Here is a 57,671-nt window from a genome sequence, read left to right on the forward strand (position 1 = left end):
ATAATACATTTATATAAAAAGACCGCGAAAAAGCGCAGGCTGGACGCAGCGACATGCACAGGCTTGATCCACAGACAAAAAAGAGGCGGAATAACCGTTGCTGGAGCGCAATACTCAACGTTAACGTCTTTAAAACCAGTATGATATGGCGGAAAAGGTGAAAAACTATCATTAATTTGCAGAAAAGACCGTGAAAGGCATGAATCCGCGGTACTTAAGATGTCAAAATGCAAGCTCGAAGTATCAAAATGTCACAATATCAAAGCACAGCGGCAAATTTTCGCCACACATTGAACGCTGTGTGCGCACACAGAATATTGATATATGTCAAAAAAGAATTAAAAATATCATATTATTTGTTTTATTGTTTGGAGGAATCGAAAAACCGTCGTATCTTTGCATCGTCAAAAGGTTAATAGATTGTTTAGGTTAGTAGTAATAGATTTAGGTTTTTAGTTATTAGGTTTAAGGTAAATTAAAACGATTGTTTAACAGGTAACAATGCTGGGCCGTGAGGTTCGCATTTGTTTCGAAAGTTTTTTTAGTTAAACATAGGAATATGCCACTGCTTGTTGAAAGTAGTGGCATTTTTCTTTTTAATACTTTGAAGAACAAATACGCAGATACGCCAAAGCGTGGCGACATGCTGTGAAAACCGGCTTCATATTTCCTGAAAAACAAACTGATATACTTTGAAAAGCGGCACTTTACTCTTAACACAACAGCTACGCACGTTTTGCAGAACCGGACTCCAGATTAACAGACCGGCATCGCACTATACTCTGCATACGGCCATTAGACAGCACATAAAGCGATGAGACATAAATAATACAGCTGCGGCAGAAGGCCACGGCCCGTACGCCGCATGCCCACGGACGGAGCACTTTGTAAGGCAGATGTAAAAAAGCCTTACCCTGTTGCATAAATATACAGAAATCCGAACGATGATGAATATTTATACATCGTCAACCTCACGAGAATTGAATATTTGCGAGCAAGTGTGCATCCGGCCGCAAATTCGCGAGTTTTGAGCACTTTGCGCAACACACTGTCACACAGCAGGTTGCGCCATTACGCGAAATAATACGCTCCACATGGTGCTGCGAAAGAGCCTTTCCGGGCATGCGAAACAGGCTATATCATGCCATGAAACGAACCATATCAGGGCATGAAACAGTGCATTTCGCGGTGCAATAAAGTGCATTCCGCAAAGCAACGGAAAATCATGTGCAGCGCAGTCAAGACACAGCAAACGCAAAAAAGGGCTTTTCGCAATTTGAGATACAGGAAAAACGACATCGCGCATTTCTATTTTGCGAAAAATTTTTGTCAAATTTTTTTACTTTCAGAAATGCATAAATATACATTTGCGACGCATATCATAGGAAATGGAAAGCAACAAATAGGTATAGCGACGGAGCATGAAGAAAGCACCTCAGGAAGCAACAGATCTTGCTACAGGTACACTTCGGAAACGCCACCCTGCTCCATCGGCGCCGCTACTGACGCACCACAGACGTGCCGGAAATGTAGAAACGGAACATAGCCACGGGCTTCTCCACGAAAGACAGACAAAAGGAAAGGAAACAGATAGAAGCGCAGGAGGTATAAAAACAACAACGGCCGACCTGTGAGGTCAGCCGCATATAAGAACAGTGGCGTAGGCACTGATGCCTTCCTGACGCCCTGTGAAACCGAGACGCTCGGTTGTCGTGGCCTTCACCGACACATTGTCGACGTCGGTGCCTATCACTTCGGCAAGACAACGGCACATGTCCGGTATGTGAGGATTGAGCTTCGGGCGCTCCGCACACACCGTGGCGTCGATGTTGCCCACGGTGTAACCCTTTGTGGCTATGAGCTCCACGGTCTTGCGCAGCAGTATTTTGCTGTCTATGTCGAGCGTTTCGTCCGACGTATCGGGGAAGTGATAGCCTATGTCGCGCATGTTTGCCGCACCGAGCAGAGCGTCGCATATGGCATGGATGAGCACATCGGCGTCGCTGTGACCAAGCAGTCCGAGTTCGTGGTCGAGCTTTATTCCGCCGAGCCAGAGGTCGCGGCCGGGCACCAGCTTATGTACGTCGAAACCGAATCCTACACGTATTTTCATATTCTAATGTCTTTATTTGCTGTGTTATGTGTGTTCCGTCGCCGGCAGGGCGTTTATCTTCTGAAGAGTTCCTTTATACCGTCCATGTCGAAACTGAGCGTGAAGCGCAGTGTCTGGTCGAGCGGATTGCTCTTCGCGGTAGCTATGACGTAGGCCGCATCGAGCGAGAACACGCTCATCTTGAAGCCCGCACCGACTGTGAAGTATTTGCGGTTACCTTTGTTCTCCGACTCGTGATGATATCCGGCACGCAGCGCGAACTGGTCGTGATAGACGTATTCGCCACCGACACTCCAGTTGATTTCCTGCAACTCTTCCTTGAAACCGCCGGGCGCATCGCCGAAGCTCTTGAATATACCGCTTATGCTGCTCACGTCGTAATAGTCTTTCTGCACACGCTCCATGTAGTCTTCGGTAGACTCGCCCTCGTTCTGCTTGGGATAGGTAGGCACAAGCAGTTTGTTGGCATCGGCCGTGATGGTGAAGCGGTTGTACTCGTCCACGGGCACCATAAGCGAGGCACCGAGTCGCATGTTGGTAGGAATGAACTCGCTGTTGTCGTCGCCACCGAACGAGATTTTGCTACCGATGTTAGATATATTCAGACCAAGACCGAGCTGACACTCACGCTGTCCGATGGTGAAATAGTCCTGATAGTAGGCGGCGAGGTCGGCTGCAAAGGCGCTTCCTGGCGATGTATCTTCGGTGTAGTCGTAGGTCAGGTCGGAGTAGATCCATCTCACTGCAGCCGCGATAGAGAACTTTTCGCTGAGCATAAGAGAGTAAGCCACGTCGAAAGACATCTCGTATGGGTTGATGGTCATGCTGTTGTCGTCGCTCTCACCCATGCTGGTATATACCTCACCGAGCGAGAAATAGCGAAGCGAAGCCGACACAGCCGAGTAGTCACCTATGCGGTAGTATCCGGCCAGATAGGCCAGGTCCATGTCGCTGACAAGCTGTCGCAACCACGGAGTATAGTTGAGTGCGACACCCGCACGCGATATGGCGAACGGATATTTTGCCGGGTTCCAGTATTGCGAAACCACGTCGGGGTCGGTCGCTACACCGGCGTCACCCATACCGGCAGCACGTGCATCGGGGGCGATGGTCTGCGATGTGACTGACGTATTGACAGGGTTGAACATGTTTTCCTTGTCCTGGGCCGAAGCCGTCAGTGCAAGACCGAAAAACAGGCACGCGGCAAATATTCTTATCTTAGTGTTCATTCTTATGGTGTTTGTCGTTAATATAAATCTTTATAAGGCACTGAATAAAAAACGCTGATGCGCTCTATTTATTGCCGATGATTACAAGTTTCTTTGCTTTTGAGGTCTGCGAGCTGCCGTCAGACGACATGCGCACACGGTAGAGATATACACCTGTGCCCAGGCGTTGGCCGCCATCGATGGTCAGATCCCATTCCACGGTGTAGGCACTGCCCGTGCTCACGCCGCTCTCCTCGTGTGTCCAGAGCAGCCGTCCGCTCATGTCGAACACGTCGATGCCCACATCCACTGTGCTGCCGGCACGGTCGTGACTGATGATGAATGTCGTGGAGGTGGTGGCGGGATTGTCCGAACAGCTCACGCTGAAGAGCGAAGGCGAAAGTCCTTTCACCACTCTGAAACGCAGTTGAGTGCTCGACATGTTGTTGAACACGTCCCATGCGCGGAACTGCAATGTGTGCTCGCCTTCCTCGAGTTCGGGAATGTTGTAGTATGTCGTGCCGCGTGTGTAGCTGCCGAAGTCGTAGCTGAAATTGTCGTTCAGATTGTATGTGCGCGTCATTTCGCCGTCGATGACAAGCTGCAGGTCGTGTCCGATGCCGTTGCCGGAGGAGTTGATGCCGTCCTTGTCCATTATTTCGGCCACGAAGTAAGGCGTACTGTTCACCTTGCCTCCGTTGACAAACGAAGGCGAATTGAGATAACAGAAGATGGACGGACCCACAGAGTCGTTGTCGGCTACATCGCCTCCACCCACAACGAACGACTCACTGTAGCCGTTGCCTATGAGTGTGCGGTCGTTGCTTACGGCATAAAGATTGATAAGCCCCGTACCGTCGGTGTAGTTGATGTCCTTAGGCACGGCAAAAGAGAACTCAAAGCGTCCGCCGGAAATGCTGTCGTTGCCGCTGAAGAGCACCTTCGGGCGGTCATAATAAGTGAACGGACTGCTCGACGCCTCATCCTCGTTGCGGTTGTTCCAGCGGCATGTCACCAGCTCGCGACTGTCGTGAACAGTGGCAGAAAGCACTCCGCTGAACGACGGAGCGTCCTTCACATAGCCGCTCACACGCATCACACTGCCCGCTCCAACGCTCACGGTGTTGCCCGTGGTTACGTCCACTCCGTTGATGGAATCCACCACAACGGTGAGTGTAGGCAGGCAAAGCGTCATGGCTGGATCGCCAAGCAGTGAGTACTGCAGGTTGTTCACCACTTCCATGTTGCCGTTTGTCTTCACACTGTTCTTTGCCAAACGCTGTGCCTCGCCGAGTGTTGTGGGTTTCCCGTCGGTCAGTGTGAGCACGTTGCGCAGGAAGTTCATGTTCATAGTCTTGTTGTGAGAGGCATATACAGTACGTGTAGTGCCGTAGAAGGCTACGGCTCCGCCTTTTGAATTGAGCACGGCTGTCTCGCCTATTGTCGACTTCATGCCGTCAAAAGGCATGATGTCACACGATGCTGTTATCCACAAAGGAAGGTTTGTATTGGTGAAACCTGCAAAGTCGGAGAGTCTGAGCACCGACTCATGCGATATCTGGTCGGCACGTCCATGTCCGGCATAATCCATGATGAGCGCGCCTGCGGCCTGCTGCTGTTTTATGGCTTTCGATGCGTCAGGATATGATTTTCCTGTTGATGATGTCTCACGTTTGTAGGCATCCCACAGCACTTTCTTTATGTTGAATCCTGGATTCAGCTCCGCCACCATGTCGGCAGCGTCGTTCACATCACGCATGTGTATGTCGTAGTTGCCGTCATCACCCATGAACATCATGGTGTTCTGCCATGCTCCGGCGTTCTGGTTGGTGACGTAGTTTATCACCTTGTCCACCATCACCTTGGCCTCGCTCTCCGTCGTCACAGGGAATCGTCCCACTGCCACATCGAGCTTGTCGCGGAGCAGAGGGTTCACTCCCTCACCGTCGTCGAGCATGCAGAAGTAGCCGTCGTCGATATAGCAACTCACTTCGTTGAACGAGTTCTCGCTCTCAAAGCAGAGCAGATAGTCGTCGGCATTCAGATTGCGGCACTCCGGTGTGAGCATGCGGTTGTCCCACACACAGTCTCCGAAGAGCAGCAGATACTTAGGCATGTCGGCTTCGGAAGCGGCACGGTCGTAGAGCATCTTGAGATAGTTGCGGTAGGCGCTGGCATCGGGTGTACCGCTGGAGAACTCGTTGAACAGTTCGTCGGCAGGCACTATACGCACCCGAAGCGCGTCGCGGGTCTCGTGGAACTCCTTCAGACGCTCGGCCTCTTTCCTGAGTTTCTGCGATGTCGGAATGATTATCACCATGTCGGCAGGCCCGTCGGCGTGCAAATCCTGGTTGGTTATGTTATATACGTACTGCGGAACGGGGAACGACGACGTCAGGTCGGGAGCGGCAAAAGGCTTGTCCCACGCCATCGACACATAGTCGAGACGTGCCGGTCCGCCCGAAAGTACAGTCAGCTTGACAGTGTTCTGTGCCTTCAGGTTCTTTACTGTGTAAGTGCCCGAAGCCTCACTGCCCTCATCATAGGCAATGAGATTCACACTGAGAATGCCTATAATGGAATCGTTGAATTCTATCTGTACACGGCATGCACTGCCCGCAGACACATTGACGGACAGTTTTCCGGATGTAGCTTCCGGATTGCCGGCCAACTCGACTGAGTGTGGCGACGTTGCGGTTATCTGCCGGCTGTCGAACAGATTGCGGCCTCCCTGATACCAGGAATAGCCGTCCACTTCGTAAAGAGTATGATAATAATCGGCTGAAGGATAAAAGGATGCGAGGAAGTCTTCCTGACTTATGCGGGCAGGAGAGCCTTCATCGTTCTGCGTGATGAAATAATAACCGTAGTCAGAATATGGGTTACGCGTGCGACGACTGCTGTTGTTGGCTTTCCACGACACCGGACCGAGGGCATGGAAAAGCAGGCGTCCGCCGACATCACAGAGCGGAACCTCACGCAGGTCGTCGTATTCAGTAAGGTCGTCTGCCGACAACTGCTCACTCCTGAGGTTGCCGCCGTAGCCATAAACCTTGACCTTGCTTATATCAGAAAAGCCGGCCTGACGTATCAGCGACTCACTGAGCTGATACACTCCGGTGGACGGCACACGTATCTTTGCCCAACGCCCTGAAGCAAGAACAGAATGAGCGGCATAGCGCGAGGCCGGATCTGAAGCGGCGCGCAATGCAGCACGACGGGCGGAAGAGGCAGGACGGGCTTCTTTCTTCAGCATGAAGCTGACAAGAAGCTGGTAGCGTCCGTCACGGAAAACCACCGGACAGAAACTCATCTCGAGCGAAGGTTTCTTGCGGTCGAACACAATGTGGCTTTCGACCTTTGGCATTTCGGGTGGCAATTCTGAAACAAGTTTCTTGTAAGACTCGATGTCCTGTCGGGGCATATCAATAAATTCGGGATATGCAACAGACACCGTATAAATGGAGTCGGCATAATTATCAGGCAACGGTAGAGTGGTTGCAAAATGAGGAAGCACGGAGTCTGTCCTCACCTGATCAGCCGTCAGATTGAAGAATGTCTGTGCTCCGGCAACCGAAGGCTGCATGAGCAGGAACATCAGAAAGAGTATATTGTAAAACAGTCTGTTCACGCTTATCTTACGTTTTAGCTTTTTCCGGCTAACCGGGCAAGGAATGTGCCGCTGTCTAACGGCATGAGAATTCGAGCACCTTGCGGTCGTCGAGCCAGCCCTCCAACCTGTCGCCTATCGCAACAGGACCTGTTCCGGCAGGCGTTCCGGTGTAGATGAGGTCACCGGTCTTTAGTGTAAAATATCTGCTTATATAAGCTATGAGTTCGTCAACGCCATAAAGCATATCGCTCGTACAGGCTTCCTGAACGGTAGAACCGTTGATATTGAGACGGAAATTTATGGCCTGTATGTCGCGGAATTTGTTGATATCAACCCATTCGCCTATGGCAGCCGAACCGTCAAAGCCCTTGCACAAGTCCCACGGCATGCCTTTCTCACGGAATCTGCGCTGCATATCGCGTGCCGTGAAATCGACACCCAATGTCACCGCATCATAGTAGCGGTGGGCGAAACGCTGCGGAATTGTCTTGCCGAGACGGCATATCCGCACCACCAGTTCGGCCTCATAGTCTATGCGTCCCATGAAGTCGGGCACGAAAAACGGCTTGCGGTCCTTGAGCAATGCGGAGTCGGCCTTGGTGAATATCACGGGTTCCTCCGGTTTATATAACGCTCCATCCAGCTCTTTATTGTGCTGGATATAGTTCATTCCTACTGCAAATATCTTCATTGCAAATAATTAACAAAAGACGGAGTCATAAAGAGCTTTCACTCCTCATAACTCCGTCTTCTATCTTGTGATTGTATATTCAGTTATACACTTATTCGGCAACAAGGGTGAAACGCTTGTAAGCAACAATCGCCAGATCCTTGTCCTGCTTCTTCAGATAGTCGGCAACACTTGTCTTGTCGCCGTCGCCGAACTGGAATTCCTGATTTACGAGACAGCACTCTTTGAGGAATTTAGCCAGACGTCCCTTAGCGATGTTCTGTATCATCTGCTCAGGCAGGTTGGCAGCTTTCTGCTCTGCGGCTTCCTTCTTGATAACAAGAGCCTTGTCAGCTTCCTCGCGTGTGAGCCATCCCTTCTTGATGTTTGACTCGATATGGTCTTCGCTGTCAACCAGATTCGGGTTCAGGCCGGCCTTCTTGAGAGCAACCTCAACTGCTTTCTCAATCTGCTCTTCCTTTGTCTTCTGTACAGCTACCTGGAACTCGTTGTCCTTCACTTCCTGAGGAACAGACTCCTCATCGAGTGCGATAGGCTTCATAGCAGCAACCTGCATAGCCATCTTGTGTCCCAGTTCTACGTTCTCCTTGTTGAGCTGAACCATTGTTGCGAGAGTGTGCTTGCCCATGTGGTCGTACACTTCGATGTTTTCGCCTTCGAGAACGTTGTATCCGTCGAGCTCCATCTTCTCACCTGTGATACCAGAACGCTGTGTGATAGCATCCTGTACGGCAGAACCGTCAGCGAGTGTGAGGGCCTTAACCTCGTCAAGAGTGTGGGCCTTTGCTGCAATAGCAGCATCGAGGATGTCGCTTGTCAGCTTAATGAAGTCGGCTCCGTTGGCAACGAAGTCAGTCTCACACTTCAGAGCTACGATAGCAGCGAAGTCACCTACTTTCTTAACGAGCACGCATCCGTTGGATGTCTCGCGGTCTGAACGCTTTGCAGCGATAGCCAGTCCACGCTCGCGGAGCAGATCCTTTGCTTTGTCGAAATCGCCTTCAGCCTCTGTGAGAGCCTTCTTCACGTCTGCCAGACCGGCACCGGTCATTGCGCGAAGTTTCTTTATATCGTCAATTGAAACAGCCATAGTTTATTGTTTTCTTTTGATTTATAAATGAATGTATGGTTTCTAATGCATTACTCTGCAGCCGGTTCTTCAGCAGCAGGAGCCTCTGCTACAGGAGCAGCCTCTTCTGCGGGAGCATCCTTGCGAGCTTTGCGTGCGCGCTTCGGTTTAGCGTCAGCAGCAGCTTCAGCCTGCTCGGCAGCAGCTTTCTCGTCAGCCTTCTCAGCCTTGCGCTCCTCCAGACCCTCAGCGATTGCGTTGCAGCAAGCTGTCAGAACTACATCGATAGAATCCTTAGCGTCGTCGTTGGCAGGAATGATGTAGTCGATGTTCTTCGGATCAGAGTTTGTATCAACCATTGCGAAAACAGGAATACCCAGACGGTTTGCCTCTCTAACTGCGATGTTCTCCTTCATTACGTCGATAACGAAGAGTGCGCTCGGCAGACGAGTCAGGTCAGAAATTGAACCGAGGTTCTTCTCCAGCTTTGCGCGCTGACGTGTAATCTGCAGCAGCTCACGCTTAGACAGCTTGGCATAAGTACCGTCGTTCATCAGTTTGTCGATATTGGCCATTTTCTTCACAGCCTTGCGGATTGTCGGGAAGTTGGTAAGCATACCGCCCGGCCAACGCTCGATAACGTAAGGCATATTTACGCTTGTTGCCTTTTCAGCAACAATTTCCTTTGCTTGTTTTTTAGTAGCGACAAACAGGATTTTCTTTCCTGCCTTGGCAATCTGCTTGAGAGCTTCAGCAGCCTCGTCAACCTTAGCTACGGTTTTGTGCAGATCGATGATATGAATGCCGTTGCGCTCCATGAAGATATAAGGAGCCATTGCGGGATTCCATTTACGACGCAGGTGACCGAAGTGGCATCCTGCTTCCAATAATTGGTCAAAGTTTGTTCTTGACATTGTTGTTTTGTTTGTTTAAATTGTTTACTTTCCTTTTAGTTTTCTCGAACCAGCCCATGGGTAATCCGTCATACTTGTGTCGAAGTCTCACAGGCTTGGATACTAAACTTATGCTGCCATGACGTCAGATATCACGCTGCCACGCATTGCCGTACAACCGGCAGGACAGCACATCCGACATCGGATGACATTAACGCTTGCTGAACTGGAAGCGACGACGAGCCTTCGGACGTCCCGGCTTTTTACGCTCAACAGCACGAGAATCGCGTGTGAGGAAGCCTTTGTCTTTGAGAGCTTTCTTGTCTTCTGCGTTGATCTTAACCAGTGCGCGTGCGATTGCAAGACGAAGAGCCTGGCTCTGTCCGGTATAACCGCCACCGTCAAGATTTACCTTAATATCATATTTGCCTTCCACACCCAGGAGCTGCAGAGGCTGCTTCACAACATACTGCAGAATAGCTGACGGAAAGTATTTCTCCAGTTCTACCTTATTTATAGTGATCTTGCCGGTACCCTCAGTGAGATAAACACGGGCTACAGAAGTCTTGCGGCGACCAATTGCATTTATCATTTCCATCTTACTGTTTATTTATACTGGTTAATATCAATTGCCTTCGGTTTCTGAGCATCCTTGTCATGCTCTGCGCCTTCAAATACATAAAGATTATTCAACAGCTTGCGGCCGAGCGGACCTTTCGGGAGCATGCCCTTAACAGCGTGACGAATGATCTTGTCTACACCATTAGGACGCTTGCGCAGGTCTTCCGGTGTATTGAAACGCTGTCCGCCTGGATAACCAGTATAACGGGTGTAAACCTTGTCGGTTTCCTTCTTTCCGGTGAATACCACCTTAGAAGCGTTGATGATGATTACGTTGTCTCCACAATCTACATGAGGAGTGAAGTTTGGTTTGTACTTTCCGCGGATAAGTTTTGCTACTTTAGAGCAGAGGCGACCTACCACCTGATCTGTTGCGTCAACAACAACCCACTCTTTCTTCGCAGTTTCCTTGTTTGCGGAAACAGTCTTGTAACTTAAAGTGTTCATTGTTTAATTTAAATATTACTACTAAAAAACATTATACCTTTGCGCGAGCGATTCACTAACCGCGTGGTCCGGCCAAAGACCAACACTATTAACACTCTCACGCTGGGGACTCTAAGTGTATCCCCGAAATAATCGGACTGCAAAATTACATATTTTATTCAGCGGAAGCAAACGGGAAAGCGGCAGTAAATATATTATTAATAAACTTTAACTATTTTAGATATTATTAGTAATGTTATCAACACACCATCACAACTTTAAGACTCGTCCGTTGATACCGGATACGGAGCATGGCACATGCTGCAAACCACATATAACGCACAATATCCCAAACACATAAGTCCGGAACCAAAGAGAAATATTCCGGCCATAGGAAGACAATAAAACCGCCACGACAGAACCACAGGAACAACGAAGGCCTCACGCCACAGCTTTATAAAAAACAGACGACGATAAAGGAAGCATACACACAGCAACATTACGTCACAGATACTTCCACCCGGACTGCGCCCGTTTCTCCAAATTTTCGTTAACTTATATTCACACTCAGCGATCCGAATTTAACATTCCGTTTTCTCTGTTCCAGCATTCCACAGCACCGTTTCCGGCTTCCGTAAAGCCTTTTCACAACACATCGTATCACCATTGCCGAATGACCCTGTTGCAAAACGGCCTGTTTTATACCGCGAAACCCACCATTTCAGCGTGCGATATGAACCATTCCGGCGTGCGATATGAACTATTTCACCATGCGATATGAGCATTATCAGGAGACAAAACGGGCTGTTTCGCGAAGCGTATAAAAACAGGCTGCAATACAGCGGTGCGTAAACGACTGTATTACAGAGAATTACCAAATTCGTCAAAATTCACGTTTTTCGGTCCGTACAGCCCGTCGGTGCGCTCCGACGCGTTTTTTCCGCATTTTTCACGACGAATATTTAACACTCGCGACCGGATTTTCTGTTTTTTTATACATCCGCCATTCCACCGCCCGCAAAGTCATGCGGACAACATGGCTGACGGTACACCGCGGCATGACACATACGGCGCGGCCGCCCTCAACGCGCCTCTCCCTCTCATTTCAGCATGACTATGCGCCGCAGTATAAGGTTCTTGTATTGCTTCTTCATGTCGTCGGGCACAAACGAACGGTCTATTATCTCGAACCATTTTGTAATGGCGCGGCTGAATCTCTTTGCCATGTTGTCTATCACTTTCTCGTCGATGCCCGACGCCGTTATCGACTTTATGAAATCAGAGCGGCGCAGCTTGCGCTTCTTACCGTTGAGCGTGAGGGCCAGTTCCTCGGGGTCGTCGGGCATGATGAGCGCCGTAGCCACCATGTCGTAGGCAGGAGTGAGCGTATAGCCCGTGCCCATGTTGTTGTATAGCGAGAAGTTCTTGAGGTGCATGTCGGCGTTTCCGGTTATCCACGAGAACACCACCACCTCCCAGAAGTTCACGAGGTCGAGCTTCGGAGCCGACGAATACTTCTTTATCGCCTTGGCTATCTGCTCGTACGAACCTTTATATTTATATTCCGTCAGACGTTCCGTGAGCTGGCACATGTCCTCCATCGGTACCTTCGCGCCCGTCTCCGTGCGGTCGACACGCCTCGTGATGTAGCACAGTTCGCCGTCGCTGAAGCGTATCAGACTGTGTGGCACCACGTTTATCTTCACCGCCTCGGCCAGGTGCATGGTAAGGTCCTCCAGCTCGGGTAGCGCCCTGTACGTTCCCGTCTGCGGCTTGAGGATGAACCGTCCCCACAGCCCCACGATGGTGAAACGGTCGGGCCGGTTGCGCCCACCCTTGTCTATGTCGAGCGAGAGCTTGGCCTGCACACCCGTCAGAGTGCTCTGACTGCGCACCACCTGCCGCGCCAGGTCGCCCAACTGCGAGCGGACGTAAGGCAGCGACGGTGCCTCGCGCGTACCGAAAAACTTGCGTGCGCACGCCGGATGATAGTCTGTCTGCCCGTCCTTCAGCGGTTTGTAGCAATGCAGGCATATTCTTTTAGAGTCGCAGTCCATGATTGTTGTCTTTTATTTCTTAAGTTTCCGGTCCGCCGCATGGCCTGAAGCGATGCGTTGCCGGAGTCATTCCTCGTCCTTTTCGGGCACCACACTCACCGCCCCTATGCAGTCCTTGCAGCACACCATGAGCAGCGACATGCGATCGCGCTGGTTTATCTTCCAGCTTCTCTCGGCTATCCCGAGCAGCCAACCCTCGGGTATCAGTCCGTCGAAGAAGGGAAACAGCACCGTGTCGTGATACGGTTCGTCGGTCAGCGGAAGAGTAAGGCTCACGGCCTCAGCATCGTCCGAAGCAAGAAACTCACGGTCGTAACAGAACGTGAAACCGTTTTCGTCCTCCGTCAACCGCCCTGCAAGGCGGTCGTAAAGATATACAAGCGCTGTCTTCATACTCACTGATGTGTCTTAATGTTCATGTTCCGGCAGTCATCCTTATCGCATCCGGCCTTCATCCCTGGTGCGTCCGGCCGTCACTTCTCGCGCGTCCGACCCTCGCCTCCTATCTCCACGGCACCCACCTGGCGGCCGAAAAGGCTCAGCACCTGGTTTATCTTGTCCATGCGCAAGGTCTGTTTGCCCTGTTCCAACTCACGTACGAAGCGCAGCCCCACGCCCGACTTGTCGGCCAAGTCCACCTGCGTGAGGTTGAACTTCTTTCTCATCTCTTTCACAAAAGCGGCTATTTCCCTGTCTTCCATTTTATACCCGTTTGGGTACAAATATACAAATTATACACACTCATTATACCTTTTAGGGTATAATTTTATTAATATTTTTAATTATTATACCCTATCGGGTGTATTATTTATAAACAAACCTTATTGCGGAAGCCGCTTTTCCTCATAGCCGACACATAAAAGTCATGACATCACCATGCCTTCAGGACATAATCACCTGTATTATGAAATAATAATATAAAGAATACGATTATGTGGCCGAAAAGACTTAAATTTGCATCAACCACTATACAATCATTACTACTTTTCCGTAAAACTCATGAACAAAAACATCACCATTATCAACAGAGCCGTGCTCGCTCTCGTTCTGTCGGGGCTGTTGCAGACGCCCGCAACAATGGTCTCCGCAGCCGAAACATGCGCAGCCAGTCAGACAACCGTCAGCAATGATGTGGAACATTCGGACATCTTCGCCGACAAACTCATGACCCGTCTGAAGAAGAAAGTCACCCGTTCGCAGATAGACCGACTGCAGAACGCAGCGCTGCGCAATCTTGCCCAAAGCATTCTGGCAGGAACATACGACACCGACTACCGCGTTGCCGAATACGAATGTTATCTGTCCTACGAAACCCTCGCACGCCAATGGGATGCCCCCGGCAAGCACTACGACCAGATTGCAGGCGTCACCGGAATAAACATCCCCGCCATGTCGAGCCAGACAATCGTCGTCGACGGCCTTCCAAAGGACATGAAAGCCGAACTCAAGACGGTGGCATGGTATGTCGGGAAAGTAGGACAGAACTTCGACGGAGGCTTTCCTGAAATAAAAACATACGAACTGAAGAACGGCATCAACACCATCGACTATGACGGCGAATGGAATGCTTTGGCATACATCTGCTATTACGCCGACGAGAAACCGGAGAAACGCCCGGCCCTGAAAGTGCATTTCGTCAACGGACAGGTGAACGGTTATCTCTCACCGGACAAAACAAACGAGGAGATGATGGCCCTCTGCAACAAGGCGCCTAACAGATGTATGGACGTGCTCAGCCATAAAGTGCACTCCATTTGGACGTCAAAGGGACTTGCCCAACACTGCAAGTCGCGCGACGGAAAACCCGGTTTCCGCCAGTACATGAACGTGCTCGACTCGCTCGTCGCGTGGGAACACCGCCAGCTGGGAATAGAGAAGTACGGTCGGATACCCAAGAACCGCACCATGGCTTATGTCAACTACACTTATTATATGTATCAGGACGGACTGGGTGTATCCTTCCACGCCGACCAGGAACCGCGCGTTCTGGACTGCCGCAACATCGTGGAAACCGACGACGATGCCATCTGGGGCCTCAGCCACGAGTGGGGACACCTGCACCAGATGACTCCTTACTTCAACTGGGCAGGCATGGGCGAGGTGTCCAACAACCTGCAGGCATACTACAACATAATGAAAATGGGCTACCGTACTTCCGACAAACTCAAGCTGTGGGCGCCTCTACGGGCGCAGTATCTCGAGGACAAAGGCTTCAGCTCCGGCACTGTTGTTAGCCGGCAGCGTAAGGATGCCTACGCCGACCGCGACAAATTCGCATACAACACCAAGCTCCATGCCGCATGCCAGGCCATGAGCGACTCGCTCATAGCACCCAGTTCGAGCAATCCTCTGCGCGCCCTGGCCTACTCGGAGGTTCACGACGGTGCACTGTGTCCGCTCATCATGATGTTCAATTACTTCACGGAGAACGGCGTGCCCGACTTTGCTCCCGACTGGTATGAGGCCCTACGGCAGAACGACGACAGGAAAGGCTCGCAGATAGAGAAGAAAGGCAAGGCCGACAAATACGAACTCATAGCCAGCGCTCAGAACAACAATGCCAACGGAAAGCTGGCCGAACTGCGCCGCCGTTTCCCCGAATCGTGCTGGGTGAAGGACAACTACATAACTGAAGACCACTGCGATCCGTGGGAGAACTCCGTACCGTTCATCATGAACTTCATACGCAAGACAAGCCGTGTGGCAGGCTACAACCTCATGCCTTACTTCGAAAGATGGGGCTATCTGCGGCAGATAGCGCTCCGGATAGATGATTACGGAACGAAATATTACATCATGACGCCCGACATGTACAACGAGTTCAAGGCCGACATGGACGCACTCGTCGCATCCGGTGAACTCAAACAAATGCCCGAAGGCATGGTGGAGAAGATATCAAACAGTCCTGACTGGTTCCAGCCGCAGCCCTATTTCCCCAACTGAACGACACGCCGGACAATCCCGACACAACACCGGCAGTCCGCACAAACATTTATGCGGACTGCCTCAAACCACGTATAAATCCTAAACATCAACCTATATGAGAACATTCAGAAACGCCGGCAAGTACCTGTTCTGTATTCTGCTTGCCATGTGGACGGCGACATCCAGCGCGGAGCCTAACCGCAAACCATTCGTCATACCCGAACTAAAGTCGTGGACCGGAGCCGAAGGTATGTTCACACCTTCGGGCCGCATAGCCGTGAAAGGCGACAAAGAGATGACACGCATAGCCGACGCCTTCGCTCAGGACTACCATGCCCTCACCGGCAAAACCCTCAAAGTGGTAAAAGGAAGCGGCAAGGCAGGCGACTTTGTTTTAGTAAAAAAGAACGACAAGACGCTGGGTGAGGAAGGCTACAGAATGGACATCGGCGAGAAGGCCGTCATCACTGCGGCCACAGCCAAAGGCGTATACTGGGGCACACGCACCCTGCTGCAACTCTCGGAACAGCATGCGTCGCAGGCCATACCCAAAGGCCGGGCTGTCGATGTGCCCGAATACAGTCTGCGCGGATTCATGATCGACTGCGGCCGTAAGTACATACCCATCAGTTACATACGCAATCTTGTGAAGATAATGTCCTATTACAAGATGAACACCCTGCAGCTACATCTCAACGACAACAGCTTCCCGCAGTTCTATTCCGACTGGTCTAAGGTGCAGGCGGCCTTCAGATTGCAGTCCGACACATATCCCGGACTAACGGCAAAAGACGGTTCGTACACCAAGCAGGAGTTCATCGACATGCAGATACTTGCCGAACACAACTACGTAGAAGTGATTCCCGAGATAGACGTACCCGCCCACTCGCTCGCCTTCACCCACTACAAACCCGAGATAGGATCGAAGGAATACGGCATGGACCACCTCGACCTCTTCAATCCGGAGACCTACAAATTCCTTGACGGACTGTTCGCCGAATATCTCGGCGGAAACAATCCCGTGTTCCGAGGCAAGCGTGTGCACATAGGCACAGACGAATATTCCAACGCCAAAAAGGAGGTAGTGGAGAAGTTCCGCGAGTTCACCGACCGCTACATACGCCTTGTTGAAGGCTACGGCAAGCAGGCCGTGTGCTGGGGAGCACTGACTCATGCCGCCGGAGATACGCCCGTCAAGTCGGACAACGTCATCATGAGCTGCTGGTACAACGGATATGCCGATCCGGTGGAAATGAAGAAACAGGGCTACAAACTCATAAGCATTCCCGACGGACTGGTATATATCGTGCCCGCCGCAGGCTATTATTACGATTATCTCAACTGCCAGTATCTCTACGAAAACTGGACTCCGGCAACCATCGGCAACCGCACATTCGACGAACAGGACCCGGCCATCCTCGGCGGAATGTTCGCCGTATGGAACGACCACTCCGGCAACGGCATATCCGTGAAAGACATTCACCACCGTGCCTACCCAGCCATACAGACACTTGCCGTCAAATGCTGGAGCGGCCGCAACACCACTGTGCCATACGAAGAATTCAACACCCGGCGCCTGCTTCTCAGCGAAGCACCCGGCGTGAACGAACTGGGCACCTACGGACCAGACAAGAAAGAAGTGCTGGCATGTGCCGAGGTGAGCCCCGGAATGGACATGCCATGCAAGGAGATAGGCTACAACTACAGCGTCAGCTTCACCATTGATGCGAAAAACGAGGCCAAGGGCACCGAACTGTTCCGCTCGTCCAACGCCGTGTTCTACCTCTCCGACCCACGCAACGGACAACTCGGTTTCGCACGCGACGGCTATCTCAACACCTTCAACTATCGTCTGCCGGAAGGCAGGAAAGTCACAATCACCATACAGGGCGACAACCGTAAGACCGAGCTTTTTGTAGATGGAAAGAAGATACAAAGCCTCGAGCCCCTCACACTCTATGCCGTGCACGAAAGCGACAAGGTGGATTTCTTCTACGGAGTGGAGCATCCGCAGAAGCCGGAACTGTATAACCCCAGAGCAAGAATGAACTATCAGCGCACGCTCGTCTTCCCATTAGAGAAAGCCGGAGACTTCAAGAGCACCGTCACCGACCTGAAAGTGTACAACTACTTCAAACTGTAAGCCGGCAATAAAGAAACAGTAAGAAGACCATCTAAGACGAACCCATAAAAACCCAAAGGCCTGCCGGAAGATATTTATTGTATTTCCGGCAGGCCCTTTTTATATAAAGAATGACACAAAACCGCCTTCATACTGCTGAAGGCAAAGAATTTTACAATAAATGAACATGTGAATCATGGATTCCTCTATTCTCAAACGCAGCGGTTCTTGACGAAGACTACAGACTGAAGAATGAGCCAAGACTGCTGTATCTGAATAAAAAACAACATTCATGATATGCCTGCCACATCATACGCACACACATATTTCATAGCCCGGCTCCATCCTTTCCGCCTTTATCAACGCACGCCCCACAATGCCCGTTCCGCCGCCATGAATGAATAAATATACACATCGGAAAGTAAAAAATTTTGACAAATATTTTTCGCAAAAGAGAAGTTAACAAATCTTAAATCAGAAGATTACAAGGCGTTTTTGATGCACCTGCGGAACACTTGTGAAGAGATCGCTGTGCGATACAGGCCGTTTTAAGGTCTGATTACGACCATTTCAGGGCATGAAATGCACTGTATAATGGCATGATAGAGGCTTAATCGCAGTCCGATATGGACTTTATTGCGAGGCAGCGGAAGGTAGGCGGAGACACTGATCCGCATAACCCACATGATTATCAGCGCATTGCGCAAACCTCTCAAAACTCGCGTATTTGCGCCCAAACGTGCTGTCGCTCGCAAATATTCAATTCTCACGAAGTTGAGGTCCGGCAGTTCTGCATAATTATACATTCACAACCGTATATTTATGCAGAACTGTCGGGCGCACAATAACGCCCCGTCTGCACGCACGTGTCAGCGCAGACCTGGAGCAGCGGTGTCCGGCAGACGCCACATCTTTGTCGCCGAAATAGAAGTAAATACGACATATCCGCAAAAAACAATCCTGCCGCAAAGGTATGCTCATTTGCGGCTGGAACTGCGAACGAATTATATTCCATATTTTTATTTGCCCCAAAATTTCAGCATTTGACATAGTTGAGATATGGTGATATGAGCACTTCATGACTGGATTAAACATATATTAATACATCCTTGCATCAAAAAACCTTTTAGAAATCATATGCCATACAAAATAATTCTATAATTTTGCTTTCACTAACCATGGCGATTATTGTTTGTAAACATTTGTAGGTCAGCACAATAAAAATACAACATTTTACAAGTAATTATAATTCGCCGAACTCACGTTATATCGGAGTTTGTATACCTAAATCAGCAATTATATTAAGAAAATAATAGATTATTATGGGAATAGACTACAAAAGTTTTATTGTAGGACTGGGTTTAATTGGAGTAGCATGTAATAGTATTTCTGCTACAAAGGATGATATATCAATTATTCCTGCTCCACTTAATATGGTAGTAAAAAATGATTTTTTTGAACTACCGGAACGATGTACAATTGGAATTTCCGACAAGACACTGATGCCTGCTGCAAATTATCTGGCTGGAATATTAAGCAGATCCACAGGATTTAAGTTGACAGTAAAAGAAGGAAAGGGTGACATCAATCTTTCTCTTTCCGATTCTGCAGATGGAGACGGATATAATTTGGTTTCAACCAGCGATGAAGTTACGATTTCAGGAAACTCATATGCCGGTGTGATTTACGGAATTGCTACATTGAGACAACTTTTACCCCATCAGATTGAAAGCAAGAAAGTGGTTGATGGTATTGAATGGACCATTCCTGCAGTGAATATTAAAGATACCCCCCGATTCCAATGGAGAGGACTTATGCTGGATGTTTCGCGCCATTTTTATGACAAAGATGAAGTAAAGGAACTTCTGGATCTTATGGCACTTTATAAGATGAATAAATTCCATTGGCATCTTACTGACGACCAGGGTTGGCGCATTGAAATTAAGAAATATCCTAAACTTACGGAGAAAGGTGCATGGAGAAAATATAATTCACATGACAAGACTTGCATGAGTCTGGCCAAAGAGAATGACAATACGGATTTTCTTATCCCTGAAGAAAAGACTATCATAATGGATGGCGATACTTTATACGGAGGATTCTATACCCAGAATGACATAAAGGAAATTGTATCGTATGCTCAGGTTAGGGGAATAGATGTAATACCGGAAATTGATATGCCGGGCCACATGCTTGCTGCTGTAAGCAATTATGACGGAGTGTCATGTTTCAAGACAACAGGTTGGGGACAAACTTTCTCTTCACCGGTCTGCCCAGGAAAAGATTCAGCCATAGAGTTCTGCAAAAATGTGTATAGTGAAATAATTCCTCTATTCCCATATAAATATATACACATTGGAGGAGATGAAGTAGAAAAGACAAACTGGAAAAAATGTCCAGACTGCCAGAAACGTATCAAGGAAAACAATCTGAAGTCGGAAGAAGAGCTACAGTCATGGTTTATTCATGAAATGGAGGCATTCTTCAATTCCAAGGGAAAGAAGATGATAGGATGGGATGAGATACTTGAAGGTGGCCTTTCAAAAACTGCTACCGTAATGTGGTGGCGTTCATGGGTAACGGATGCTCCCAAAAGAACCACCTCACAGGGAAATAACATCATATTTACTCCAAATTCTTATTTCTATCTGGACTATCAACAGGACAAAAGAACTTTGCATAATATTTATAATTTTGACCCTGCTGTAGAATTCACGGACAAGCCTGAACTTATTAATCAGGTGTTGGGTGTGCAAGGAAACATATGGTGTGAATGGATTCCTTCCAGAGAACGTATGCAATATATGGTTGTTCCCCGTATGCAAGCTATAGCGGAAATAGGATGGAGCAATCCGGTACATAAAGATTGGAATGGATTCATTGACAGACTTTCGGTCCATTTTGATCGTCTTGATGAGATGAATATAAACTATCGTATTCCAGACCTTGAAGGTTTCTATGATTCGAATGTATTTGTAGGTGAGACAAATGTGGATCTTACTTGTATAGACCCTAATGTACAGATACATTATACCACTGATGGAAGTATTCCTACATTAAAATCGCCAAAGTATGACGGGAACCTGAAGATTACAGATAATACAGACCTTGTTTTCCGGACTTTCCGTCCGAATGGAAAACCATGTGATATATTTAAAACCAGATTCATTAAAGGTGAATTTTCTCCTGCGACATCCATTACACCGTCAAATAAAGGGCTCAAGGCAGTTTGGTATAATTTCGCAGGAGACAAATGTACAGACATCGATAAAGCAGAAAAAGTTGGTGAATACCTCATTCCCGATGTTTCTATACCGGAAGGTGTAAATGGAAGAATTGGTCTTGTTATAAATGGATTCATAAATATCCCTGCTGATGGAATATATACTTTTGCACTTACGTCAGACGACGGCAGCACATTGGTCATAGATGGTGACAAGATTGTGGATAATGATGGTCTCCACAGCCCTCGTGAGATTATAGGACAGAAGGCCGTGTCCAAGGGATACCATCCAATAGAGGTGAGATATTTCGACAGTAACGGCGGAGTACTGAAAATGGAAGTGAGAAATGAAAAAGGAAATGTACTTCCGGCTTCGGGCTTATTTGCTTATTAAGCTGGATGAAAATTATTGTATGAGGATATCGGAAAAATGAACCGTATTCCGGATTACAGCATATTTTTCTGAATGCGGCTGCAAAGTTCAAGGAATTGAATATAGAAATTTAACAGATAAATTTTTATGAGAAAAATTTTGATTTGTGCAGTATTGGCAACAATATTTTTTCTGTCTTCCGCTTGGGGACAGCGTAATGAATATCCCAGACCTCAGTTTGAACGTACTGAATGGATAAACCTAAATGGAACATGGACCTGTAAAATTGACCCGTCTGGTGTGGGCATTGAGAAGAACTATAAGGAAGCAAAGGGATTCGACCAGAAGATAACTGTTCCTTTTTCTCCTGAAAGTAAATTGTCAGGAGTGGAACATACTGATTTTATAGAGCATCTGTGGTATCATAGAATGCTGAACATTCCATCTGAATGGAAGGACAAAAGAATAATGCTGAACTTCGGAGGAGTCTATTATGAATCAGAGATTTATATTGACGGTAAATTTATTGACAGACATTTTGGTGGAAGTTCCTCCTTCTCTGTAGACCTTACCGATTTTGTCAATCCCGGCAGCGAACACTCACTTGTCGTATATGTAAAGAGTGACTTGAGAAACAGAGTTCAGCCTGCTGGTAAACAATCAACCCGATACTATTCGCATGTATGCAACTATACCCGTACTACAGGTATCTGGCAGACAGTATGGATGGAAGCTGTTCATCCAAAGGCTATAAAGACAGCACAGATTGTAACAGACATTGATAAATCCCGCATAGTTATCCATCCGGAATTCTATGGTTTGGGAAAGACCAAATTGAGGGTTACGTTAAAGGAAAATGGTAAGATTGCGGCCCAGGAAACTGGTCTGGCTACAGAAAACTCTCCTATAGTACTTAAAGTCAGGAAAGCTAAGTTGTGGAGTCCAGAATCTCCATTTCTTTATGATCTGGATTATGAAGTACTGGATGAGGAAGGAAAAGTTATTGATAAAGTCCATTCATACACAGGCATGCGTAAAATCCATTATGAAGGGAACAGACTGTTCCTCAATAACCGGCCTTTATATTTGAGGATGGTACTTGATCAAGGATATTATCCTGAAAGCCAATGGACTGCACCTTCAGATTCAGCCTTGAGGAATGATATAATACTTGCCAAGTCCGTAGGTTTCAATGGTGCAAGGTTGCATCAGAAAGTTTTTGAAGAACGTTTTCATTATTGGGCAGACAAGTTGGGTTATCTTACCTGTGGTGAAATGAACAGTTGGGGGCTGGATTATAATCTGCCTATTGCAACTACAATCTTTCTTCCGGAGTGGATGGAAATAGTTAAAAGAGACAGGAATCATCCTTCTATCATTATGTGGGTTCCTCTTAATGAGCAGAATAATGTAGATAAGGTAAATTTCCCACGTTTCTCATCACAGTTGTATGATGCTACCAAACTGGTAGATCCTACCCGTCCGGTTCTTACAAATTCCGGTGGTGCCCACTACAAGACAGATATTGTGTCATCCCATCTTTATATCCAAGATTCTGCTTCACTGCATAAGGAACTGTGGAATGACGGAAAATTGTTCCCTGGACATCGTTTCAACGAAGACCCTAGAGTTTTGTATAATACAGGATCAAATTTCCGATACGATATGCATGAGACACGCTGGATGGTATATAATGGTAAATGTCCTTATCTGTTTGATGAGTTTGGTGGAATATCGTTTAATACCAAGCAATCCGGTTGGGGATATGGCGGTTCGTCCAGTGAAGAGGAGTTCTACAAGAAAGTCAGTTCATTGGTAGATGTCGTTCTGAAGATGTATCCTTTTGTGGGCGGTTACTGTTATACACAGTTAACTGATGTCGAACAGGAACAGAACGGATTGTATTATTATGACCGTACCCCCAAGTTTGACATTAAGAAATTAAATGATATATTTGGAAAAAATCCGCTCCAAAATCATATAGAGGAATAAACTGATTGCTTTATATATTGATTATTATTGGAGGTATGCATGAAACAATCATTTGATTTCAATAATGCCACAAGACAATAGTTTTCCCAAAAATACAACACCGGTCCGATATAAAATCAGGTTTACAAACCCTGATTCAATATCGGACCTACGTTATATGAATATGAAAATACTGACAACAACATATCATCCACACACAATCCGCTCCGGACGCATAACTATATACTCTACTGTTTGACAGAATTCTGACAATCGGAAATCGCGCGAGAGATATTGACAATAGTAAAAAGCTGGAGTTATAACTAGAAAATGGCACCCGAAACATAACACCGAACGATAAAGCCCATTTCGGATTCCGAAAAAGTATTTCTGAGGGTGTGATCTGGGCTTTATCAGCATACAATACAGGCTCTTTCGGAATGTGAAAGAGCCTGTATCATATTGCGTCAGAGTGTATACTGATTGTCATTTCACCTAAGCCATATGATTATCTACGCATTACGCAAACCCTTCAAAAATCGCATATTTGCGTCCAAACGTGCTGTTGCCCGCAAATGTCAGCGCTGACCGGGCGTGGCAGTGTCCGGCAGACGCCACATTTTATCGCCGAGATAGAAGTAAAGCGTGCCGTATGAATAGCGGCCTGTCTGCGCGCCGCGGTCGAAGGTTATCCACAGATAGCGTTCATAGTTGCCGTAAGGCACGGGCACTATGGTCGGCCAGCCTCTGAATCCGCCGTTGGCGAACTGCTGGTTGAACGTGCCGAGACAGCGCAGCGACGGATAGTCGTAGATGTAGAACGTGGTGCCCGTTCCGCCGCTCAGCACGTGGCGACGTCCACCCACAGTGGTAATGCGTATTCCGGTGTTGTTGTTGCGGTCGGATTCTGCCACCTGTCGGTACGGTCCGTTCCACTCGTCGCTCTCGCAAAGATAGGTGACGTAGGAGCCGTCCTTCAGCGCGCAGTAGGCAAGACGCCACCGTCCTGCCTCGCTGTCGAAGAAAAAGTCAGGATCTTCGGTATTAAACCCGTGGCCGTTGCTGTAGCTGTGGGGGAACGGCAGTTCGGTGCACTCCAGATAGTGCATGCCGTGCAGCAGGTCGGCCGAGGACGAGCTGTAGGCCAGAGTGTGGGTATCCTCGTGCGTGGTTGTCATCACCAGGAAGCGGCCGGCGTCCTCGTCATACACCATCTTCGTGGCATGGAAACCGTACATCAGGCCGTCGCCCTTGCCGAAGAACAGCGCACCTTCGAGCCGAAGCTCGTAGGAGTCGAGGTCGATGGAATAGACACCCTGCCACGAGTCGCATATACGTTCGAATCCGCGTGTGGTCATGCAGACGTAAAGCCTGCCATCGCGTATGAGCGGCGAGCCGTCCTTGAGCTGCACCACCTGCGGGTCGGCCTGTCCGGTGCCGCACGTCAGCAGGCTGCGCGCGTCTTCCACTGTAACTTCTCCACCTGCCGGCAGCTCCGCACGCACACCGAACGAGTAACGGGTGCAGGTATCGACGCGGCGCATGTCGCCCTCGACACTGTAAAGAAGATCGGCCTGACCGTCGTTGCCGAGCAGGAATACATGGAAGCGTACACCGGTGTACTGCACACGCAGAGACACACGTTCGCGCCGTCCCACTTCCTTAGAGGCAAGCTGCTTCGTATGTCCGTTCTCTATGATTTCCGACACAACGCGTCCTCCGTGATACATGGTGCGTATGGTTCTTCCCTTTCCTTCGTTGTCCGTAAAGTCTATGCCGGTTCTCTCGTCGCCTTCTATGCCGCTGAAGCGCGCCTCATAGCACAGATAGGGATGGAACGCTCCGACACGCAGCGTGGAGGCCGACCTGTCGTCAGCCGTGCTCCCAAGCACAAGCGTGCGGCCCTCCTGCCTCATCGACACGGCCCGCACACTGTCGCCACCCATCACCACTATGTTGGCGGCATCGGGCAGAAAGAGGCGCGTACCGTCCATGTTAATGCGGCTCATCACCTTCGACGAATTGTAGAAATTGCGCACAAACGACTGGCGTACGAACGTCATCGACGTCAGACTGACACTGTCCGCAGGCTGCTGGGCCACCGCCACAGACGGCAGAACCGCCAAAAACAATCCTGCCGCAAGGGTGCGCACCTTTGCGGCAGGAACTGTAAACGAATTATATATCATATTGTTCATCATACATTTTCATCATCCCACAACGCGCGGAACGTCTGCCTCACCGGCTGTCTGCACTTCTACGCTCTGCCCGGTGTTGGCTGCCCGCGAATCTCTCAGTTCCTGACAGTACGACTGCCACGCCGGAACGGCAAAGCAAACAAAGGCGAGCCACACCGCCACGCTTACGGCTCCGGCAGCCACACTGCGGTATCTGTGAAACAGACATGCCATCATTATAGCCAAACCCCAGCCAAGCATAATAGCCATTGAGTACAAAGGATAATCGTCGACAAACACAGGTCCTGCCAGAACAACGAAGAAGAATACCCAGCCACAAACCATAGCCAGAGCATGGCGACGTTCGTCAAGACCTTTATTACGCACATAGCGCATGCGCAGCAACGCTATCGCCGCAAGCGCAATTCCCGGAATAGAATGAACCACCTCCATATTGTGCGCAAGAAACGAAAGTGTGGACAACAGCAGAGCTGCCAGCACTATACAGAAAGAAAGAATGTATCCCTTCATAAGCTCATATGTTTTAATGGTTAGTAAATGCGCGTGTCGTCTTATTGTCCGGCCATAATGTCATGGCCAAAGCATTCGTTATTCGGTCATGACTACTGTCGTATAAACCGCTGTGTACGCCATGCGGTTGCATGGAAAAAACTGCCGCATCTTGCGGTTAAGCCACACCCGCATTACATACAGTATCATTTTCCATCAAAAGTAATGAAATTTTTCCAATAATAAGAAAAAAAAGCGACAAACTGAAAGATTTGTAATAAATTAACAGACGTTGCTTCTCACACCATCGTCACAACAATATCGGTGACAGAAAAAAACGCCGTGACCTCACCGCCTGTTCTCCTCCACCGCCTCGCGCAGCACTCCCGCTACCTCGCGTGCACACCGTTCGTCATTGAATAGGCGCTCGGCAAGCCGGCGTCCACGGCGTCCCATCTCACGTGCTTCGTCGGGATGATCCATTATGTAGCGCACCGCCTTCTCCCATCCGTCCACATCGTAGTAGGGCACAGTGATACCGCAGCCCTCTGAATCAAAGTCGACGGGTATCTGAGGATTGCGGCTGCATATAACGGGCAGACCGAGAGCCAGAGCCTCAACAACGGTTGTAAGGCCCACGGTGTATCTCGTCTCCTTGCAGCATATCACCACACATGCGGCGCGGTCCACCTTCAGGCTGAGTTCATAGGGACACAGTCCGTGGACATAATGCACCGTAATGTTCTCCGCCGGAGGATTGGCTGCAAACACTTCCTCATAATTCACCCCGCCCGTATTGCGTCCGGTGTATATGTCGAGCCGCGCTCCCGCACGGTTGAAGGCATTGACGAGCGTCGGCATGTCGCGCAGTTCCTTACCCGTGGATATGAATCCCGTACGCTCATGAGTACCGGCCGCCATCACACGATCGTAGAATCTGAGATCGGCACCCCAGTGTCCGAGTACCAGACGTTCGGGACGTGCCTTGGGCGAACGCAGCGAGTCGTCGATGAGTTTCTGCGAGAAGAATATCATACGGTCGAACCCTCGGTAGAACAGCCGGCCAAAACGCTCGCGAAGAAAACCGGACGAGGTGATGACGGGCTGATGATGCCATATCACGACAGGGCGGCGGAACAGACGCAGGGCACGCAGAAGGACGATGAGTTCGAGTCCGCGATAATGCGTGGCATACACGGCGTCGAAACGCTCGCGAGAGGTAAGTATGAGCCAAGCGTTGCGCAACATCATGCGCCAGCGCGGCAGACCGGGACGCGAACGGTGCCATACCACCTCGATGCCGCTGGCAGGCAGTCCTGTCGCTCCGTAAAGGAAATGGGCCGGAAACTCTCCCGCCTCCATCCGTTTGCGGATGTGTGCGATGTCCTGTGTGTGATAGAAATATACTTTCATGCCTTTTGTGTGTATGCCGGGTGAGTCTTCTTTTTAAATAATAAGGTGCGTACGGACATTTATAAACCTTGCTATCAAATTACCGAGCGCAGCCTATCTTATGCAAAAACAATGCAAACGAGAGGAAAGAAAGCTCGCTTTCAATTTCCCGAGTGCAGCTTGTTTTATGCAAAAGAGCTTGCTATCAGATTGCCGAACGTAGCCTATCTTATGCAAAGATAGTGCAAACGCACTGACTGACAAAACAAAAGCCTCTGTTTTTGGACACTCCGCGCCCCTGTATCATTGCATACACAGCGCATTCATCAGCCCGCCGATAGGGAAATGCCTGCAAGGTTTAGGCATTTCCCTACGACAAATTAGGGATATCATTTTGCAAATGCGGCATTTTATCCTCATCTTTGCATCAGATAAACAACACGAGGAACACAAAAGGCAGACATGCTTTTCTCCCGTTTGTTTTATCTGTCCAAGGTCACAGACCAAGGAACGGCGAAATGTCATAAACGGTTACAGAATGTTATCAAAGAATAATGATATTAAACCAAATGAGAGTAATAACATCAAATGAGTAACAACCGCAAAAAACTAACGATTATGAAAAAGATTATGATTTGCATGATGGTAGCATTGATGAGTCTCGCTTACGCAGAAGCTGATGCACAGCCACGCAAGCCGAAAAAGGTAAAGGTTGTAAAGAAGGTGGAAGTAGTTGCACCAAGCCACAGAACATTCGGAAGCAGAACAATAAGCGCAATACCGTCGAAGAGTATATATGTGAATTTCAACGGACTGCAGTTCATATACGACGAAGGTGGCAGATATTATCGCAAACTCGCACCGTCAAGATTTGAGATAGTACGCCCGCCGATAGGACTTCTCGTTGAGAAGATATACAAACCGAAGACCATCAAGCGCAACAAAGAGAAGCTTTATCTGGTTGACGGAGTTCTCTACAAGAAGGTGAAGACGCCACACGGAAAGATGTACAAGGTTGTGGGATTCATGTAAGACGGCATTTTCAAACACACGGACATACTGACTGATTGAGTTTTTAACATAGAATTGATTAACGGATTATTAAAAAAAGGAGACATTATGAGAGGTATCAAAGTATTGGCAATGGTGATGATGCTCGCCGTCGGGATGCAGGCGTTCGCGCAGAACAACACAAAACGCGCCGACAAGGCCGACAGACCGACGAAAGAGGAAATTATGAAGAAAAGATGGCAGGCACTGGCCGGACGCATGATGCTCACCGACAAGCAGACCGAACAGCTGGAAGACACATACTGTGACTATATAAAGGATCTTGCGCAACTGAAGGCTGAGAAGCGCAGCGACAGAAAAGAGGCAAAGAAAGACATGGCCGGAAAAAAGGAGAAAGGCAAATGGCAGCCAACCGACGAGCAGGTGGCAGAGATGACCATGAGCGGTTTCGACATGCAACGCAAGCGTATAGACATAAAGGAGAAATACTTCAAGGAGTTCAGCAAGGTGCTGTCTGCACGCCAGGCAAACTATCTGCTGAAACACGACAATATAAAGCCGGGACACAAGAAAGGCATGAAGAGAATGGCCAAAAAGGCATGATGCCACGCAAACGCTTCGCACCGCAGGCATAAACGGAACGCTAAGAGGCAGTGGCGGAGAGAAATCAAAGACGTCATAAAGAAACGTAAAGGCGCGGAACAGTGAAATGCTGTTCCGCGCCTGCGTTTTTCATGCTCTGCGCCGGAGCCTCAGCGGGAGGGCGGCTGCGGACTATCGGTCAGTTGGTTATCTTCACACCGATGAAGAATGTGCGCGGCTGCACCGGGCCGTAGAAGTAGCCAGAGTCGCGGTAGGCACCTTTGTCGAGGTCTTTCTGGAGGGCGTTGAACATGTTCTGCACGCCTCCGTTGAGCTGCAACTTCACATGATCGCTGAGCACGAAGGTATAGTTCAGCTTGAGGTTCAGCTCAAAGAAGTCGGGCGTATGCACAAGTTCATCCTTCGTAATGTAACTGTACTCGTATCCGGCAGGTATCTCCGAGGCGTCGGGAGCTATGTGCGGCACACGCATACGGCCCGTATAGACACCTGAAAGCGAGAAGTCGAAGTTGCGGAACGGTGCGCTCGTGAGTGTGAAGTATCCGTAACAGCCGGGCGTGCGGGGCATGTATTTGGTCGGAGCAACGTCGGGATCCTCGCTCCAGCTTTCTTTTTCGGCATAACGGCTGCGCTGAACAGTGAAGCCGGCCTGCAGCGAAAGGTCGGAGCCATGAGCCAGTTTGCCGTCGAAGTTAAGGCCATATACACGAGCACCATTGCCGTTGCGGCGTTCTTTTATTATGTTGCCGGCATCGTCAGTGCCTGTCATCTCGAGCACAAACACATCATCAAGACGTGTATAGAAGGCTTCCACAAGCAGATTGGCCTGCCAGTGACCGAAGCTGAACGTGCGGTCTATCGATCCGCTGAAGCTGTTGGAGCGTTCGGGTTTCAGTCCGTCGGCCAGCTTTATGAGCACTCCCTCGCCTCCGACAGCCGTCACATGGAGGTCTTCGTCGTAGGCCTGTGGAGCACGGAAACCTGTTGACCACGTGAGGCGCGCCTGCAGTTTGTCCGACGGTTTGTACATAAGGTTTACGCGCGGACTGAATATCGGATTGTCAATAAGATTGTGCTTGTCCACACGGAAGCCAGCAAGCAGCGTGAAGCGGTTGATCTTCCACTCGTTCTGGACAAATCCACCGCCTATGCGTACGTCCTGCTTCATGTCGCGGTTGTAGCCGAGCATGACGTCGTGGAGCGAATTGCTCTGATACTCAATGCCCGAAGTGAAGACGGCAGGAGCAAAGAGCAGGCGTTCGAAATTGCCAGTATACATTGCTCCGGCAACCCATGTCAGGTCGTTGGTCTTGCCGTATGCGTCGGTGTTCTGCTGTGCGCCGTAGTAGCTGTTGCGGTCGGTGTGCTGTATGGACGAGTAGAACGACAGTTTGTGCTTGTATGAGTTGAAGAACACATCGTAGGTCAGACCACCGCTATTTATCACATGTTTGGTCTGCTCGGTGATGTCTGTCTCGAACGGTTCGAGGTCGAACTTGTTGCCGCCACGGCGGAACTCATTGGTGACATGATACTCCAGGCCCAGCCGGCTGAACTGCGACGGACGGTAATATCCGCGAAGTCCGAAGCTGTTCATGTTGAGTTTGCCCAGCTCCGAGAACCCGTCGCCGTCGGCGTCGTACGGATTCCGGTTACGATATGACTGATACAGAGCTATGCCGTAAGTGTTCTTGTCGGACACGAGCGACGCGTTGGCACCGAAATATTGTTCCCACGACTTGCCGTTCATATTCGACAGCGACGAGGAAACCTGGAAAGAGTTGTTCACAGGGTCCTTTGTTATGACATTGATAGTGCCTCCCACGGCGTTGGCTCCGAACAAGGCGGAACCTCCTCCGCGCACCACCTCTACGCGGTCTATCATGTTCACCGGTATCTGCTCAAGTCCGTAAACGCCCGAAAGAGCGCTCACCACCGGTCGGCTATTGATGAGTATCTGAGAGTAAGGGCCTTCCAGACCGTTGATACGCACCTGCGGGAAACCGCAGTTCTGGCAGTTGTTCTCCACACGCAGGCCCGACTGATAGTTCAACGACTTGGCAAGGTCGGACGAGTTGACGGCCTCGAAGAGCTTGCTGTTAAGAACATTCACCACGACGGGCGCGTCGCGACGGCTCGTCTCATTGCGGTTGGCTGACACCACTACTTCGTCCGTGACGGTGACATCGGGCGTCATTACAAAATGAACGTCGGCCGCGAAGTCACGGCTCACGCATATCTTCTTCTCCTGAGTGGTGTAACCGAGCAGCCGCACACTCAGTGTGTAAGTTCCGGCAGGAATGTTGCGGAACATGCAATGGCCGTCTGCACCGGTCACGGCAGCCTGTCCTGTCTCCTCAATCTTTATCACAGCACCCGGCAGATTCTCCTCGCTGTCTTTCTCTATCACGTGTACGGTCACCGCGTTTCCCTCGGTCACCGGTTTGTTTTCGTCGGCACGCACGGCCTCGGATGCGCCGAAAATCATCAGCGCAAGCATTAATATATATTGTCTCATTGTGTATTAATATGTATGATATGTGTATTGTCTGCCGGCAGCTATGCGCTTCCGACAGAATGAAATGAATGATGCTGCTGGACATTATCCGGCATACTGAAAGAACATATTAATACAATGAAGGTGGGGCACGGGGATTGATGTTCAGCGCGCAGCCTGACATTGGTCTGCTCTCAGTGTTGTCCTGCAGAAGGACGTAGAGAAGATGAAGACACACCTGCAACGGCATGGCACCGCCGGGCGCCGTCATCTGCTGGGCTGAAGCGAAAGCAATGGAGTGGATCTGAGAAGAAGAATGGCTGTGATTATTGCCCGAATAAGGATGCGAATGGACAATCTTCACACCGTCAATGGTGTGAACGTGCACAAACATCGTTGTTCCTGCCTTGAACACAACGAAGAGTACAAGCAGGAACAATGATATCGATATGCGTAATCTCTTGCTCAAATCCGGTTACGTTACGTTGAAATGAATGTGGTATAATAGCCTTTACGCCTCACCACCACAATATAATGCCTTGACGGCTGTATATTTACGAGTGTGCAAATATACAAAAAATATTTCTAAATACACACTGCCACCGCATGAGACCGGAAACCCATGCGATGGCAGAATGCTTCATTCTATTGCTGGCCGTTGTTTCCTCCGCCCTTCACATCGTCGTTGCTGATGGTACGGGCAGCCTTCTTCACGCTCGCCGTAAGCTTACCGATGCGGAAACTTACACTCACTCCGTAACGCATCGGAGAATACTCAGACCAACTGCTCGAGGTGAAGTTGATGCTCTCGAGTGTCGATGATGACCTCTTCTTGGAGTTGAAGAAATCGTTTGCGAACAGCGATATCGTGAGTCGTTTGTCTATGAACGACTTGTAGATATTCATTCCGTAATTGAAATAACTGCTGCCTTTGCCCTGGAGAGAGATGTAAGGTGTCTGGCCTGAAACATTTATTCCGATGCGCCAGTCATACGGGAACGTCTGCTGAATACCTGCATAATAGAACATCATCCAGCCGTGATTGCTCAGTCCGTTGCCGTCAGACAGATAGTTATAACCGCCGTTCAGGTTGCTGTAAAGGCGCGTATTTGTAGTGATGTTCCAGTTAATGTACGCACTGAAGTCGAGGCTTCTGGTCTTTCCAATGTTCTTGTACGTCTGGTACATCACGTCCTTTCCGGTCGGGTTCTGCAATCCAGGTATCTCCGTATCGTTGATATATTGCGTCAGACTTTGTATGCTGTTGTTGGTGAACGCATACCGGGTAGAGAAGCTCAGGCTCACATTCTGCGTGAAGTTGTTGTACGAAAGGCTGAACGCATGACTCTTCTCGCTATCCAGGTTAGGGTTTCCCTGACTGATACTTGTCGGATTACTGTCGTCAATGTAAGGATTGAGCGACCATATACCCGGACGGTATATGCGCATGTTATAGCCGAGACGGAGATTCGACATATCCGTAATCTTATAACCGACACTCACAGAAGGGATAACGTCGTCGAAGTCTTTGCGGAAGTCATCTCCGCGTCCAAGCAGGTATTCCACGTCCTGAATGGTATGCTCGTAGCGCAATCCCAGACGGCCGGAAAATCTTTTCAGCTTGATGCCATAGCCCACATAGGCAGCCAGAATATCGTTGCGATGTCTGAAATGTGAACTGTAATCGTCCGAGAACACATATTCGTCATCGCTTCCGGCCTGCCTCTGATAGCGGTCATCGTTCGATTTATTGTTGCGCAGAATGTATTTCAGACCGACCTCAACAGTGTGTATTGTGTCGATTGGCGTTGTAAAATCTACCTGGAAAGTGTTCTCTATCGTATTCTGCTCACCCTTGTTGCGCTGTTCATTCATGCGGTGCAGGAAGTCGAGCCAGCTGTCTTCAGCCGTCATATCGGTATAATAGAAACTGCCGTCAGAGCTGTTCGGGTTGGAGTTTATTCTGTAAGAGAAAGTCAGCATGCGGTCCTTAACATGGAAAAGACGCTGATAGTCCAAACCTCCGTTTATGGAAGACCAGCTGCTGTTCGATCTGTTCTGCGAAGTATAACTATATATAGGGTTGCCCGAAAGAGGCGATGTGGCATTGGTAGTGCTGGTAAAACGGCTCTTGTTTCCACCTCCATACATACCGAAAGACATGCTTACCAGACGCAGCGTATCTATCTCGTAACTGGCTTCTATCGAACCGTACTGGAAGTCGTAGTTGCCCTTTTGCGAGCTGGACGTCTCGACATCGGATGAGTTTTCGTCTATTTCGCCGATACTCTCACGCTTGCTCCAGCTCTTGGTACGCGGCGAACGATTGGTGTTGCTGTAGTTGTAGTTTGCACTGACAGTGAGTTTTCCGCTCTTCACTGTGCCGAAAAGTCCGCCACCCTGACCGCGGTTATTCACGTTGGCCGACATCGTTGCAGTATATCCTACAAGCCCGCTGCCCTCGGTAATGATATTGAGTATTCCGCCCACTCCTTCGGCGTCGTATTTCGGTCCGGGATTTGTTATCACCTCCACACGCTTCACACTGTTTGCCGGAAGACTTTTCAGCACTTCCTTCGGATTGTTGCTCATCATGTTGTTCGGGCGCCCGTTTACATATACTTTGAACGAACTGCTGCCGTTCACCTTTATGTTCTCATCACCGTCAACCGTCACGAGCGGCACCTTACGCAACATTTCAAGCATTGTGTTCGATTTGGAGTCAGGGTCGTCGGCAATGTTATACTCTATCTTATCAATGTCCGATTTCACCAAAGGCTTCTGCACCACCACCTCAACGCCTTTCAGTTCGTTGGCAGCATCGTGCACATACATTGTTCCGAGGTCCACAGTCTTGCCGTCGGCCGGTGCCTTAAACTCCCTTACAACAGGCTGTCGGCCCATCGATGTGAGCGTAGCCACAAAGTCACCGGAGCCTTTGAGACTTATCACAAAGCGTCCGTTCTTATCTGTCACCTGTTTTGCCACTGGTTCGGAAGGAGTCTGTTTGTTTGCCACAGAAACCGTAGCATACGCTTCTCCGTCTTTGGTCAGAGAGTCGAGCAATTCACCTTTCAACTTGAAAGATACGGCACCTGTCTGTGCTGCAATAGTAGAGCTGATGAAAAAAATCATCATCAGAATACTCAATCTGGTTTTCATCTTCTCAATTATTATTGAATATTAAGTTCAGGATATTATTATTTCGCCTTTTGAAAATATATACGCACGAAGCAACCGATTATATACTGCATAACGAATATTTTATTATTTTTTAACAAAAAGACCGTTATAATCCGGTATGTGCATCATTAATGAAAAACCACATGCTGCTGTTTGATAAAAAACCGTCGCATAAGACCTTTTCATACAAGGATCGTGTACTCATAACTATCATTTAATAACAAAAACACAATATTTTAATTACAATTCACACAAATAATAAACAAAATATAAACAAACCATAACTTCAATATCATAAAGACAATTATTTTGCGCACCAATCCGAAGCTTTTATCGCAATTTGTCGTATTTTTGCATTTGTCTTTAATAAAAAGGTATATAAACAAGCACAAAACAGACAAAATGAAAAAAGCTGTCAGATTCACAAAGATGCAAGGTGCAGGCAACGACTACATATACGTTGACAATTCGCTGTACGCAATAGCGAATCCTGAAGAGGCCGCAATAAAACTCAGCGACCGCCACACAGGCATCGGAGGCGACGGCCTAGTGCTCATCGGAAGGCCATCCGACACCGACAGCGCAGACTTCACCATGCGTATTTTCAATGCCGACGGTTCGGAGGCCATGATGTGTGGCAACGCCTCGAGGTGCATAGGAAAATATGTGCACGACAAGAATCTGACACAGAAAACCGCAATACGCCTCGCCACACTGTCGGGTGTGAAGACTCTGAAACTTCATCTTGACGCCGAAGGTAATACCAAAAGCGTGACAGTGGACATGCTTGAGCCAGCACTGTCGTGCCCGGAGCAGTATGACGAGACGTCGTGCGGACACCTGACAGCGGCATTCCACACATTCATTGGTACATTCGTGTCGATGGGCAACCCACATTTCGTGATATTCACCGACGACATCGAACACACCGACCTCGCAAAATACGGAAGCCTGCTGGAGCATAACCCCGCATTTCCGCAGCGCTGCAACATCGAGTTTGCCCAGGTCATAGAGAAAGACAAAATCAGAACAAGAGTATGGGAGAGAGGAAGCGGCATCACAATGGCCTGCGGTACAGGAGCCTGTGCCACAGCCGTGGCTGCCGCTGTCACAGGCCGGGCCGGACGCCACAGCACAATAGTGATGGACGGCGGTGAGCTCGACATCTTGTGGGACGAGGCCGACAACCACGTATATCTCACCGGTGGAGCCGAATTTGTGTTCGACGGCGAGGTGTACCTTTAATCATTCCGACAAACAAAAACATTATACGTATATGGCATTAGTAAACGAACATTATCTGAAACTGTCCGACAACTATCTCTTTGAAGACATAGCCAAGAAAGTGAACGCCTTCAAGCTGTCACATCCCAAGACAAGAGTGATAAGCCTGGGCATAGGCGACGTGACACAGCCGCTGTGCCCTGCAGTGATAGAAGCCATGCATAAGGCCGTTGACGAAATGGCATCCACCGCCACATTCAGAGGCTACGGTCCCGAACGCGGATACGACTTTCTGCGCGAGGCAATCGTGAAGAACGACTTTCTTCCGCGCGGAGTGCGTCTCGATGCCGACGAGATATTCGTAAACGACGGTGCCAAGAGCGACACCGGAAACATAGGTGAGATTGTGAGATGGGACAACAGCATAGGCGTGACCGACCCGATCTATCCCGTATACATCGACTCCAACGTGATGTGCGGACGCGCCGGAACACTCTCCGACGGCCGTTGGAGTAACGTAAACTACATGCCATGCACAGCCGAGAACAACTTCATCCCGCAGATACCGGACCATCGTGTCGACATGATATATCTCTGCTATCCCAACAATCCCACGGGCACAGTGCTCTCCAAGGACGAACTGCGCCGCTGGGTGGACTACGCACTGGAGAACGACACGCTGCTGCTCTTCGACGCTGCATATGAAGCCTACATACAGGACGACGACATTCCGCACTCCATCTACGAGATAAAGGGAGCACGCAAGGTGGCCATAGAGTTCCGCAGCTACTCAAAGACAGCCGGATTCACCGGCGTGCGCTGCGGCTACACCGTCATCCCGAAGGAGCTCACAGCAGCCACACTCGACAACAAAGAGCGCATAGAGCTCAACCATCTGTGGAACCGACGCCAGAGCACAAAATTCAACGGAACGAGCTACATCAGCCAGAGAGCGGCCGAAGCCATATACACCGCCGAAGGCAAGAAGCAGATAAGACAGACCATAGCCTACTATATGGACAACGCGTCCTACATGCTCAACGCACTCAAGAACGCCGGAATGGAGGTATACGGAGGCCGCAACGCTCCATACATATGGATGAAGACTCCCAACAACACGCCGAGCCGCAAGTTCTTCGAGCAGATGCTCTACGCCACAGGAGTGGTGTGCACGCCGGGTGCAGGCTTCGGACCGAGCGGCGAGGGATACGTCAGACTCACCGCCTTCGGCCGCAGCGAGGACTGCCACGAAGCCATGGAGCGCATCACCGCATGGGCCGGCCGCTGACCGCATCACCCTGTGCCGCGGGCCTCAACACAAGTGCCGCACAATCTTTTTGCCTATAAGAGTGGACAAATTATGACGGTTTTTTGATAAAAAAAACTTAACTTTGCACCGCAATACATGCAAAGGCATATAATGCCTGACGCAGGACATGCAGAGCAAAAGCAACAACAAACCCAAAAATAACACTCTTAAAACAATGGCAAACTTAAGATTTGAGGTTGTGGCCGAGGCTTTCAAGAAGAAACCACAGGAAGTCGTCACACCGGCCGAACGTCCGTCGGAGTATTTCGGAAAATACGTGTTCAACCGCGCCAAGATGTACAAATACCTGCCGCGCGACGTTTATGAACAGCTCGTTGATGTAATGGACAACGGCACACGACTCGACCGTTCCATTGCCGATGCCGTGGCCAAAGGCATGAAACAATGGGCCGTGGAAAACGGAGTGACACACTACACACACTGGTTCCAGCCGCTCACGGAAGGCACAGCCGAGAAACACGACGCCTTCATCGAGCACGACGGCAAAGGCGGAATGATAGAAGAATTCTCCGGCAAGCTGCTCATGCAGCAGGAACCTGACGCCAGTTCTTTCCCGAGCGGAGGAATACGCAACACCTTCGAAGCGCGAGGCTATTCGGCATGGGACCCGACCTCGCCCGTATTCATCATCGACGACACGCTCTGCATTCCCACAATCTTCATCTCATACACAGGCGAGGCCCTCGACTACAAGGCTCCGCTACTGCGCGCACTCCACGCCGTAGGCACGGCAGCACTGTCTGTCAGCCAGTATTTCTATCCCGACGTGCGCAAGGTGTCGTGCAATCTGGGATGGGAGCAGGAGTATTTCCTCGTTGACGAAGGACTCTACTCTACACGCCCCGACCTGCTGCTCACAGGCCGCACACTCATGGGCCACGACTCTGCAAAGAACCAGCAGATGGACGACCACTACTTCGGAACAATTCCGGAACGCGTGCAGGCCTTCATGAAAGACCTCGAAATACAGGCCCTCGAACTCGGCATACCGTGCAAGACACGCCACAACGAGGTGGCGCCCAACCAGTTTGAGCTGGCCCCGATATACGAGGAGTGCAATCTGGCAGTGGACCACAATATGCTGCTCATGTCGCTTATGAAGAAGGTGGCGCGCCGTCACAGCTTCAGAGTGCTGCTCCACGAGAAGCCGTACGCAGGCATCAACGGTTCGGGTAAGCACAACAACTGGAGCCTCACCACCGACACGGGCATACTGCTCCACGCACCCGGTAAGACACCTGAGGACAACCTGCGCTTCGTGGTGTTCATCGTCGAGACGCTCATGGCCGTATACAAGCACAACGGACTGCTCAAGGCCAGCATCATGAGCGCCACCAATGCCCACCGTCTGGGCGCCAACGAGGCTCCGCCAGCCATCATATCATCCTTCCTCGGCCACCAGCTCAGCCATCTGCTCGAGCACATAGAGCACGCCGACAAGGAGACACTCTTCAACGTAGCAGGCAAACAGGGACTGAAACTCGACATACCTGAGATTCCGGAACTGCTCATCGACAACACCGACCGCAACCGTACATCACCGTTCGCATTCACCGGCAACCGCTTCGAATTCCGCGCCGTAGGCTCTGAGGCCAACTGTGCCAGCGCCATGATTGTGCTCAACTCGGCAGTGGCCGAAGCACTCAACAACTTCAAACAGCGCGTGGACGAGCTCATAGCCAAGGGTGAGGACAAGATGAGTGCCATCATCGACGTGGTGAGAGCCGACGTGAAGACATGCAAACCTATCATATTCGAAGGCAACGGCTACTCCGACGAGTGGAAAGAAGAAGCCGCACAGCGCGGACTCGACTGCGAGACTTCGTGCCCGGTTGTATTCGACCGCTACCTCGACGAGGACAGCATCAGCATGTTCGAGAATCTCAACGTGATGAAGCGCAAGGAGCTTGAGGCACGCAACGAAGTGAAATGGGAGACCTACACCAAGCGCATCCAGATTGAGGCGAGAGTGATGGGCGACCTCACCATGAACCATATCATACCTGTGTGCACGCACTATCAGAGCCAGCTGGCAAAGAACGTGCAGAGCATGTACGACATATTCCCTGCCAACAAGGCCGACGAACTGACATCGCGCAACAAGAAGATAATCGAGGAAATAGCACAGCGCACACAGATAATAGAGACCGGCGTGGAAGAACTCGTAGAGGCACGCAAGGTGGCAAACAAGATAGAGAGCTGCCGCGAGAAGGCCATTGCCTATCACGACACCGTGGCTCCGAAACTCGAATCAATACGCCACCACATCGACAAGCTCGAGCTCATCGTATCTGACGAACTGTGGACTCTGCCGAAATATCGCGAGCTGCTGTTCATCAAATAATCTCTGACTGAATAAGAATATCATACACCCGACGCTTTCCGCGGCCGTAAAAAGCCGTGGAGAGCGTCTTTTTCATGTCCGCATGCCACACTGCGGGAAGCATGGAATACGCATCTTCACAAACCGTCGAACCACCGTCAGGAAGGCTTTACCGGAAGAATGAATATTTATGCAAAACTCCGAGGCTGATGAATATTTATGCAACGTCAACTTCACGAGAATCGAATATTTGCAGGCAACAGCTCCTTCGGTCGCGTACAGCCAATTCTCAGAGACTTTACGCAACTCATTGTTAATCAGAGCCATACATCCTTTCTTCATTCAATTAATATTTTCCGGCTGTGCGAAAGAGCCTGTTTCGGCACTCAATATAGCCCATATCAGGGCCTGATATCGCATATATCGGCATGCAAACAGAACTGTTTCATAAGCTGATAAAGCCTTTATCGCAAACCGACGTTCAGAAATCGGGATCGCAGACCAGAATTTCCCGACCCGTGAAAATGCAAAAGAGCCTTTCCGGTTCGCGTATTAACATTTATTCACTTCTATTTTACGAAAAATTTTTGTCAAAAAAAAGTCAAGCCGGAATTGTATATTTATGCAGTTCAAGACAATTTTACGCCACTTTGGCACACACCCGATAAAAACTCAGGCGACAATTTGCCGTTGTTCCGACGAATTTATATATTTGCATAATCATAACCACATGGTTATCAGTTATTCATAGAAACACAATCCACAACCACACACACATGGCACAGATAAAGAACATCGTATTCGACTTCGGAGGCGTGCTTGTCGACTGGAACAGCCGCTACTACTACCGCAGCTACTTCAACGACGACGAGCGCATGGAGTATTTCCTCGCCAACATATGCACCGACGCATGGAACCTTGAGAACGACCGCGGACGCACCTACGCTGAGGGCGTGGCACAGCTTGCGGCACTCCACCCCGAGTTTCGCGAGGCCATAGAGATGTTTCCCGTGCACTGGGGCGAGATGCTCCGTTGCGAAAAGCCCGAGAGCGTGGCCCTGCTGCGCAGTCTGAAGGACGAGGGCTACCATCTGTACGGACTCACCAACTGGTCGGCGGAGAACATACACGTGGCCTTTGAGCGCTTCGACTTCCTCTCGCTTCTCGAAGGCACTGTGGTATCGGGCATTGAGAAAGAAGTGAAACCCGAACCGCAGATATACCGCATACTGCTCGACCGCTACTCGCTGAAGCCGGAAGAGTCGGTGTTCATCGACGACAAGGAGGCCAACGTGGCAACGGCCCGCGAGCTGGGAATGCACGGCATAGTGTTCACAAGTGCCGACGACACACGCCGGCAGCTCGACGCCCTCACAGGAACCGCATCATCAGACCGCTGACAGCAGCCATACTCCACACGCCGCAACCGCCACAACGGCTGCGGCACAGCCCATGATACACATGCCGCACCGACCTGCGCAAAGCCCGCACCGGGACACACCGCCGGCGGCATACAGACCACTCACCGGCAAAAAGGATAATCGCAGAAACCTTTATTTCCGTATTTCGCAATTTTGATGTAACTTTGCCAAAAATTCTATAACATGCAGAAAGTTGTGAAAGCACTGTGCGACGCGCTGTCACTGGCTGTCAGACCGATAAGCGCCAACGCGTCATTCTTCTTTTTCATGTATGCACTCGGATGCGTAAGCTCATGGGCAGTGCTGCCCGACAGCCGCGGTGCGAAGGTTTACGACAATCTTTATCTCGAACTGTTGCTCGACACCTATGTGGTGTGCATCGTGCTCGCGCTGCTGCCGCTTGTCGTCAGACGATGGGCCAGAGGCATACTCTATGCGGTGCTTTATACCACGTCGCTCGTCGACGTCTACTGCTTCGTGAAGTTCCAGTCCACGCTCACGCCCTCTATGCTCATGCTCGTCGGCGAGACCGATCCGCGCGAGGCAGGCGAGTTTCTGCGCTCATGCGTCTCGCCGGGAGTCATCACAAGCAGCGTGGGATGGGTGCTCATGCTCATCATCGTGCACGTGCTCACGGCTCTGCGGCTGAAGTTTCCGCACATCATATCCCACCATCTGGAGCAACGACTCTGCAATGCAGGCCGGGCTGTGGCTGCGTTCGCATCCCGAACAGCGACAAAGGCTGTGGCCGGACTGGTCATTATAATAATGGTGATATGGGCAGCCGATGTGTCGGCCGACAACAAGCAGGCCACATGGAAACTCATGAGCGGCACCAACATAGGTGAGGTGGAGCACACGCTCACCGAGAAAGACCACGCCCAGCTCTATCTGCCGGCCTACCGCCTCGTGTTCAGTGTGTATGCCAACTCGCTGGCGGCAAAGCAGATAGACAAGCTCATAGCAGGAATAGACGACGTGAAGGTGGACAGCTGCTCGTACAGCAGTCCGACCATTGTGCTCATCATAGGCGAGAGCTACAGCCGCCACCACTCCGCCATGTACGGCTACACCATGCCTACAACACCGCGGCAGCAGAAGCTCGAACGTCAGGGACGGCTCGTGAAATTCACCGATGTGGTGTCGCCCCACAACCTTACGAGTTTCGTGTTCAAGAGCATTTTCTCCACACGTGTTGAGGGACAGAAGGGCGAATGGTGCGACTATCCGTTGTTCACCGAGGTGTTCCGCAAGGCTGGTTACCACGTGACGTTCCTCACCAATCAGTTCCTGCCCAAGGCACGCGAGGCTGTTTATGACTTCAGCGGCGGATTCTTCCTCAACAACCCGACACTCAGCGCCGCACAGTTCGACACGCGCAACGACAGGCTGCACACCTACGACGAAGGCCTGCTCGAGGATTATGACGAGCTGAAAGGACAGGGCGGCGACAACAATCTCATAATATTCCACCTCATAGGACAGCACGTAAGCTACCGCCAGCGCAGTCCGAAGGACCGCAAACACTTCAAGGGCGACGACTACACCGAGCTGAAACCCAACCTCAACGCAAGGGAACGGCGCATCCTTGCCGACTATGACAACGCAGTGTTATACAACGATTCGGTGGTTGACAGGATTGTGGACAGATTCGCACACGAGGATGCCATCGTCATCTACATGCCTGATCACGGCGAGGAATGTTACGAAGGCGACATGCACTTCTTCTGCCGCATGCACTCGGCGGAGATAGATGCGCGTCTGGCCCACGCCGAATTTGACATACCGTTCTGGATATGGTGCTCGCCCAAATACGCACGCCGCCGGCCGGAGGTGCTCAAGGCGATGGTGGAGGCACGCAGACGCCGCTTCATGACCGACGCCGTGCCGCATCTGCTCATGGGGCTGGCGGGCATTTCGGCTCCGTGCTACGAACCGAAATACGACCTTCTTTCGCCCGACTATGACGAGACAAGGCCGCGACTGCTCAAGGGCACTACCGACTACGACAAACTCGAAGGAATATGAAAAGACCGCTGTGGCGTGCCGCCGATGACAACGCGACACACTAACACGCACATATAACAACACACCGAATATGCTGAAAATAAACAACGACCAACTGCTTTCGCGCGCCGAATGCTCGGCCCTCAGGGCCATAGCCATAGCGGGCATAGTGCTCCACAACTACTGCCACTGGCTGGGATTTGCCGTGAAGGAGAATGAATACACATTTGACAAAGGGCGCAGCATGGGCCTGATGCAGGCGCTGCTCGAGCCCGACCTTAATCTGCCGGTACACCTTCTGTCGTTCTTCGGACACTACGGCGTGCCGGTGTTCCTTTTTCTCAGTGCCTACGGACTTGTGGCAAAATATGAGCATACACCGCATGTGCCTGTGCCGGACAGGGTTTCGTTCATGCGCACACACTTCCGCAAGCTGTTCGACATGATGATTGTGGGCTTCGCAATATTCATCATGGTGGATGCCATAACCCCGGGTGCCCACCGCTATGCCGTACCCGACATCATCGGCCAGATGCTCCTGCTCAACAACCTCATGCCCAATCCAGACAAAGTGATATGGCCTGGTCCCTACTGGTTTTTCGGTCTGATGCTACAGATTTATGCGGTCTACATACTGCTGCTAAGGCGCAAGGGCTGGCAGACGGCGGTGGCAGTGGTGGCTGTATGCTGGGCATTGCAGGTGGGATGCGACCCTCAGGGCGAAACGCTCAACCGTCTGCGCTACAACTTCATTGGCAGTATGCTGCCGTTCTGCGCCGGACTGCTCTACGCAAGATACGGCCGGCCGATGTCGCACGCGTTCTGGGCAGGCACGACAATCATATCATACATAGCCGTGATACTGTTCGGTCTGAACTTCCACACATGGCTGTGGACACCGCTGTTCGTATGCTCTGCCGCTGTGGGAACAGTGAAGCTGCTGCCCGTATATGCCAATATCAAGCTCTCGCATCTGGGCAAACTCTCGGCAGCAATGTTCGTCATACATCCCGTTGCACGCAAGATATTCATCGGCATAAGCCGCCGCGGCGATGTGTACACGGGTCTGCTGCTCTACATCATAGCCTGCGTGGCACTGGCATGGGCCACAAGGATTATAATAAACAAGGTGAAAACACGCTGACGGAGCATCGTTGCAACGCAGCGTAAAACATATTCTGAAGATGAATTCAAACGCTAACAGTAGTGAAAAGACCACCGGAACGGACGACGGACGCCTGTGTCTGGCCGACATAAGCCGCTTCAGAGGCGAACTGATGGGACTGGCGATGCTTTTCATCATACTGTTCCACGTATGGGTGAGACGCGACGATCCTTTCTACGGACTGCACCGTTGCGGCAACGTCGGAGTCGACATGTTTCTCTTCCTAAGCGGAGTGGGACTGTGGTTTGCATGGACACGCAATCCGGACACACGCAAGTTCTACGCCAGAAGGTTCGCACGCATATTCCCGGCATGGTTCATCATGGCCTGCCTTTTCTACGTGCCCGACTTCCTCGGACGCGGACGCTACAGCAGCAGTGTGGGCGACCTGATAGGCGACGTCACCATAAATCTGGACTTCTGGATGCACGACGAACTGACGTTCTGGTACATACCTGCAATCATGGTGCTATACATCGCAGCTCCGCCTTACATGAAACTCATCAGCCGAAGACCCGTTTACCGATGGCTGCCGGTGCTTATGGTGGTGTGGTGTGTCATGGTGCAGTGGGTTACACCCATACATTCGGCAGTAGGCCACATCGAGATATTCTGGAGTCGGGTACCGATCTTCTTCATCGGCATCAATGCCGGACAGCTTGTTATGGAGCGCCGCTGTCTGCAACGCGGCTCAATGCCGTTGCTGCTCGTGGCTTTCGCCATGACGTTCGGCACGTCGCTGTATCTCGAACAGGAACTGCACGGCAAGTTCCCGCTGTTTGTCGAGCGCATGATATACATTCCGCTGACCTTCACCGCCGTGGTGCTGCTCGCCCGACTGCTGGCTCACGCGCCGTCATGGACCAATGCCATGCTGCGCACGGTAGGCGCACTGAGTCTGGAATGTTATCTCATACACAGCAACTTCGTACTGGTGTACATCCACCATATGCACATAGGCTACTGGCCGACGTTTCTTCTCACCACGGCCATAACATTCCCGGCGGCATGGCTTCTGCAACGCATAGCCGCACCAGTGGTGCGCATGCTGCTGCCGGCAAAAGGCAGATAACACAACCAAAACAAAGATAATACATACATAATATATGAAAGACATATTGAAACTCATCCGTCCGCAGCAATGGATAAAGAACCTGTTTGTCTTTATCCCTATGTTCTTCAGCAGCGAACTGTTCGACACCGAGGTGCTCATGAACAGCCTTATAATGTTCGTGGCGTTCTGTTTCACCGCATCGTCGATATACTGCTACAACGACATAGTGGACGCCGACGATGACCGCAACCACCCGGAGAAGTGCCATAGACCGATAGCCGCAGGCAAGGTGTCGGTGGGAGCGGCATACAGGATAATGGGCGTCACGTTCATACTGAGCATCGGCACTGCGCTCACACTGCCCGCTCCGGTGATGCCATCGGCCGTGGCTGTGCTGCTGTTCTATTATGTACTCAACCTCGCCTATTGCTCACGGCTCAAACAGTATGCCATAATCGACGTGTGCATCGTGGCATTCGGATTCGTGCTGCGTATACTCGCAGGCGGCATTGTGGGCGAGATAATGCTGAGCAAATGGATTGTGCTGATGACGTTCCTGCTCACTCTGTTCCTCTCTTTCGCAAAAAGACGAGACGACGTGATACGCATGAACGAGACGGGAGAGGCTCCGCGGAAGAACACCACGCGCTATAATCTCACTTTCATCAACCAGGCCATCACCATAACGGCGTCCGTAACGCTTGTGTGCTACATCATGTACACCGTGTCGCCGGAAGTGGCCAGACAGTTCGGAACGGAAAATCTGTATCTCACATCGGTGTTCGTGCTGCTGGGATTGCTGCGCTACATACAGATAACAGTGGTGGACAAGAGAAGCGGCGACCCGACAAAGGTGATACTGCACGACCGTTTCTCGCAGTTTGTACTTATTGCGTGGGGGCTTACTTTCCTCATAATGATTTATCTGTAAGCACTGAATGACATCTGAAAACATTAATCTGAAGGAAACGAAAACGAGAATACACGTATTCGACTTCGACGGAACGATAACTTGTGCCGACTCGCTCATAGCCTTCATAAGGCATGCACGGGGCAACAGTGCGCTCATCGCCGGACTGCTGCTCTACAGTCCGCTGCTCGTAATGATGAAACTGCGGCTCATCGACGGAGGCTCCGTGAAGGAGCGACTCTTCGCCCATCTGTTCAAGGGAATGACTGTAGAGGATTTTGAAAAAGCTGGCGCTGACTTCGCAGCCGACCGTACCGATATACTCAGACCGACAGCAATGAAACACATCGCCGACGTTCTGGCAAAGGGCGAAAAGGTTTATGTAGTGACGGCAAGCATAGGTCAGTGGGTGAAACCGTTCTTCACCAACCGCTTCGGAGCCGGCCGCGTGATAGTGATATCCACGCAGGCTGAGGTGAAAGAAAGCCTCATCACCGGACGATTCGCCACTCCCAACTGCTACGGCAAGGAGAAAGTGCGCCGTCTGAAAGCCGTACTGACCGACCGCGACAGCCTTCACATCACGGCCTACGGCGACAGCCGGGGCGACAAAGAACTCTTTGATTATGCAGACGAACGATTCTACAAACCATTCGAACAGTAACCGCCGCGAGCGTCTGAACGAGATACTGCGGTTCGGCATCGTGGGCGTTACGGCCACGGCAATACAATACGGCGTCTATGCACTGCTGCTCATGCTCATCAGTCCTACGCCCGCCATGACCATAGGCTACATCGTCAGCTTCGCGTTCAACTTCATAGCGACCACCCGTTTCACCTTCCGTGTGGAGGCAAACGCACGCCACGGCGCCGGATTCATAGCCGCACACGCCGTCAACTACGTCTTGCAGATGGTGACGCTCAATCTTTTCATCCACCTCGGAGTGAGCAAACACTGGGCACCTATTCCCATGTTCGCCATCTGCGTGCCTGTGAATTTCCTGCTCGTAAGGTTCTTCATGAAGAAATAAAACATGAAAGTCGCGACACCACAATCACTCCGATGTGTATCAAGACTACCCCTGTCGCACTGCAAAAAAGGCTCTATCGCATCTCAACAAAGGCTTTATCAGAGGCTGACATGGGCTTTATCACACCCTGAAAAAGCCTGTATCGCACCCTCAAAGAGGCTTTATCATAACGTCGGAAAGGCTTTGTCGCAACACGACAACAATTCTGATACATCGTCAACACAATTCTGAAGCAACATCAAAAAGATGAAACTGAAAGACAACAGACTCATAAAGGCTGCCTCACGCATATTCGGACTGCGCCGCGAAGAACGCCTGTTCGCAGCTGTAATGCTGCTTATGCTCACAGCACTCAACTCACTTGTCATCATAAGATACTTCGACAAGTTCACTCCCATGGTCAAATACTACTGGCCATTGTTCATCCGCAACTTCCAGATATCGGGTTTCGATCCCATCACTTATTCAGTGGTGAGCGACTGGACGGCTGGTTACAACGTCTACCGGCATCCGCTTCTGGCGTTCTACATGTACGTGCCGTATCTCATAAACCAGCTTCTGATGAAACTGACAGGCGTCAACTGCGCCATATTCATCGTAGCGGCGATACAGATTTTCTTCGGTTTCTACGCCATGATATTCCTTCGTCGCATACTGCGCGACATCGTCGGACTGAGTGAAAACATGGCTTCGCTCATGTCGTTGTTCTGTTTCTCGTTCGCGTTTGTAATGCTTTCGTCCATGGTTCCCGACCATTTCATCATCTCGATGATGCTCATTCTGCTCACGCTTCACCTGTCAGGACAGTGGATGAAAAGCGGCCGCCGCATGAGCGCATGGCACACCATAGTGCTCTTTCTGCTCACTGCCGGCACGTCACTCAACAATGGTCTGAAGACATTCATGGCCGCACTGTTTGTCAACGGCCGCCGTTTCTTCCGGCCCGGATACATACTTGCGGCCGTCATACTGCCCTCGGCGCTGCTCTGGACATGCAGCCGGCTGGAGTACGACAAGATAGTATGGCCGCGCGACATGGCACGCAACGAGGCGAAGGCAAAACTGAAAGCCAAGAAAGAAGCGGAACAACGGCAGAAGGAACTGCAACTACAGAAGGAGCAGAAAGCAATGACCCAGGCAACAGTGAAGACCGCATCGGCCGGCGACACTGCCGCCGCGAGCCGTGATACAGCCTCCGCACACAGCGACACAACCGCTTCCGCCACAACAAAACCGGCACCAAAGAAAACCACAAAGCCCAAAACCGCAAAACAGGGCAAGCCCATCAGCAACGGCGAATTCATGAGATGGACCGACATTTCCACATCGCGCACCATGTCGGCAGTGGAAAATCTCTTCGGCGAATCCATCCAACTGCACAAAGACTACCTGCTGAAAGACGAGTTCCGCAAGCGTCCTATGATTGTGCACTACTCGTCACCGGTCAATTATATCATCGAAGCCGTCATCCTGTTGCTCTTTGCCGCAGGCGTGTGGTGCGGCCGCCGGTCGCGCTTTCTATGGCTCGTCATGTCATACTTCCTGCTCGACATGGCCCTGCACATGGGCTTAGGCTTCGGCATCAACGAGGTTTACATCATGTCAGCCCATTGGATATACGCCATACCGATAGCCACGGCATACATCATTGCCACCTCCGGCAGACGTGTGAGACGCGCAGTCGGCGCAACGGTATTCCTGCTCACATGTTTCCTTCTGGGCTATAACATCACACTCATAGCGTCATATCTGTTATAAAAGAAACACTTATAACACAATCAAAAAGATGAAAACAATATTCAAGATAAGAAAAGAAGAACGGCTGTTCGCACTCATTTCAATGATCGTATTCATCCTGTTCAACGGTCTTCTGATATACAGCAAGTTCGACAGATTCACCATCGGCGCCCACGGAGGCTTCTGGACGATATTCTACAATCACCTCAACATGTCGGGCTACGACGTGTTCTCATGCATCGCGGTATCGTGCCTGCGCATCCACTACTCCACCCTGCGCCATCCGCTCTACATCGCTCTGCTTCTGCCTCTGTACTGGTTGAACAGCTGGCTGATGGAAGTGACAGGCTTCAACTTCGCAGTTTTCTTCATCGCGGCAATCAATGTGTTCTGCGCAACCTACGCATCCGTGTTCATGCTGCGCATACTCCACGAACTGGCAGGCGTGTCACGGCGCGACGCCATGCTGCTCACCGCCATGCTCTACGGCTTCGCCCACGTGCTCATAGCAACCATGGTGCCCGACCACTTCGGCATTTCCATGTTCCTGCTTGTAGCAACCATCTACATCGCCGGCACCAAGATGAAAGAGCGCAAGCCCATGTCGCCTCTGCTCGCCGGCACGCTTTTCTTCCTGTCGGCAGGCATGACACTGTCCAACGGAGTGAAAACCGGTCTGGCACTCCTGTTCACCAACGGACGCAAAGCCTTCTCGTGGCGTTACGTCGCAGCCTTCACCGTTCCGCTGTTGCTCTTCGCCGGCATCATCTACTGGCAGCAGCAGGCCATCATTCTGCCGCAGTCTGAGAACATAAAGAAGATAGAAGACAACCTGAAAAAGAAGAATCCGAACTTCGGCGACAAGTTCAAGGCTCACGACGAATGGGTGAAGAAGCAGAACGGAAAGGCGATGACAAAGGACGTTCCGCTGCTTGAGTGGAGCGATATGACCACTCCGCGCCTGCAATCGGTCACCGAAAATCTCTTCGGCGAGTCGCTCCAGCTCCACCGCAGCCATCTTCTTGAAGACGTACAGCAGACACGTCCCGTGTTCGTGAGTTACCGATGGGCCATCAGCTACGTTGTCGAGGCACTCATAGTGCTGCTTTTCGCCGCAGGCATCTGGTACGGCCGACGCTCGCGTCTGCTCCATCTTGTCCTGTCATGGTTTGCCTTCGACATGACAATGCACATCATCTTCGGCTTCGGCCTCAACGAGGTTTACATCATGACAGCCCACTGGGCGTTCATCATACCTATAGCCACGGCTTTCGTACTGAAGAACTCCGGCGCACGGTTCAGCCGTTACGCCCGTATACTTACGCTTCTGCTCACCATCTGGCTGTGGGCTTACAACGGATGGCTGATAGCCTATTATCTTGTATAATGAAGCAAACGAAACAACGGTAAAAAGCACAACGCAATGGCAAACGCAGGAAAACATGACAGAGAAAAGCGCCCCGTGCGCATCTTCCACATCGTAACCCACTTCGATATGGGCGGTGCCGAGAAGGTGGCGGCAAACATAGCAGCCTCACAGACACCCGGAACCGAATATCACATGGTGGAAGTTATGCGTGCCTCGACGCCTTTCACACGCGAGTTTATGGACGGTCTGAACCGTTCGGGCATACGCTTCCACCGTGCACACATGCCCGACATACGTTTCCACTTCCTTTTCGAACGTATCGCCGCACTGTGCTTTCCGCTGTGGTTTCTGCCCGTTTATCTGCGCTGGCGGCCAGACGTCATACACGTGCATACCGAGACTCCGGACATGAGTCTGCGCGCTTTCTTCCTTCTCTTTCCGTGGCTCCGCCGCTGCCGCATAGTGCGCACGGTGCACAACACACGCCTCTGGACTGGTCAGGACAAGCTGGGCCTCCACATGGAACGCTTCTACCAGCGCGCCGCAAACAACGTGGCCATATCGCCGTCGGTGCAGTCGTGCTACGCCAAAGCCTACGGCCTCAGCCTGCCTATTATATATAATGGTGTGCAACCGGTGGATCAGAAGCCATACGCCGGCATAAAGAAAGGGTGCATCAACGTGCTCTTCGCCGGACGCTTCGAGCAGCAGAAGGGCATCGTACACCTCGTCCGACTGCTCCACAGCATGGCCGGCGACCGGCGCTACCACTTCCACATCATGGGCGACGGCTCCCTGCGGCCCGACGTAGAGCGCGCCGTGGCACAGTGCGACAACGCCACACTCACCCCGCCCATGTTCGGACTGTCCTCTGTTCTGGCGTCGTTCGACTGTCTGTTCATGCCCTCCGAGTTCGAGGGCCTCAGCATAATGTCCATAGAGGCGAGCATGGCCGGACTGCCTGTCGTGGCAAACGACTGCCCCGGACTGGGCGACACACTGCCTCCATCGTGGCCGCTGAAGGTGAGCGGAAACGACGACGAGGCCTTCCTCCGCCTGTTCAGCGAAGTCATACCACACTCCGACCTCCGCTCACTCGGAGCAGAAGCCAAGGCATACGCCCTGTCGCAGTTCGGCATAAGGCTTATGCAGACAGAATACGAAAAGATTTATCTGGACTGAGAAGCGTCCGTTATTTGTGGCCGTCGCGCCCCGTCCATTTGTTCAGGCGGCGCTTCACGGCCCGCGCTATGATGCCGAAGTTGCCGTAGCGCAGGTTGAGCAACAGTTCCTCAACCGACCTTCCTATCTTTATCCACGGGTGTCCGTAGCCGTAGGTGCGGTATGTGCGCTCCTTGAATTCCACATTCTCAATGACATAACGCGGATGTTTCAGCGGGAAGTCCACCTCAAAGCGTTTCATGGTGAACAGTCGGCGCAGACGTCGCGGCATGGTCTCCAGGCTTCCCGCAAAATGGGTTGAGCCTTCAGTAGCGCCGCGGTTGTTTATCATGTTGCGTGTCGGCATGATGGCGAGTCCGCTGTTCATCACCATTGCCGACCAGAAAATGGTTTCATAATACTCCTTGCCCGACGCGCGGTGGTCGTAACATGCACGCAGGGTGTCGGCGCAATAGCGGCGCTGACGCATCACTCCGTTGAGCTGACGCATGGCAAACTCGTCGTCGAGGAAAGCATAAGAGGCGTCCCAAGTGTCGATGACACGACGCCACGATGCCCATCCCCAGATGGAGAACACCGACGTGAAGAAGTAGTCGCACGGCACTCCCGGCGTCACCTCGTCGCTGTTGAAACCGGCTATCATCGTGATTCGCTCGTCGTGTTCGTAGCGGTCGAGCATCTCCTTGCAGAAAGGAAAGAACGACTGCGACGGCACGTCATCGTCCTCGAGTACAATACATTTGTCGACAATGGAGAACGCCCACTTCTGCGATATGTACTCCGACGGATCGCAACCATAGTTGCGCTGCTGATACATGCGGTGCACCTCACACTCCCAGTCGATGTCCTCCACCACACGGCGGCATCCCTCTATGCCCGCCATGTCGGCCTCGCCGCGCGGACCGTCCTGATAGAGAAAGAGGCGCGAGGGCCGTGCCTTTCTCACCTCGTCGAACACTTCCTTGAGCCTTTCGGGGCGGTTGAAGAAAAGTATCAGCACCGCCACATCCACCTTTGCCGGTTTCTTATCCATAATATCTTACTTTACTTGATGTCTGTTTTCAGTCGTGCGCCGTGCCGTCACGCTCATAGCAGCTGCTCCATGCACACCTTCTGCGGCTTCAGTCCGCAACGCTCGTAGAACCTCATGGCCTCCGGATTGCAGCTCCACACATTGAGTGTCACGTTATGACAGCCGCATCCGCGCGCAAACTCTATCACATGCCGGTAGAGCTCAGTACCGATATGCCGGCCGCGCAACTTGCTGTCCACACACAGGTCGTCGATGTAGAGCGTGGTGACAGGCTCGAGTATGTGGCTGTCGGCATGATGCTGAAACACGCAGAAGGCGTAGCCCACGGCCACGTCGCTGTCGTCCACCGCCACAAACACTGGACGGCTGTCGTCTGCCAGTATGTCCGTGAGTTCCTCGTTTGTATATTTCCGCCCGAGCCGGAACAGGTCCGGACGTCCTTCGTGGTGCACGGCGTTCACCTGACTGAGCAGGTTGTTTATCTGTGGTATGTCCTTACCGGACGCTCTGCGTATGTTCATGCCTTCATTATTTTATGTTTACAGGATGCTGCCTGTCTTGTGGCAAAGATACGATAAAAAAACGACAAATGCCTCCGCACACCCTTCTATTATGCCATCCCATGCCGGACGCCCGTCAAAAAAAGAGGCCGGCGGACAGCGTGTATGGCAAAATTGTACTAAATTTGTGTGCGGATAATAAAACATCACCGTTATGGATGTCATCAGATTCATAAAAGACTGGACACTCGCCGTGTCCATTGCCGCCGGAGCAGCGCTCTATCTCACGTTCGCTTTCACACCCGCACTGAGCGGTGCCTCCGACTTCTTCGCGCCACTTCTCGACGCCATGCTGCCCCTGTTCATGTTTCTCGTGCTCTTCGTCACCTTCTGCAAGGTGGACTTCAAGAAGCTGCGCATAGTGCCGTGGCATCTTTGGGTGAGCGCGTTTCAGGTGCTCACCGTGGCACTCATCACCTCTCTGGTGCTGGGATTCGGCATGACCGGCGACAGCCTTGTGCTCATGGAGGCCATGCTGATATGCGTCATCGGCCCGTGCGCGTCGGCCGCCGCCGTGGTGGTGAAGAAGATAGGCGGCGACATTGAACAGATGACGGCCTACACGTTTCTGTCCAACTTCATCACGGCACTGCTCATTCCCGTGTGTCTGCCGCTCATAGAGAAGGGCGCCCACCTGTCGTTCTGGGAGGCGTTCAGCATCATTCTCTACAAGGTGTGCACGGTGCTCGTGGCGCCGATGCTGCTGGCCTACGTGGTAAAACATTGGATGAAGCGTCTCCACAGCGCCATACTCTCCGTGAAGGATCTGGCATACTACATGTGGTGCGGCTCTCTGATGATTGTCACCGGCACCACCGTCAAGAACATAGTACACGCCGACACCACCTGGACCTTCCTCGTCACAATAGCCATAGTGGTGTTCATTCTCTGCCTGATGCAGTTTGCCGTCGGCCGGTTCATTGGCCATTACTTCGACAGCACCGTAAACGCAGGACAGGCACTCGGACAGAAGAACACGGCATTCGCCATCTGGATAGCCTACACTTACCTCAATCCGCTGTCGTCCGTCGGACCGGGATGCTACATATTGTGGCAGAACATAATAAACAGCATTGAGATATGGGCACACGAACACAGACAGAACCGGACAGACAATAAAAAATAACAGCAACGCCGTAAGCACCCGATGCTTACGGCGTTGCCGCTATATGACGATAAAAGGATGGGCGGACACTGCGTCCGTATCCTCATTTCTTATTTTCCTGCAGCGAAACGTTCGGCCTGCTGACGTATGAGTTCGGCGTCGTCGAAATAGTCGATGCGCATGGCGTGGCGCACCTCGCTCATGGTCTGCGCAGCCACTTCGCGTGCCTGCTCTGTGCCACGGCGCAGTATGTTGTATATCTCCGGTATGTCCTTCTCAAACTCACGACGGCGCTGACGCATCGGTTCCAGCATGTTGTTGATGATGGTGTTGAGGAACTTCTTGCACTTCATGTCGCCCAGTCCGCCGCGACAGTAGTGACACTTCAGCTCGTCCAGACAGCTGTACTCAGGCCAGAACTCGGCGAAGTCGGCGTCTGTGGAGAAGGCGTCGAGATAAGTGAAGACGGCGTTGCCCTCCACCTTGCCCGGATCTTCCACGCGAAGGTGATCGGGATCGGTGAACATGGAGCGCACCTTCTGCCATACCTCTTCAGGCGAATCGCTCAGATAGATGCAGTTGCCGAGGCTCTTGCTCATCTTCTCCTTACCGTCCGTACCGGGCAGACGGCGTGCGGTGGCGTTCTCGGGCAGCAGGATGTTCGGCTCCACGAGCACGTCGTCGTATATCTGATTGAAGCGGCGCACCAGTTCGCGGGTCACCTCTATCATCGGCTCCTGGTCTTCGCCGGCCGGCACTGTGGTGGCCTTGAACAGTGTGATGTCGGCAGCCTGGCTCACCGGATAGCAGAAGAAGCCCAGCGGAATGTTGGCCTCGAAGTTGCGCATCTTTATCTCTGTCTTCACCGTCGGGTTGCGCTGCACGCGCGAAACGGTGATGAGGTTCATCAGATATGTGGTGAGTTCGGCAAGCTCGGGTATCTGGCTCTGGATGAAGAGCGTGCACTTCTCCGGATCGAGTCCGGCGGCCAGATAGTCGAGAGCCACCTCTATGATGTTCTGACGTATCTTTTCAGGATTCTCGGCATTGTCGGTGAGGGCCTGCACATCGGCCATAAACACAAACATGCGGTCGTAGTCGCCCTCGTTCTGCAGCTGCACTCTGCGGCGCAGCGAACCTATATAGTGGCCCAGATGAAGTTTTCCGGTTGGGCGGTCACCGGTAAGAATTACTTTTCCCATTTGTCTTTCTGTTGTTTTGTTAGTGGCTCCTCTGTGGCGGGAGCGGCCGGTGCGCCTCGGCACCATGTGTGGCTACAAAGTTACAAACAATTTCCGACATACGGCAAACAACTGACACGTAACACGAAAATAAAACCGTGTGCCGGCCCGTAGCCGACATTTCGAGGTAAGGAAAACCGGTGGCGGAAAAAGGAAAACGGAGAGGAAAACGGACAAATATACATTTCTGAAAGAAAAAACTATGGACAGAAGGAATTTTCAAAACAGAATATCATAAGATGAGGAAAACATTATTCCACAGCAGAAAGGATAATAAGGAATAACAGCGGATTTGCCGAGGCTTCACGAAACGGCGAACGGCCGTAATTAAACGGATGCTGATTGTAATAAAAAAAACGAGGTTTCGATACCGGACAGACCGTTTTCGGTGACGGATATATGTTGTGTCCTTATGCTGAAAAGAAACCGATATGGGCAACTTTCAATTTATAACCGGATTTTGATTTTTCCCTCTGAGTTTCCTGTCCTACCCCGAAAAATAAGCGAGAATTTGCGGACTGAGTCGTCCTCGGACGCAAATACGCGAATTATGAAAGGTTTGCATAAGTCGTTGAATAGCAACAGCTTATATTTAAGAGATATTTTATCGTCTTGCAAAAAGCACCATTTCGGCACGCGATTAAGCCCATATCAGGGGCTGAAATGCACCAGATCAGGGCCTGATACAGACTCAATCGGACCATGAAACGGGCATTATCAGAAACTGAAGTGAATTCTTCCGGACTGCATTACCGGATATATGGCAGTGCGGTAAATGCTGAAACGGACTATACTATAGTTGATTTAACATTCCTTTACATCTCTTTTGCGAAAAAATTTTGTCAAAAAAAAGTCAAGAAAAATCGTAAGTCCGTCGTTCGGGTTTCCTTTGAAAACACCGATATCAGGCGCGGGAAAAGATGCGGAGATATTCTATCGGACAAGCCGGAAGCATGAGCCGCAGCGGTGACGGCAGTTTACCGGTCAAGGTAATGTGAGTTTATCATTACATGAGCTCCATGCCGTCACTGTTTATATCGCCCAGCGTTGTAAGCGCGTTTTGTGGCTTTCCACGATCCTTTATGAAAGGAACGATATTCCACTGAATTTCTACTGAACCGCATGCTGCCGTAATGTATATTTATGCCCGGCCTTAAAGGTACATTCCGTGTGCCCGTGGGGCGGCGACGAAAGGAAAATATTTCGGTGTTTTTCTTTGATTATTAGCCGATAAGCAGTACTTTTGCGTTGGTTTCGGACATCTGTTATATGGCGAAACCGGCATAATCCTGAACTGACAGTATGGAATCACTGAAAGAAAAAACGGCAAAGGGACTGTTCTGGGGAAGCATGAACAACGGCGTGCAACAGATTGTGGGCGTGGTGTTCGGCATCATTCTCGGACGTCTGCTCTCGCAGTCCGACTACGGCATGATGGCCATGATAAGCGTGTTCTCGCTCGTGGCCACGGCACTGCAGGACAGCGGTTTCCGCACAGCCCTCACCAATCTGCACGACCCTAAGGACAGCGACTACAACTCGGTGTTCTGGTTCAACATCATAGTGGGCACGACCATGTATCTCGTGCTCTTCTTCTGCGCGCCGCTCATAGGACGCTACTACAACTCGCCCGACGTGGTGCCGCTCTGCCGCTACGCCTTCCTGAGCATAGTCATAGCGTCGCTGGGCACGGCCCAGTCGGCCTATCTCTTCAAGCGGCTGCAGGCCAAACAGCAGGCAAAGGCGGCCATGACGGCCGTGTTGGCGTCGAGCATCGTGGGCTCGGTGATGGCGTGGCAGGGCATGGCCTACTGGTCGCTGGCTACGCAGGGACTGGTCTATGTGTCGATAAACACATTCATGCAATGGCACTACTCGCCGTGGCGGCCGTCGCTGCGCGGCATCAGCTTCGCTCCGGTGAGGCGTATGTTCCGCTTCTCGTTCAAGATTCTGGCCACTACTATCATGACCCACGTCAATAACAACGTGCTCAACATTCTGCTGGGCCACTACTTTACGCCGCGCGACACGGGCGTATACAACCAGGCTTATCAGTGGAACACCAAGTGCTACTCGCTCGTTCAGAGCATGGTAGCGCAGGTGGCACAACCCGTACTTGTGGATCTTGACAACGAGCGCGAGCGTCAGATGAACGCCTTCCGCAAGATGATGCGCTTCACGGCGTTCATATCCTTCCCGCTGTTGTTGGGCTTCGGACTGGTGGCGCGCGAGTTCATCGTGCTGGCAATAACCGAGAAATGGCTGCCCAGTGTATATCTTATACAGATTCTTTGCATCAGC

General features: G+C 50.9%; 42 protein-coding genes (1 of these 42 running past the window's edge). 22 read left to right on the forward strand and 20 right to left on the reverse strand.

Translation table 11 applies throughout. The features are described from left to right. Positions 1 to 1,421 precede the first annotated feature (1,421 nt). Entirely contained in the window at positions 1,422 to 1,634 is a 213-nt protein-coding gene (locus tag WKT13_RS00005; RefSeq protein WP_340322337.1) for a hypothetical protein, read from the forward strand. A 2-nt stretch (positions 1,635 to 1,636) separates the two neighbouring features. Here WKT13_RS00005 and ispF read toward each other — a convergent pair whose 3' ends face one another. The 11 genes from ispF to WKT13_RS00060 form a co-directional block, all read right to left on the reverse strand. Continuing rightward, positions 1,637 to 2,113, reverse strand: a complete 477-nt coding sequence (gene ispF / locus WKT13_RS00010; protein ID WP_340322338.1) for a 2-C-methyl-D-erythritol 2,4-cyclodiphosphate synthase — start codon at positions 2,111 to 2,113, stop codon at positions 1,637 to 1,639. Positions 2,114 to 2,166: 53 nt separating this feature from the next. After that, a complete protein-coding gene (gene porV / locus WKT13_RS00015) occupies positions 2,167 to 3,342 on the reverse strand; it encodes a type IX secretion system outer membrane channel protein PorV (protein WP_298620404.1) in 1,176 nt (391 codons plus the stop codon). Between the two features lie 64 nt (positions 3,343 to 3,406). Continuing rightward, positions 3,407 to 6,919, reverse strand: a complete 3,513-nt coding sequence (gene porU, locus WKT13_RS00020) for a type IX secretion system sortase PorU (protein WP_340322750.1) — start codon at positions 6,917 to 6,919, stop codon at positions 3,407 to 3,409. A gap of 88 nt (positions 6,920 to 7,007) precedes the next feature. Next, on the reverse strand, positions 7,008 to 7,625 hold the full coding sequence (locus tag WKT13_RS00025) for a fumarylacetoacetate hydrolase family protein (RefSeq protein WP_340322339.1): 618 nt from the start codon (positions 7,623 to 7,625) through the stop codon (positions 7,008 to 7,010). A 91-nt stretch (positions 7,626 to 7,716) separates the two neighbouring features. Beyond that, a complete protein-coding gene (tsf, locus tag WKT13_RS00030) occupies positions 7,717 to 8,715 on the reverse strand; it encodes a translation elongation factor Ts (protein WP_298620400.1) in 999 nt (332 codons plus the stop codon). 50 nt (positions 8,716 to 8,765) lie between these two features. Further along, entirely contained in the window at positions 8,766 to 9,608 is an 843-nt protein-coding gene (gene rpsB / locus WKT13_RS00035; protein WP_298620398.1) for a 30S ribosomal protein S2, read from the reverse strand. Positions 9,609 to 9,798: 190 nt separating this feature from the next. Continuing rightward, positions 9,799 to 10,185 (reverse strand): 30S ribosomal protein S9, encoded by a 387-nt coding sequence (gene rpsI, locus WKT13_RS00040; RefSeq protein ID WP_298620396.1) that lies wholly within the window; start codon positions 10,183 to 10,185, stop codon positions 9,799 to 9,801. Positions 10,186 to 10,193: 8 nt separating this feature from the next. Then, positions 10,194 to 10,655, reverse strand: a complete 462-nt coding sequence (rplM, locus tag WKT13_RS00045; protein ID WP_294459101.1) for a 50S ribosomal protein L13 — start codon at positions 10,653 to 10,655, stop codon at positions 10,194 to 10,196. 1,079 nt (positions 10,656 to 11,734) lie between these two features. Further along, a complete protein-coding gene (locus WKT13_RS00050) occupies positions 11,735 to 12,691 on the reverse strand; it encodes a HipA domain-containing protein (RefSeq protein ID WP_340322340.1) in 957 nt (318 codons plus the stop codon). A 66-nt stretch (positions 12,692 to 12,757) separates the two neighbouring features. Next, entirely contained in the window at positions 12,758 to 13,084 is a 327-nt protein-coding gene (locus WKT13_RS00055) for a HipA N-terminal domain-containing protein (protein WP_294459098.1), read from the reverse strand. 80 nt (positions 13,085 to 13,164) lie between these two features. Continuing rightward, positions 13,165 to 13,392, reverse strand: a complete 228-nt coding sequence (locus WKT13_RS00060) for a helix-turn-helix transcriptional regulator (RefSeq protein ID WP_340322341.1) — start codon at positions 13,390 to 13,392, stop codon at positions 13,165 to 13,167. A 298-nt stretch (positions 13,393 to 13,690) separates the two neighbouring features. Here WKT13_RS00060 and WKT13_RS00065 point away from each other — a divergent pair, with 298 nt between their 5' ends. From WKT13_RS00065 to WKT13_RS00080, 4 genes are all read left to right on the forward strand, one after another. Then, positions 13,691 to 15,634: a M60 family metallopeptidase gene (locus WKT13_RS00065; RefSeq protein WP_340322342.1), complete on the forward strand. Its 1,944-nt coding sequence runs from the start codon at positions 13,691 to 13,693 to the stop codon at positions 15,632 to 15,634. Between the two features lie 97 nt (positions 15,635 to 15,731). Then, on the forward strand, positions 15,732 to 17,759 hold the full coding sequence (locus tag WKT13_RS00070) for a family 20 glycosylhydrolase (RefSeq protein ID WP_445323542.1): 2,028 nt from the start codon (positions 15,732 to 15,734) through the stop codon (positions 17,757 to 17,759). A gap of 1,301 nt (positions 17,760 to 19,060) precedes the next feature. Continuing rightward, a complete protein-coding gene (locus WKT13_RS00075) occupies positions 19,061 to 21,355 on the forward strand; it encodes a family 20 glycosylhydrolase (protein WP_340322343.1) in 2,295 nt (764 codons plus the stop codon). A gap of 126 nt (positions 21,356 to 21,481) precedes the next feature. Further along, a complete protein-coding gene (locus WKT13_RS00080; RefSeq protein WP_340322344.1) occupies positions 21,482 to 23,326 on the forward strand; it encodes a glycoside hydrolase family 2 protein in 1,845 nt (614 codons plus the stop codon). A gap of 557 nt (positions 23,327 to 23,883) precedes the next feature. Here the strand turns inward: WKT13_RS00080 and WKT13_RS00085 are convergent. The 3 genes from WKT13_RS00085 to WKT13_RS00095 all read right to left on the reverse strand — a co-directional run bounded on the left by WKT13_RS00085 (position 23,884) and on the right by WKT13_RS00095 (position 27,405). Further along, on the reverse strand, positions 23,884 to 25,506 hold the full coding sequence (locus WKT13_RS00085) for a hypothetical protein (RefSeq protein WP_340322345.1): 1,623 nt from the start codon (positions 25,504 to 25,506) through the stop codon (positions 23,884 to 23,886). A gap of 9 nt (positions 25,507 to 25,515) precedes the next feature. Beyond that, on the reverse strand, positions 25,516 to 26,013 hold the full coding sequence (locus WKT13_RS00090; protein ID WP_340322346.1) for a hypothetical protein: 498 nt from the start codon (positions 26,011 to 26,013) through the stop codon (positions 25,516 to 25,518). A 327-nt stretch (positions 26,014 to 26,340) separates the two neighbouring features. Next, on the reverse strand, positions 26,341 to 27,405 hold the full coding sequence (locus tag WKT13_RS00095) for a glycosyltransferase (RefSeq protein ID WP_340322347.1): 1,065 nt from the start codon (positions 27,403 to 27,405) through the stop codon (positions 26,341 to 26,343). A 597-nt stretch (positions 27,406 to 28,002) separates the two neighbouring features. Between WKT13_RS00095 and WKT13_RS00100 the strand changes: the two genes are divergently transcribed. Further along, the gene (locus tag WKT13_RS00100; RefSeq protein WP_340322348.1) at positions 28,003 to 28,416 is read left to right on the forward strand and encodes a DUF6515 family protein; all 414 of its coding nucleotides are present in this window, start codon (positions 28,003 to 28,005) and stop codon (positions 28,414 to 28,416) included. Between the two features lie 87 nt (positions 28,417 to 28,503). Beyond that, the gene (locus WKT13_RS00105; protein ID WP_340322349.1) at positions 28,504 to 28,998 is read left to right on the forward strand and encodes a hypothetical protein; all 495 of its coding nucleotides are present in this window, start codon (positions 28,504 to 28,506) and stop codon (positions 28,996 to 28,998) included. Positions 28,999 to 29,176: 178 nt separating this feature from the next. On the opposite strand, the gene WKT13_RS00110 is transcribed toward WKT13_RS00105, so the two are convergent. The 3 genes from WKT13_RS00110 to WKT13_RS00120 all read right to left on the reverse strand — a co-directional run bounded on the left by WKT13_RS00110 (position 29,177) and on the right by WKT13_RS00120 (position 34,657). Continuing rightward, positions 29,177 to 31,516: a TonB-dependent receptor gene (locus WKT13_RS00110; RefSeq protein ID WP_340322350.1), complete on the reverse strand. Its 2,340-nt coding sequence runs from the start codon at positions 31,514 to 31,516 to the stop codon at positions 29,177 to 29,179. Between the two features lie 109 nt (positions 31,517 to 31,625). After that, a complete protein-coding gene (locus WKT13_RS00115; protein ID WP_340322351.1) occupies positions 31,626 to 31,964 on the reverse strand; it encodes a hypothetical protein in 339 nt (112 codons plus the stop codon). 176 nt (positions 31,965 to 32,140) lie between these two features. After that, positions 32,141 to 34,657: an outer membrane beta-barrel family protein gene (locus WKT13_RS00120; RefSeq protein WP_340322352.1), complete on the reverse strand. Its 2,517-nt coding sequence runs from the start codon at positions 34,655 to 34,657 to the stop codon at positions 32,141 to 32,143. Positions 34,658 to 35,080: 423 nt separating this feature from the next. On the opposite strand from WKT13_RS00120, the gene dapF reads away from it, so the two are divergent. The 13 genes from dapF (at position 35,081) to WKT13_RS00185 (ending at position 51,431) form a co-directional block, all read left to right on the forward strand. After that, positions 35,081 to 35,923: a diaminopimelate epimerase gene (gene dapF / locus WKT13_RS00125; RefSeq protein WP_340322353.1), complete on the forward strand. Its 843-nt coding sequence runs from the start codon at positions 35,081 to 35,083 to the stop codon at positions 35,921 to 35,923. A 31-nt stretch (positions 35,924 to 35,954) separates the two neighbouring features. Then, positions 35,955 to 37,190 (forward strand): LL-diaminopimelate aminotransferase, encoded by a 1,236-nt coding sequence (locus WKT13_RS00130; protein WP_340322354.1) that lies wholly within the window; start codon positions 35,955 to 35,957, stop codon positions 37,188 to 37,190. A 196-nt stretch (positions 37,191 to 37,386) separates the two neighbouring features. Then, entirely contained in the window at positions 37,387 to 39,576 is a 2,190-nt protein-coding gene (locus WKT13_RS00135; RefSeq protein ID WP_298620370.1) for a glutamine synthetase III family protein, read from the forward strand. A gap of 755 nt (positions 39,577 to 40,331) precedes the next feature. Next, a complete protein-coding gene (locus WKT13_RS00140) occupies positions 40,332 to 40,955 on the forward strand; it encodes an HAD family hydrolase (protein WP_340322355.1) in 624 nt (207 codons plus the stop codon). Between the two features lie 204 nt (positions 40,956 to 41,159). After that, positions 41,160 to 43,004, forward strand: coding sequence for a phosphoethanolamine transferase (locus WKT13_RS00145; protein WP_340322356.1), 1,845 nt, complete (start codon positions 41,160 to 41,162; stop codon positions 43,002 to 43,004). 70 nt (positions 43,005 to 43,074) lie between these two features. Next, entirely contained in the window at positions 43,075 to 44,127 is a 1,053-nt protein-coding gene (locus WKT13_RS00150; protein WP_340322357.1) for an acyltransferase family protein, read from the forward strand. Between the two features lie 40 nt (positions 44,128 to 44,167). Continuing rightward, positions 44,168 to 45,220 (forward strand): acyltransferase family protein, encoded by a 1,053-nt coding sequence (locus tag WKT13_RS00155; RefSeq protein ID WP_340322358.1) that lies wholly within the window; start codon positions 44,168 to 44,170, stop codon positions 45,218 to 45,220. A 34-nt stretch (positions 45,221 to 45,254) separates the two neighbouring features. Further along, positions 45,255 to 46,133, forward strand: coding sequence for a decaprenyl-phosphate phosphoribosyltransferase (locus tag WKT13_RS00160; RefSeq protein ID WP_298620359.1), 879 nt, complete (start codon positions 45,255 to 45,257; stop codon positions 46,131 to 46,133). A 7-nt stretch (positions 46,134 to 46,140) separates the two neighbouring features. Further along, a complete protein-coding gene (locus tag WKT13_RS00165) occupies positions 46,141 to 46,776 on the forward strand; it encodes an HAD family hydrolase (RefSeq protein WP_340322359.1) in 636 nt (211 codons plus the stop codon). Continuing rightward, positions 46,739 to 47,143 (forward strand): GtrA family protein, encoded by a 405-nt coding sequence (locus WKT13_RS00170; protein ID WP_298620355.1) that lies wholly within the window; start codon positions 46,739 to 46,741, stop codon positions 47,141 to 47,143. The genes WKT13_RS00165 and WKT13_RS00170 overlap by 38 nt, the downstream gene beginning before the upstream one ends. Positions 47,144 to 47,389: 246 nt before the next feature. Continuing rightward, positions 47,390 to 48,901, forward strand: coding sequence for a DUF6080 domain-containing protein (locus WKT13_RS00175; RefSeq protein ID WP_340322360.1), 1,512 nt, complete (start codon positions 47,390 to 47,392; stop codon positions 48,899 to 48,901). Positions 48,902 to 48,929: 28 nt separating this feature from the next. Then, a complete protein-coding gene (locus WKT13_RS00180; protein ID WP_340322361.1) occupies positions 48,930 to 50,267 on the forward strand; it encodes a DUF6080 domain-containing protein in 1,338 nt (445 codons plus the stop codon). 36 nt (positions 50,268 to 50,303) lie between these two features. Further along, complete coding sequence (locus tag WKT13_RS00185) at positions 50,304 to 51,431, forward strand: glycosyltransferase family 4 protein (protein ID WP_340322362.1); 1,128 nt, start codon at positions 50,304 to 50,306, stop codon at positions 51,429 to 51,431. Positions 51,432 to 51,441: 10 nt separating this feature from the next. Here the strand turns inward: WKT13_RS00185 and WKT13_RS00190 are convergent, their stop codons facing one another. Both WKT13_RS00190 and WKT13_RS00195 read right to left on the reverse strand, forming a co-directional pair. Then, positions 51,442 to 52,464 (reverse strand): hemolysin activation protein, encoded by a 1,023-nt coding sequence (locus WKT13_RS00190; RefSeq protein WP_340322363.1) that lies wholly within the window; start codon positions 52,462 to 52,464, stop codon positions 51,442 to 51,444. Between the two features lie 53 nt (positions 52,465 to 52,517). Then, entirely contained in the window at positions 52,518 to 52,985 is a 468-nt protein-coding gene (locus WKT13_RS00195; RefSeq protein WP_340322364.1) for a GNAT family N-acetyltransferase, read from the reverse strand. Positions 52,986 to 53,178: 193 nt separating this feature from the next. Here WKT13_RS00195 and WKT13_RS00200 point away from each other — a divergent pair, with 193 nt between their 5' ends. Continuing rightward, positions 53,179 to 54,150, forward strand: coding sequence for a transporter (locus WKT13_RS00200; protein ID WP_298620345.1), 972 nt, complete (start codon positions 53,179 to 53,181; stop codon positions 54,148 to 54,150). An 89-nt stretch (positions 54,151 to 54,239) separates the two neighbouring features. On the opposite strand, the gene trpS is transcribed toward WKT13_RS00200, so the two are convergent. Further along, on the reverse strand, positions 54,240 to 55,331 hold the full coding sequence (gene trpS, locus WKT13_RS00205) for a tryptophan--tRNA ligase (protein ID WP_298620343.1): 1,092 nt from the start codon (positions 55,329 to 55,331) through the stop codon (positions 54,240 to 54,242). A gap of 1,341 nt (positions 55,332 to 56,672) precedes the next feature. Here trpS and WKT13_RS00210 point away from each other — a divergent pair. Next, positions 56,673 to 57,671, forward strand: the 5' portion of a protein-coding gene (locus WKT13_RS00210) for a lipopolysaccharide biosynthesis protein (RefSeq protein WP_340322365.1). 450 nt of this gene lie beyond the right edge of the window; 999 of the gene's 1,449 nt are visible here — the first part of the coding sequence; the start codon lies at positions 56,673 to 56,675; the stop codon falls past the right edge of the window.

The sequence above is a fragment of the Prevotella sp. HCN-7019 genome, from assembly GCF_037890215.1.
Lineage (GTDB): Bacteria > Bacteroidota > Bacteroidia > Bacteroidales > Bacteroidaceae > Prevotella.

What these genes read in the sequence shown, in the direction of transcription:
- porV (WP_298620404.1), bottom strand. Translation starts at nt 3,342, where the DNA reads ATGAACACTAAGATAAGAATATTTGCCGCGTGCCTGTTTTTCGGTCTT.
- rpsB (WP_298620398.1), bottom strand. Translation starts at nt 9,608, where the DNA reads ATGTCAAGAACAAACTTTGACCAATTATTGGAAGCAGGATGCCACTTC.
- WKT13_RS00105 (WP_340322349.1), top strand. Translation starts at nt 28,504, where the DNA reads ATGAGAGGTATCAAAGTATTGGCAATGGTGATGATGCTCGCCGTCGGG.
- trpS (WP_298620343.1), bottom strand. Translation starts at nt 55,331, where the DNA reads ATGGGAAAAGTAATTCTTACCGGTGACCGCCCAACCGGAAAACTTCAT.
- WKT13_RS00170 (WP_298620355.1), top strand. Translation starts at nt 46,739, where the DNA reads ATGCAGACGAACGATTCTACAAACCATTCGAACAGTAACCGCCGCGAG.
- WKT13_RS00060 (WP_340322341.1), bottom strand. Translation starts at nt 13,392, where the DNA reads ATGGAAGACAGGGAAATAGCCGCTTTTGTGAAAGAGATGAGAAAGAAG.
- WKT13_RS00090 (WP_340322346.1), bottom strand. Translation starts at nt 26,013, where the DNA reads ATGAAGGGATACATTCTTTCTTTCTGTATAGTGCTGGCAGCTCTGCTG.
- WKT13_RS00140 (WP_340322355.1), top strand. Translation starts at nt 40,332, where the DNA reads ATGGCACAGATAAAGAACATCGTATTCGACTTCGGAGGCGTGCTTGTC.
- WKT13_RS00165 (WP_340322359.1), top strand. Translation starts at nt 46,141, where the DNA reads ATGACATCTGAAAACATTAATCTGAAGGAAACGAAAACGAGAATACAC.
- WKT13_RS00185 (WP_340322362.1), top strand. Translation starts at nt 50,304, where the DNA reads ATGGCAAACGCAGGAAAACATGACAGAGAAAAGCGCCCCGTGCGCATC.
- ispF (WP_340322338.1), bottom strand. Translation starts at nt 2,113, where the DNA reads ATGAAAATACGTGTAGGATTCGGTTTCGACGTACATAAGCTGGTGCCC.
- WKT13_RS00070 (WP_445323542.1), top strand. Translation starts at nt 15,732, where the DNA reads ATGAGAACATTCAGAAACGCCGGCAAGTACCTGTTCTGTATTCTGCTT.
- WKT13_RS00200 (WP_298620345.1), top strand. Translation starts at nt 53,179, where the DNA reads ATGGATGTCATCAGATTCATAAAAGACTGGACACTCGCCGTGTCCATT.
- tsf (WP_298620400.1), bottom strand. Translation starts at nt 8,715, where the DNA reads ATGGCTGTTTCAATTGACGATATAAAGAAACTTCGCGCAATGACCGGT.
- WKT13_RS00135 (WP_298620370.1), top strand. Translation starts at nt 37,387, where the DNA reads ATGGCAAACTTAAGATTTGAGGTTGTGGCCGAGGCTTTCAAGAAGAAA.
- WKT13_RS00050 (WP_340322340.1), bottom strand. Translation starts at nt 12,691, where the DNA reads ATGGACTGCGACTCTAAAAGAATATGCCTGCATTGCTACAAACCGCTG.
- WKT13_RS00110 (WP_340322350.1), bottom strand. Translation starts at nt 31,516, where the DNA reads ATGAGACAATATATATTAATGCTTGCGCTGATGATTTTCGGCGCATCC.
- WKT13_RS00120 (WP_340322352.1), bottom strand. Translation starts at nt 34,657, where the DNA reads ATGAAAACCAGATTGAGTATTCTGATGATGATTTTTTTCATCAGCTCT.
- WKT13_RS00025 (WP_340322339.1), bottom strand. Translation starts at nt 7,625, where the DNA reads ATGAAGATATTTGCAGTAGGAATGAACTATATCCAGCACAATAAAGAG.
- WKT13_RS00055 (WP_294459098.1), bottom strand. Translation starts at nt 13,084, where the DNA reads ATGAAGACAGCGCTTGTATATCTTTACGACCGCCTTGCAGGGCGGTTG.
- WKT13_RS00195 (WP_340322364.1), bottom strand. Translation starts at nt 52,985, where the DNA reads ATGAACATACGCAGAGCGTCCGGTAAGGACATACCACAGATAAACAAC.
- WKT13_RS00005 (WP_340322337.1), top strand. Translation starts at nt 1,422, where the DNA reads ATGAAGAAAGCACCTCAGGAAGCAACAGATCTTGCTACAGGTACACTT.
- WKT13_RS00145 (WP_340322356.1), top strand. Translation starts at nt 41,160, where the DNA reads ATGCAGAAAGTTGTGAAAGCACTGTGCGACGCGCTGTCACTGGCTGTC.
- rpsI (WP_298620396.1), bottom strand. Translation starts at nt 10,185, where the DNA reads ATGGAAATGATAAATGCAATTGGTCGCCGCAAGACTTCTGTAGCCCGT.
- WKT13_RS00160 (WP_298620359.1), top strand. Translation starts at nt 45,255, where the DNA reads ATGAAAGACATATTGAAACTCATCCGTCCGCAGCAATGGATAAAGAAC.
- WKT13_RS00065 (WP_340322342.1), top strand. Translation starts at nt 13,691, where the DNA reads ATGAACAAAAACATCACCATTATCAACAGAGCCGTGCTCGCTCTCGTT.
- dapF (WP_340322353.1), top strand. Translation starts at nt 35,081, where the DNA reads ATGAAAAAAGCTGTCAGATTCACAAAGATGCAAGGTGCAGGCAACGAC.
- WKT13_RS00150 (WP_340322357.1), top strand. Translation starts at nt 43,075, where the DNA reads ATGCTGAAAATAAACAACGACCAACTGCTTTCGCGCGCCGAATGCTCG.
- WKT13_RS00085 (WP_340322345.1), bottom strand. Translation starts at nt 25,506, where the DNA reads ATGATGAACAATATGATATATAATTCGTTTACAGTTCCTGCCGCAAAG.
- WKT13_RS00190 (WP_340322363.1), bottom strand. Translation starts at nt 52,464, where the DNA reads ATGGATAAGAAACCGGCAAAGGTGGATGTGGCGGTGCTGATACTTTTC.
- WKT13_RS00155 (WP_340322358.1), top strand. Translation starts at nt 44,168, where the DNA reads ATGAATTCAAACGCTAACAGTAGTGAAAAGACCACCGGAACGGACGAC.
- rplM (WP_294459101.1), bottom strand. Translation starts at nt 10,655, where the DNA reads ATGAACACTTTAAGTTACAAGACTGTTTCCGCAAACAAGGAAACTGCG.
- WKT13_RS00130 (WP_340322354.1), top strand. Translation starts at nt 35,955, where the DNA reads ATGGCATTAGTAAACGAACATTATCTGAAACTGTCCGACAACTATCTC.
- WKT13_RS00175 (WP_340322360.1), top strand. Translation starts at nt 47,390, where the DNA reads ATGAAACTGAAAGACAACAGACTCATAAAGGCTGCCTCACGCATATTC.
- WKT13_RS00180 (WP_340322361.1), top strand. Translation starts at nt 48,930, where the DNA reads ATGAAAACAATATTCAAGATAAGAAAAGAAGAACGGCTGTTCGCACTC.
- WKT13_RS00080 (WP_340322344.1), top strand. Translation starts at nt 21,482, where the DNA reads ATGAGAAAAATTTTGATTTGTGCAGTATTGGCAACAATATTTTTTCTG.
- porU (WP_340322750.1), bottom strand. Translation starts at nt 6,919, where the DNA reads ATGTTCCTGCTCATGCAGCCTTCGGTTGCCGGAGCACAGACATTCTTC.
- WKT13_RS00095 (WP_340322347.1), bottom strand. Translation starts at nt 27,405, where the DNA reads ATGAAAGTATATTTCTATCACACACAGGACATCGCACACATCCGCAAA.
- WKT13_RS00075 (WP_340322343.1), top strand. Translation starts at nt 19,061, where the DNA reads ATGGGAATAGACTACAAAAGTTTTATTGTAGGACTGGGTTTAATTGGA.
- WKT13_RS00100 (WP_340322348.1), top strand. Translation starts at nt 28,003, where the DNA reads ATGAAAAAGATTATGATTTGCATGATGGTAGCATTGATGAGTCTCGCT.